49 protein-coding genes and 1 pseudogene (1 of these 50 running past the window's edge) are annotated in these 57671 nt (G+C 60.1%); 27 read left to right on the top strand and 23 right to left on the bottom strand.

What is annotated here, in order from left to right:
- Together HB633_RS11645 and HB633_RS11640 are read left to right on the top strand one after the other, a co-directional pair.
- On the top strand, window positions 1-393 hold the 3' end of the coding sequence (locus HB633_RS11645) for an MmgE/PrpD family protein (RefSeq protein WP_213778276.1). The gene continues 1002 nt to the left of window position 1, outside the view; only the last 393 of its 1395 coding nucleotides appear in the window; its start codon lies off the left edge, out of view; its stop codon occupies window positions 391-393.
- A gap of 45 nt (window positions 394-438) precedes the next feature.
- Complete coding sequence (locus HB633_RS11640; RefSeq protein ID WP_255580889.1) at window positions 439-1296, top strand: ABC transporter substrate-binding protein; 858 nt, start codon at window positions 439-441, stop codon at window positions 1294-1296.
- Between the two features lie 80 nt (window positions 1297-1376).
- Here the strand turns inward: HB633_RS11640 and HB633_RS11635 are convergent, their stop codons facing one another.
- Together HB633_RS11635 and HB633_RS11630 are read right to left on the bottom strand one after the other, a co-directional pair.
- On the bottom strand, window positions 1377-1664 hold the full coding sequence (locus HB633_RS11635; protein ID WP_255580888.1) for a type II toxin-antitoxin system PemK/MazF family toxin: 288 nt from the start codon (window positions 1662-1664) through the stop codon (window positions 1377-1379).
- A gap of 74 nt (window positions 1665-1738) precedes the next feature.
- Entirely contained in the window at window positions 1739-1993 is a 255-nt protein-coding gene (locus tag HB633_RS11630) for an AbrB/MazE/SpoVT family DNA-binding domain-containing protein (RefSeq protein ID WP_213778274.1), read from the bottom strand.
- A gap of 237 nt (window positions 1994-2230) precedes the next feature.
- On the opposite strand from HB633_RS11630, the gene HB633_RS11625 reads away from it, so the two are divergent.
- Window positions 2231-2869, top strand: coding sequence for a LysE family transporter (locus HB633_RS11625; protein ID WP_213778273.1), 639 nt, complete (start codon window positions 2231-2233; stop codon window positions 2867-2869).
- Window positions 2870-2888: 19 nt separating this feature from the next.
- Here HB633_RS11625 and HB633_RS11620 read toward each other — a convergent pair whose 3' ends face one another.
- The 7 genes from HB633_RS11620 to urtA all read right to left on the bottom strand — a co-directional run bounded on the left by HB633_RS11620 (window position 2889) and on the right by urtA (window position 9433).
- Window positions 2889-3167, bottom strand: a complete 279-nt coding sequence (locus HB633_RS11620) for a zinc ribbon domain-containing protein (RefSeq protein ID WP_255580913.1) — start codon at window positions 3165-3167, stop codon at window positions 2889-2891.
- Between the two features lie 105 nt (window positions 3168-3272).
- The gene (fmdA, locus tag HB633_RS11615; RefSeq protein ID WP_213778271.1) at window positions 3273-4505 is read right to left on the bottom strand and encodes a formamidase; all 1233 of its coding nucleotides are present in this window, start codon (window positions 4503-4505) and stop codon (window positions 3273-3275) included.
- A gap of 46 nt (window positions 4506-4551) precedes the next feature.
- Window positions 4552-5241: an urea ABC transporter ATP-binding subunit UrtE gene (urtE, locus tag HB633_RS11610; protein ID WP_213778270.1), complete on the bottom strand. Its 690-nt coding sequence runs from the start codon at window positions 5239-5241 to the stop codon at window positions 4552-4554.
- A gap of 13 nt (window positions 5242-5254) precedes the next feature.
- Window positions 5255-5998, bottom strand: a complete 744-nt coding sequence (urtD, locus tag HB633_RS11605; RefSeq protein ID WP_060858299.1) for an urea ABC transporter ATP-binding protein UrtD — start codon at window positions 5996-5998, stop codon at window positions 5255-5257.
- Window positions 5998-7167, bottom strand: a complete 1170-nt coding sequence (gene urtC, locus HB633_RS11600) for an urea ABC transporter permease subunit UrtC (RefSeq protein WP_213778269.1) — start codon at window positions 7165-7167, stop codon at window positions 5998-6000. Before urtC ends, urtD begins: the two co-directional genes overlap by 1 nt.
- A 37-nt stretch (window positions 7168-7204) precedes the next feature.
- Window positions 7205-8122: an urea ABC transporter permease subunit UrtB gene (urtB, locus tag HB633_RS11595; RefSeq protein ID WP_213778268.1), complete on the bottom strand. Its 918-nt coding sequence runs from the start codon at window positions 8120-8122 to the stop codon at window positions 7205-7207.
- Window positions 8123-8158: 36 nt separating this feature from the next.
- Window positions 8159-9433, bottom strand: coding sequence for an urea ABC transporter substrate-binding protein (gene urtA, locus HB633_RS11590; RefSeq protein WP_213778267.1), 1275 nt, complete (start codon window positions 9431-9433; stop codon window positions 8159-8161).
- 232 nt (window positions 9434-9665) lie between these two features.
- Here urtA and HB633_RS11585 point away from each other — a divergent pair, with 232 nt between their 5' ends.
- The 3 genes from HB633_RS11585 to hutH all read left to right on the top strand — a co-directional run bounded on the left by HB633_RS11585 (window position 9666) and on the right by hutH (window position 15844).
- Window positions 9666-13109, top strand: coding sequence for an ATP-binding protein (locus HB633_RS11585; protein ID WP_213778266.1), 3444 nt, complete (start codon window positions 9666-9668; stop codon window positions 13107-13109).
- Window positions 13099-14049: a response regulator gene (locus HB633_RS11580; protein WP_213778265.1), complete on the top strand. Its 951-nt coding sequence runs from the start codon at window positions 13099-13101 to the stop codon at window positions 14047-14049. The genes HB633_RS11585 and HB633_RS11580 overlap by 11 nt, the downstream gene beginning before the upstream one ends.
- 265 nt (window positions 14050-14314) lie before the next feature.
- Window positions 14315-15844 (top strand): histidine ammonia-lyase, encoded by a 1530-nt coding sequence (hutH, locus tag HB633_RS11575; protein ID WP_213778264.1) that lies wholly within the window; start codon window positions 14315-14317, stop codon window positions 15842-15844.
- A 29-nt stretch (window positions 15845-15873) separates the two neighbouring features.
- Here the strand turns inward: hutH and hutC are convergent, their stop codons facing one another.
- The 5 genes from hutC to HB633_RS11550 are packed head-to-tail and all read right to left on the bottom strand — an operon-like array spanning window position 15874 to window position 19784.
- The gene (hutC, locus tag HB633_RS11570; protein ID WP_213778263.1) at window positions 15874-16647 is read right to left on the bottom strand and encodes a histidine utilization repressor; all 774 of its coding nucleotides are present in this window, start codon (window positions 16645-16647) and stop codon (window positions 15874-15876) included.
- Between the two features lie 4 nt (window positions 16648-16651).
- Window positions 16652-17530 (bottom strand): amino acid ABC transporter ATP-binding protein, encoded by an 879-nt coding sequence (locus HB633_RS11565; protein WP_213778262.1) that lies wholly within the window; start codon window positions 17528-17530, stop codon window positions 16652-16654.
- Window positions 17531-17570: 40 nt separating this feature from the next.
- Complete coding sequence (locus tag HB633_RS11560; RefSeq protein WP_213778261.1) at window positions 17571-18239, bottom strand: amino acid ABC transporter permease; 669 nt, start codon at window positions 18237-18239, stop codon at window positions 17571-17573.
- Window positions 18240-18247: 8 nt separating this feature from the next.
- Window positions 18248-18898, bottom strand: a complete 651-nt coding sequence (locus tag HB633_RS11555; RefSeq protein ID WP_056353402.1) for an amino acid ABC transporter permease — start codon at window positions 18896-18898, stop codon at window positions 18248-18250.
- 52 nt (window positions 18899-18950) lie between these two features.
- Entirely contained in the window at window positions 18951-19784 is an 834-nt protein-coding gene (locus tag HB633_RS11550) for a transporter substrate-binding domain-containing protein (protein ID WP_213778260.1), read from the bottom strand.
- Between the two features lie 295 nt (window positions 19785-20079).
- Between HB633_RS11550 and HB633_RS11545 the strand changes: the two genes are divergently transcribed.
- The 3 genes from HB633_RS11545 to HB633_RS11535 are packed head-to-tail and all read left to right on the top strand — an operon-like array spanning window position 20080 to window position 23568.
- Window positions 20080-21051, top strand: a complete 972-nt coding sequence (locus HB633_RS11545; protein ID WP_213778259.1) for a 2-oxoglutarate and iron-dependent oxygenase domain-containing protein — start codon at window positions 20080-20082, stop codon at window positions 21049-21051.
- 7 nt (window positions 21052-21058) lie between these two features.
- The gene (locus HB633_RS11540) at window positions 21059-22453 is read left to right on the top strand and encodes an FAD-binding oxidoreductase (RefSeq protein WP_255580887.1); all 1395 of its coding nucleotides are present in this window, start codon (window positions 21059-21061) and stop codon (window positions 22451-22453) included.
- Complete coding sequence (locus tag HB633_RS11535) at window positions 22450-23568, top strand: aminotransferase class I/II-fold pyridoxal phosphate-dependent enzyme (RefSeq protein WP_213778257.1); 1119 nt, start codon at window positions 22450-22452, stop codon at window positions 23566-23568. Before HB633_RS11540 ends, HB633_RS11535 begins: the two co-directional genes overlap by 4 nt.
- On the opposite strand, the gene HB633_RS11530 is transcribed toward HB633_RS11535, so the two are convergent.
- The 5 genes from HB633_RS11530 to HB633_RS11510 all read right to left on the bottom strand — a co-directional run bounded on the left by HB633_RS11530 (window position 23565) and on the right by HB633_RS11510 (window position 28575).
- Window positions 23565-24233, bottom strand: a complete 669-nt coding sequence (locus HB633_RS11530; RefSeq protein ID WP_213778256.1) for an RraA family protein — start codon at window positions 24231-24233, stop codon at window positions 23565-23567. The genes HB633_RS11535 and HB633_RS11530 overlap by 4 nt on opposite strands.
- A 13-nt stretch (window positions 24234-24246) precedes the next feature.
- Complete coding sequence (locus HB633_RS11525) at window positions 24247-25269, bottom strand: amidohydrolase family protein (RefSeq protein WP_213778255.1); 1023 nt, start codon at window positions 25267-25269, stop codon at window positions 24247-24249.
- Window positions 25270-25290: 21 nt separating this feature from the next.
- Window positions 25291-26619 (bottom strand): MFS transporter, encoded by a 1329-nt coding sequence (locus tag HB633_RS11520; protein ID WP_213778254.1) that lies wholly within the window; start codon window positions 26617-26619, stop codon window positions 25291-25293.
- Window positions 26620-26871: 252 nt separating this feature from the next.
- Window positions 26872-27786, bottom strand: a complete 915-nt coding sequence (locus HB633_RS11515; RefSeq protein ID WP_213778253.1) for a LysR family transcriptional regulator — start codon at window positions 27784-27786, stop codon at window positions 26872-26874.
- A gap of 15 nt (window positions 27787-27801) precedes the next feature.
- Window positions 27802-28575 (bottom strand): IclR family transcriptional regulator C-terminal domain-containing protein, encoded by a 774-nt coding sequence (locus tag HB633_RS11510; protein WP_213778252.1) that lies wholly within the window; start codon window positions 28573-28575, stop codon window positions 27802-27804.
- A gap of 326 nt (window positions 28576-28901) precedes the next feature.
- Between HB633_RS11510 and shiA the strand changes: the two genes are divergently transcribed.
- From shiA to aroQ, 8 genes are all read left to right on the top strand, one after another.
- Window positions 28902-30209 (top strand): shikimate transporter, encoded by a 1308-nt coding sequence (gene shiA / locus HB633_RS11505; RefSeq protein WP_213778251.1) that lies wholly within the window; start codon window positions 28902-28904, stop codon window positions 30207-30209.
- Window positions 30210-30303: 94 nt separating this feature from the next.
- On the top strand, window positions 30304-31146 hold the full coding sequence (locus HB633_RS11500) for a 3-keto-5-aminohexanoate cleavage protein (RefSeq protein WP_213778250.1): 843 nt from the start codon (window positions 30304-30306) through the stop codon (window positions 31144-31146).
- 9 nt (window positions 31147-31155) lie between these two features.
- Window positions 31156-33048 carry a sugar phosphate isomerase/epimerase and 4-hydroxyphenylpyruvate domain-containing protein gene (locus HB633_RS11495; RefSeq protein WP_213778249.1) on the top strand — a complete coding sequence of 631 codons (1893 nt, stop codon included), beginning with the start codon at window positions 31156-31158 and terminating at the stop codon, window positions 33046-33048.
- A 116-nt stretch (window positions 33049-33164) separates the two neighbouring features.
- Window positions 33165-34286 carry a VOC family protein gene (locus tag HB633_RS11490; protein ID WP_213778248.1) on the top strand — a complete coding sequence of 374 codons (1122 nt, stop codon included), beginning with the start codon at window positions 33165-33167 and terminating at the stop codon, window positions 34284-34286.
- A 317-nt stretch (window positions 34287-34603) separates the two neighbouring features.
- Window positions 34604-35815 (top strand): porin, encoded by a 1212-nt coding sequence (locus HB633_RS11485; protein ID WP_213778247.1) that lies wholly within the window; start codon window positions 34604-34606, stop codon window positions 35813-35815.
- Between the two features lie 83 nt (window positions 35816-35898).
- Entirely contained in the window at window positions 35899-37227 is a 1329-nt protein-coding gene (locus HB633_RS11480) for an MFS transporter (RefSeq protein WP_213778246.1), read from the top strand.
- Window positions 37228-37248: 21 nt separating this feature from the next.
- Entirely contained in the window at window positions 37249-38082 is an 834-nt protein-coding gene (locus HB633_RS11475) for a shikimate dehydrogenase (RefSeq protein ID WP_213778245.1), read from the top strand.
- 10 nt (window positions 38083-38092) lie between these two features.
- Window positions 38093-38545, top strand: a complete 453-nt coding sequence (gene aroQ, locus HB633_RS11470; protein WP_213778244.1) for a type II 3-dehydroquinate dehydratase — start codon at window positions 38093-38095, stop codon at window positions 38543-38545.
- 3 nt (window positions 38546-38548) lie between these two features.
- Here the strand turns inward: aroQ and HB633_RS11465 are convergent, their stop codons facing one another.
- Entirely contained in the window at window positions 38549-39502 is a 954-nt protein-coding gene (locus tag HB633_RS11465; protein ID WP_213778243.1) for a LysR family transcriptional regulator, read from the bottom strand.
- Window positions 39503-39669: 167 nt separating this feature from the next.
- Between HB633_RS11465 and HB633_RS11460 the strand changes: the two genes are divergently transcribed.
- Window positions 39670-41007, top strand: a complete 1338-nt coding sequence (locus HB633_RS11460) for an MFS transporter (protein WP_213778242.1) — start codon at window positions 39670-39672, stop codon at window positions 41005-41007.
- Between the two features lie 36 nt (window positions 41008-41043).
- Complete coding sequence (locus HB633_RS11455; RefSeq protein ID WP_213778241.1) at window positions 41044-42597, top strand: altronate dehydratase family protein; 1554 nt, start codon at window positions 41044-41046, stop codon at window positions 42595-42597.
- 9 nt (window positions 42598-42606) lie between these two features.
- Here HB633_RS11455 and HB633_RS11450 read toward each other — a convergent pair whose 3' ends face one another.
- Window positions 42607-43878, bottom strand: a complete 1272-nt coding sequence (locus HB633_RS11450) for an MFS transporter (protein WP_213778240.1) — start codon at window positions 43876-43878, stop codon at window positions 42607-42609.
- A gap of 109 nt (window positions 43879-43987) precedes the next feature.
- Between HB633_RS11450 and HB633_RS11445 the strand changes: the two genes are divergently transcribed.
- The 6 genes from HB633_RS11445 (at window position 43988) to HB633_RS11420 (ending at window position 52661) form a co-directional block, all read left to right on the top strand.
- On the top strand, window positions 43988-44884 hold the full coding sequence (locus HB633_RS11445; protein WP_213778239.1) for a LysR substrate-binding domain-containing protein: 897 nt from the start codon (window positions 43988-43990) through the stop codon (window positions 44882-44884).
- An 85-nt stretch (window positions 44885-44969) separates the two neighbouring features.
- Window positions 44970-45845: an alpha/beta hydrolase gene (locus HB633_RS11440; protein WP_213778238.1), complete on the top strand. Its 876-nt coding sequence runs from the start codon at window positions 44970-44972 to the stop codon at window positions 45843-45845.
- Window positions 45846-46023: 178 nt separating this feature from the next.
- Window positions 46024-47262, top strand: coding sequence for a dienelactone hydrolase family protein (locus HB633_RS11435; RefSeq protein ID WP_213778237.1), 1239 nt, complete (start codon window positions 46024-46026; stop codon window positions 47260-47262).
- A 335-nt stretch (window positions 47263-47597) separates the two neighbouring features.
- Window positions 47598-49991, top strand: coding sequence for a filamentous hemagglutinin N-terminal domain-containing protein (locus HB633_RS11430; RefSeq protein ID WP_255580911.1), 2394 nt, complete (start codon window positions 47598-47600; stop codon window positions 49989-49991).
- A 22-nt stretch (window positions 49992-50013) separates the two neighbouring features.
- Window positions 50014-51741, top strand: coding sequence for a ShlB/FhaC/HecB family hemolysin secretion/activation protein (locus HB633_RS11425; protein WP_213778622.1), 1728 nt, complete (start codon window positions 50014-50016; stop codon window positions 51739-51741).
- A gap of 101 nt (window positions 51742-51842) precedes the next feature.
- On the top strand, window positions 51843-52661 hold the full coding sequence (locus HB633_RS11420) for an isocitrate lyase/phosphoenolpyruvate mutase family protein (protein WP_213778235.1): 819 nt from the start codon (window positions 51843-51845) through the stop codon (window positions 52659-52661).
- A 7-nt stretch (window positions 52662-52668) separates the two neighbouring features.
- Here the strand turns inward: HB633_RS11420 and HB633_RS11415 are convergent, their stop codons facing one another.
- Entirely contained in the window at window positions 52669-53898 is a 1230-nt protein-coding gene (locus HB633_RS11415; protein WP_255580886.1) for an MFS transporter, read from the bottom strand.
- A 118-nt stretch (window positions 53899-54016) separates the two neighbouring features.
- Between HB633_RS11415 and HB633_RS11410 the strand changes: the two genes are divergently transcribed.
- Window positions 54017-54925, top strand: coding sequence for a LysR substrate-binding domain-containing protein (locus HB633_RS11410; protein WP_213778233.1), 909 nt, complete (start codon window positions 54017-54019; stop codon window positions 54923-54925).
- Complete coding sequence (locus HB633_RS11405; RefSeq protein WP_255580885.1) at window positions 54922-56088, top strand: YbfB/YjiJ family MFS transporter; 1167 nt, start codon at window positions 54922-54924, stop codon at window positions 56086-56088. Before HB633_RS11410 ends, HB633_RS11405 begins: the two co-directional genes overlap by 4 nt.
- Window positions 56089-56252: 164 nt before the next feature.
- Here the strand turns inward: HB633_RS11405 and HB633_RS11400 are convergent.
- Window positions 56253-57221, bottom strand: a pseudogene (locus tag HB633_RS11400) (thioredoxin family protein); the annotation flags it as partial.
- Window positions 57222-57671: the final 450 nt, after the last annotated feature.

Here is a 57671-nt window from a genome sequence, read left to right as displayed (position 1 = left end):
GCAATCGCCACGGTGCTGGTGAACGGTCATGCCGGCATTGGCGCGTATCTCGAAGCACATCGTCATGGTCCGCGCATTGCAGCCGCGATGCGCCGCATCACGCTCGAAGTCGATCCCGCCATGTCCGATCTGGACGAGCCCGTCATCACGCTCGCGATGTCCGGCGCCGAGCCGCGTTCAAAGCAGGTCAACGTGCCACTGGGTGATCCACGCAACCCCGTTTCCGACGCAAACCTCGCTGCAAAATTCCGCACGCTGGCGGGCATGGCGCTTTCGGAAGCCTCGGTCAACGCGCTGGAAACGGCGGTACTCGATCTGGACAATCTCGCCGACGCCCGAACACTTACGCAATGGCTCGACGGTGACGCCGATGCACGGCCCGTAGTGCGCTGATCGATTTTCATAACTCAACAAGACCTTCATAAGGGTATGTCTTCCATGAACCAGCTGAACCCGATGCGTGCCGTTTCCAGTGTGATGGCGTTGTGCCTCTCCGCGTTCCTGTTCGCAAGCGGCGCGAACGCGCAGGCTTTACCCGATGCAATCGCGAAGTCGAAAGTGATCAAGGTCGCGGTCAATTCCATCTATCCGCCCATGGAATACAAGGACCCGGAAAGCGGTGACCTGATCGGTTTCGATATCGATCTGGGCAACGCAATCGCCAAGCAACTCGGCGTGAAACTCGACTGGCAGGAGTCGGCGTTCGAACAATTGTTGCCATCGCTGGCAACGGGTCGTGTCGATATGATTTTGAGCGGCCTGAGCGATGTCCCGGGTCGTCGCGATACCGCGGATTTTCTGGACTACCTGAACTCGGGTGCGCAGTTCTATATCCTCGCGTCACGGGCGAACGAGATCAAGCAGGCGTCGGACCTGTGCGGCAAGTCTGTTGGTACAAGCCGCAGCACCTCGTTTCCCGCCGATACCACCGCGTGGAGCACGCAAAATTGCGAAGGCGCGGGCAAGGCTGCGGTTACCGTTGCGGGGACAGAGGACACGTCGTCCGCCCGAATGCAGCTCAAGCAAGGGCGGATCGCCGCGGGGGTGCAGGGGAGCGAGACCTTGCCTTACGCCATGAAGCTCGAACCGAATACGTACAAGCCCATCGGCGAGCCGTTTGCGACATCGCCTGAAGGCATTGCGTTCGCCAAGTCGAATCCGAAACTGCGCGACGCCGTGCTCGGTGCGCTGAACACGTTGATTGCGAACGGCACCTATGCCGCGATCGTCGCGAAGTGGAATCTGCAATCGAGCGCGGTCAAGCAAGTCACGTTGAACGGCGCAGCGGTTCACTGATTTGCAACTTCACGCGCCTTCGACCAGGGTACGTTTAGCGCCTGTCAGAATCTGTCAGGTGCTTAAGTGTCCAGAACTTCTCAAGCGCAGATCGTGATGATCTGATTCAGTTGCTCGCAAGCCGCTGAGAAGACGTCCTCTGATACCTGCTTCCAAGGGTGAGCTTTCGCTCCTCGCGCGCGCCAGTCGAACGACTTCGGCTGATGTGCGAGGACGTAACTCGTTACGTTTTTTGGGCCAACAAACTTGATAGCGAAGGGGTTCGATTCGTTGAACGATGCCGTTGTCATCGGCAACCCGATTACTATGCCCGTTCGCTCGTTGAACGCTTGCGGCGAAAGAACCAGCATTGGATGAAAATCCTTCATTTCTCGCCCGACTTGTGGATTGCAATCGATCCATATGACGTCGCGTCGATCAGGTAACCATGAACCCCGCGCCATTAACAGACCTCCACGCCTACAGGGGATGTCTTCATGGACTCACCGCCATGCATTGCCGGGTCAAAACGCTCAAGCTTTTCGGCCAGAGTCAGCTTCCGCGGACCTATGGGTTTTACGGATACGCCGACTTCTTCTGTTGTAACTTCGACTTCCTGGCCAACCTCAAAGTGCGCGGAGCGCGCGACTGCGGCAGGAATTCGTACAGCCAGGCTATTGCCCCATTGCTGAATTGTCAGTCTTGCAGTTTTTCCCATGATCTGACTCTCCAAATGTTTAAACGAGTATAGACCATGCCGCGCTATGTTTCAACGTGTCTCTACGATTGTTATTGTCATGTTTCGAGTGTGCTCATTGGCCGCTGACATTGCGCGACAGCGTTCGACGCAGCAACGAGACCTGATCAAGCTAACGGCTGAAAAAAGCCAAGACGCCGTCATCGTGTTATTTTCGTTATCCCAAACCGCTTCGTTGCGCACAAAAGGAGCCTCCCGATGACCGCCTCAGCCGCCGTTCTCGCCATACTCGCCGCAATCCTGATGGGCGCAATGAGCCCAGGCCCAAGCTTCGTGCTGGTCGCGCGCAACGCGATCGGACTGTCTCGCGCCGATGGACTCGCGACCGCGCTCGGCATGGGCGTCGGCGGCGTCTTTTTTAGCGGCATTGCGCTGGCAGGCTTGTACACGCTGCTATCGGCCGTAGAATGGCTGTATGTCACGCTGAAAGTTGCCGGCGGCCTTTATCTGATCTACATTGCGTTCAACATCTGGCGCGGTGCATCCAACCCCCTTTCCGTCGATCAGGCGAGTTCCGCGCAAAGCCGCAATTTGCGGAAATCGTTCTGGATCGGCCTCACTACGCAACTCAGCAACCCTAAGACGGCGATCTGGTACGGCAGTATTTTTGCGGCCCTGCTGCCGCAACATCCGCCGCTCTGGTGTTATTTCGTCCTGCCGCCGCTGCTGTTCGCAATCGAAGCAGGCTGGTACACCATCGTTGCGTTGTGTTTTTCGAGCCGCCGCCCGCGCGAGGTGTATCTGCGCGCGAAGAAATGGGTGGATCGGGTTGCCGCGACGGCCGTCGCCGTGCTCGGGCTGCGGCTGATCTTTGCGGCGCATAAAGCGGGCATTTGAATCGATGCGCTGAGCAGGGCTAGTGACTGATCATCCAAGGCCGGCCGCCTGCCGAACGCGGGGCCGCCTGTGTCTCTGCTGTACGCGGCAGTTTGATCTTGCTCGAACAACATCCACAACCCGCGCCATGTGCCGATGATCGCACCGGCTCGTGCGCCGCGCGTTCATTGATTGCGTGCGCGGAACGGGTCGTGCCGGAGAGCGAGGACAACAACGGCGCACTGCGTATCACACGCATTGCATCGGCTTCGCATACGGGGCAACTTGCAGGCGCATCGCGCCGGGCGATGGAGCGCATTGCGTCGAACGGACCGCAATTGGCACATTCGAATTCATAAGTAGGCATACGACGTCCTCTTTCAACGCGGTCCAAGCCACAGGCCGGACCGCTTGTGAATATCCGCTAGACGAGATCAAGCGATAAAGGCAGATCGACTCCACCCTTGATGTGCTTCAGAGGGCCCGCGGCGTTCGGACTGATATCGAAGTTGAAGATCTGGGTCGGCAACCAAAGCGTCGCGCATGCATTCGGAATATCCACTACGCCACTTATGTGACCTTGAACCGGCGCTGTCCCGAGAATGGAGTAAGCCTGCGCTCGCGAGTAGCCAAACTTCGTCATGTATTCGATCGCGTTCAGGCATGCCTGCCGGTAAGCCACGTGCACATCGAGGTAATGCTGCTGACCGGCTTCGTCGACGGAAATGCCTTCAAAAATGAGGTAATCGTTGTAGTGCGGCGTGATGGGGCTCGGTTTGAATATCGGATTCTTGATTCCGTACTTCGCCATGCCGCCCTTGATCAGATCCACTTTCATATGGACCCAGCCGGCCATTTCGATCGCGCCGCAGAACGTGATCTCGCCGTCGCCCTGGCTGAAGTGCAAGTCGCCGACAGACAAGCCCGCGCCGTCCACGTACACCGGGAAGTAGATCTTGGAACCGCGCGACAGGTCCTTGATATCGCAGTTGCCGCCGTGTTCGCGCGGCGGCACGGTACGCGCTCCCGTGGCGGCGGCTGCGTCGCGCGCGGCGCCCTGGAGTTTGCCCATGTGCGCGGTAGGCGCGAACGGCGCATTGGCGAGCGGCGGCACACGATCGGGCTGCGTCGCGATGAATCCAATCTCGCGGTCGTTCCACGTTTCAAGCAGCTTCGGATCGGGGAGGCAGCCGATCAGACCAGGATGAATCAGTCCTGCAAAACTCACGCCGGGAATGTGACGCGAATCGGTGAAAAGGCCGTGAAAATTCCAGATACTTTTTTGCGCATGCGGAAAATGTTCCGTGAGGAATCCGCCGCCGTTCTGCTTCGAAAAGAATCCGTTGAATCCCCACTGGCTTTCGGCTTTCGTACCGATATCGAGCAAGTCCACAACCAGCAGGTCGCCCGGCTCGGCGCCATGAACGCCAACAGGCCCGGAAAGAAAATGTACGATCGACAAGTCGATGTCGCGCACGTCATCGGCGGAATCATCGTTCTTGATGAAACCACCGGTCCAGTCGTAGGTCTCCAGCACGAACTCGTCGCCGGGCTTGACCCAGCAGGCCATCGGAATGTCGGGATGCCAGCGGTTGTGGACCTGCTCGTTGTCGAAGGCGGATTGCTCGAGGTCGACTTTGATGAGCGTGTCGGGCATGTGAATCTCCTCTATGAATACCGGCTGCACCGGCGAATGAATGAGCTCAGACCGACAGGAACTGACGGATGCGGGCGGTATCGATGGCATCGCGCGGACTCTCATGAACCAGCCGTCCGCCTTCTATAACGAACAACCGGTCCGCGACATCCATTGCGAAACTCAGGACCTGTTCGGAAACAACAATGGTGATTTCGCGCAGCTTGCGGATCTCGTGCAACGCGCGCGCAATGTCCTTGATGACCGACGGCTGGATGCCTTCGGTGGGTTCGTCGAGCAGCAGCACCTTGGGTTCGCTTACGAGCGCCCGGGCAATCGCCAACTGCTGTTGCTGCCCGCCGGAGAGATTGCCGCCCTTGCGGTTGCGCATTTCGTGGAGAACAGGGAAGAGGGCATAGATTTCATCTGGAATCCTACGGGATTTGACCTGCTCCATGCCGGTGCGGATATTCTCCTCCACACTCAGCGATGAAAATATCTGCCGGCCCTGAGGGACATACGCAAGTCCCTTTGCCACCCGGCGGAAGCTTTCATCCTTCGATACATCCTTGCCGTCCAGCTCGATCGCGCCGCCTTTCACGGGCAGCACGCCCATCAGCGCCTTGAACAAGGTGGTTTTCCCCATGCCATTGCGCCCCATGATCGCCACGATCTCGTTGCGGGCCGCTTCGAACGAGACGCCATGCAGCGCCTCGCTTTGTCCGTAGCTCACGAACACATCCTTTACCTGCAGCATGGCCGTCGCCTCCTCAATGTCCGAGATACACGTCGATCACGCGCGGGTCGTTCTGCACCTGGTCCATCGGACCTTCGGCGAGGATTTTTCCCTGATGCATCACGGTGACCTTGTGCGCGATCCGCGCGACGAATTCCATGTCGTGTTCGATGACGATCATCGAACGGTTCTGGCAGATCTTGATAAGCAGCTCGGCGGTGATTTCCCGTTCGCGAACGCTCATTCCGGCGATGGGTTCGTCGAGCATCAATAACTCCGGGTCCTGCATCAACAACATGCCGATCTCGAGCCATTGTTTTTGTCCGTGCGAAAGCAGGCCGGCTTCGGTAGGCAACAGTGCAGCGAGACCAATCTCTTCGGCGACTTCCTGCACTCGTTCGCGAACCTCGGCGGTACAGCGGAACGCAAGCGCACCGAACACGCCGCGGCCACGCGGAAACGACACCTCCAGGTTCTGGAACACGCTCAGGTTTTCATAGATGGACGGCGTCTGGAACTTGCGCCCGATTCCCGAGCGGACGATGCGGAACTCGGCCATCGACGTCATCTCGACATTCTTGAACTTGATCGAACCGCTGCTCGCCGCCGTGCGCCCGCAGATCAGGTCTAGCAAGGTCGTCTTGCCGGCGCCGTTCGGTCCGATCACCACCCGAAGTTCGCCCCGGTCCACGTAGAGGTTCAACGCGTCGATGGCCTTGAAACCATCGAACGAAACGCTCAGGTCTTCCACCGCGAGCAGGAAGTCTGTATTGCTCATCACGGGCTCCCGAGCGTTGAACGGCTGCGACGATTGCGGCCGCCGCGGCGCAAGACCGAAGCTATGCGCGGCTTCACGTGCGTGTCGTAAAGTCCCGCGAGGCCATCGGGGAAGGCCATCACAACGCCTATATAAAGCGCTGCCATGAGGAACAGCCACAGGTTCGGAAAGCTCTCCGAGAAATACGTGCGCCCGAAATTCACCAGCAGCGTTCCGTACACCGCGCCGATCAGCGACATGCGCCCGCCAACGGCCGCGTAGATCACCATCTCCACCGACGGCACGATGCCAACGAACGACGGCGACATGAAGCCGACCTGCAGTGTGAACATCGCGCCACCGATTGCCGAGAGCAGCGCGGCGAGACAGAACGCGAAGACCTTGAACATGGCGACGTCGTAGCCCGAGAAGCGCACGCGATCTTCCTTGTCGCGCATGGCGAGCAGCAAGGTGCCGAGCTTGCTGGTCTGAACGAGCCGGCAGAACAGGATCGCAACCAGCAACAGCACTGCGTTGACGAAGTACAGAATGATCTTCGCGGAGTCGGGGCGGATGTCCCAGCCGAGCATGGTCTTCAGGTCGGTGATGCCGTTTACGCCGCCCGTATAACCTTGCTGCCCGATGATCAGCACCGAAAGAATCAAAGCGATGGCCTGCGTGATGATCGCGAAATAGACACCGCCCACACGCCGCTTGAACATCGCGAATCCGATCACGAAGGCAAGCGCCGTCGGAACGATCAGCACCGCGGCAATCGCGAACGGCAAATGTTCGAACGGCTTCCAGAACCACGGCAGCGCCTTGATCTGGTTCCAATCCATGAAGTCGGGAATGCCGGGCGTCGACTGAATTTTCGTGCTGACAGGGTCCGATGCTTCGAGCTTGAGAAACATCGCCATGCAGTAGCCGCCGAGGCCGAAGAACACACCTTGGCCGAGGCTCAACACGCCCGCATAGCCCCACGCCATGACAAGCCCGATCGCGACGAACGCATACGTCAGGTACTTGCCGACGAGGTTGAGGCGAAACACATCGAGCGCGAGCGGCATGACAACTAGCAGCACGAGCGCAAGCAGTACGAAGCTGCCGAATCCCCTGTAGGCCAGCCAGTCGCGCAAAGCGCCCAGACGCGAGGGCGGTGGTGGCGTTGAAGCAGGAATGCGGTTCATGGCGAACTCCGATGAAAGTGGAACAGGTTCAACGCGCTCAGACACGCCGCACCTTGGACGCGAAAAGACCTTGCGGACGCGCCATCAGGATCAGCACGACGGCGAGCAGCGTGATCACGCGCGCCGACGATCCAGTGAGAAAGAACTCGCTGATGGACTGGGTCTGCGCGATTCCGAAGGCCGAGGCCACGGTGCCAAGCAAGCTTGCCGCACCACCAAACGTGACGACCAGGAACGAGTCGACGATATACAGCGAACCGCTCGTCGGCCCCGTCGATCCAATGGTCGTGAACGCCGCGCCCGCCACACCCGCCATGCCGCAACCGATGGCGAACGTCAGGCGGTCGGTGCGTTTTGTATCGATGCCGGCAGCGTTGGCCATCGTCCGGTTGTTGACGGTGGCGCGCACTCGCAAGCCCCATCGCGATCGATACATCGCCGCGAGTACGCCGCCGGTGAGCAGGATTGCAAGGCACATGACGAACAGGCCGTTGATGGGAATGTCGAGCCCCGGAGCCGGCGACCACGATCCCATCAGCCAGTCCGGCAGCGTCGGGCTGACTTCCTTCGGGCCGAAAGTCGAGCGGAACGTCTGCTGCATGCCGAGGCTCAGGCCCCAGGTCGCGAGCAAGGTGTCGAGCTGGCGTTTGTACAGATGCCGGATAAGCACCCACTCGACTATCCAGCCGAACACGAAGGCAATGGCAAACGCAGCGACGATGGCAAGCGGCAGGAACATGTTGGTGGCGACGGTGCCCATCGACTCGGCCCACTTGGAGAACACGTAGACCGTGTACGCACCGATGGTCATGAACTCGCCGTGCGCCATGTTGATGACGCCCATCTGTCCGAAGATCACCGCGAGGCCGAGCCCCATCAGCAGCAGCACGCTGAAGAGGCTCAGGCCGGCGAAGCCTTGCATCAGCGTAATGTTCAACATATCGGTGGCGGACATGACGGGTTCCTTGTAGGGCAGAGTTGAAGCAGGGAATTACTGATAACCCTTCGGGAACGGATTCGGCTCGATCAGATCCGGCGACTCCGCGACCACCTTGAACTGCCCGTCGGCCTGCGCCAAGCCAATGCGTGTGCGGCTCCACAAGTGATGGTTCGGATGGATCTTCACGTAGCCTTCGGGCGCTGTTTTCAGTTCGATGCCGGGCGACGCCGCGACCACCTTGTCGACATCGAAACTGCCCGCCTTTTCGACGCCCGCTTTCCATAGCCACGGCCCGAGGTAGGCCGCCTGCGTGACGTCGCCGATCACCGATTTCGGTCCGTATTTCGCCTTGAACGCGGAAACGAAGGCTTTGTTGTTGGCGTTGTCGAGCGATTCGAAGTACTTCATCGCCGAATAGAAGCCGGCGAAGTTTTCGCCGCCGATGCCGAGCACTTCGTCTTCCGTCACCGAGATGGTCAGCAGGAATTGTTTGTCGGCGGTGATGCCGGCCGCTTTGAGTTGCTTGTAGAACGCAACGTTCGATCCGCCGACGATGATTGCGTAGATGCAATCGGGCTTGGCGATCTTGATCTTGTTGATCAGCGAGTTGAAGTTCGTCTGGCCGAGCGGGTAATACTCCTCACCGACCACCTTTAGGTGCAGATGGTCCTCGATATGCTTGCGCGCGATCTTGTTCGACGTACGCGGCCAGATGTAGTCCGAGCCAATCAGGAAAAACGACTTCGCTTTTTTCGTCTGGGAAGCCCAGTTGAGCCCCCACAGAATTTGCTGGGTGGCTTCCTGCCCGGTATAAAAAACGTTCTTCGATTGTTCCAGCCCTTCATAGAACGTCGGGTAGTAGAGCAGGCCGTTGTCGCGTTCGAAAATCGGCAGCACGGCTTTTCTCGACGCCGACGTCCAGCATCCGAACACGCACGCCACGTGATCGTTTTCCAGCAGCTTCTTCGATTTCTCCGCGAAAGTCGGCCAGTCGGACGCGCCGTCCTCCTGAATGATCTTGATCTTGCGGCCGAGCACGCCGCCCGCCGCGTTGATCTGGTCGATGGCAAGACGCTCGGCCTGAATCGAGCCCGTCTCGGAGATCGCCATGGTGCCCGTGGCGGAATGCAACTGGCCGACGGTGACTTCAGTATCGGTGACGGCGAGCTTCGTGGTGTTCACCTGGGCGGTGGACAGCGACTGGCCGAACGCGAAAGCGGGCGCGGCGAGCGCCGGTGCGGCGGCAAGGCCGAGCAGCAGCTTGCGGCGGCGCTGGGAAATCGCTTCTGTGTTGTCGGCGGCGTCTGGCTGGTCGTCGAAGGGCATGGACATTCTCCTTGGAGGTTTCATAAGCGCGCGGCTCGAACGCGTTGCGCTGGCATGGGGCAGAAGTTAAGTGGCCGATACGCGCGCCGGAATACGTCTTTTGACGTAGAGCGCGCGTATTTATGGATCGCTAGACTCACGACGCGACGCGCGTATGGACCGGCATTCCGGCCGCCGCGCGCACGTCGCTCCAGTGCATGTTCGTGCGATCTACCCGTTTCGACCGGCATTCATGAGCCTTATGCATCCATCCGATACCCCCGCCGCGGCGCCCGCGCTCGGCACCCAGCGCATCGTCAAGATCCGGCGCGACTACAACGCCTGGGTCGCCGACGAAACGCTCGAGGACTACGCGCTGCGCTTCACGCCCCGGTCGTTCCGGAAGTGGAGCGAGTTCCGGGTCGCGAACACGGCGCTGGGCGCAATTTCGTTTTTGGCGCTGGAAGCGATCGGCGGCTCGCTTGCGCTGAACTACGGCTTTGCGAACACCGTATGGGCGATCGTCGTGACGTCCGTGCTGATCTTCCTGACAGGACTGCCCATCAGTTATTACGCGGCCAATTGCGGCGTCGACATGGACCTGCTTACGCGCGGCGCCGGGTTCGGCTATCTCGGCTCGACGGTGACATCGCTGATTTACGCGGGCTTCACGTTTATTTTTTTCGCGCTGGAAGCCGCGATCATGTCGCTCGCGCTGGAAATGTATTTCCACATGCCGATAGCCGTTGCGTACCTGATCAGCGCGTTCGCGATCGTGCCGTTCGTCACGTTCGGCATTACGCTGATCAATCGATTGCAAAGCTGGACCCAGCCTGTCTGGATCGTGTTGCTGGTCGCGCCTTACGTGGCGATCCTGATCCGCGAGCCGCATCTTTTCTCCGACTGGGCCACGTTCGCGGGCTACGCGCAGGGCGGCCGCGAGTTCAGCCTGATGCCCTTCGGCGCGGCCTGTACGGTGATCTTCGCGCTCGTGGTGCAGATCGGCGAGCAGGTCGATTTCCTGCGGTTCCTCCCGCCGCGCACCGCGAAAAATCGTGTCCGATGGTGGTGTGCAATGCTCGCCGCAGGTCCGGGATGGATCGTGCCGGGGGCGCTCAAGATGCTCGGCGGTGCGTTCCTGATGTTTCTCGCGCTGCAGAACCAGATCGATCCGGCGCGCGCCACCGAGCCCACGCAGATGTATCTCGTCGCGTTTCGCTACGTATTCGATACACCCGGTTTCGCGCTTGCGGCAACCACGCTTTTCGTGATCGTCTCGCAGGTGAAGATCAACGTGACGAACGCGTATGCCGGTTCGCTCGCGTGGTCGAATTTTTTCGCGCGCCTTACGCACAGTCATCCGGGGCGCGTGGTGTGGCTCGTGTTCAACGTGCTGATCGCGCTGATGCTGGTCGAGCTTGGCGTGTTCGGCGCGATCGGCAAGGTGCTCGCGTTGTATTCGAACGTGGCGATTGCATGGATCGGCGCGCTCGTCGGCGATCTCGTGATCAACAAGCCGCTCGGTTACAGCCCGAAGGACGTCGAATTCAAGCGCGCCCATCTCTACGATGTCAACCCCGTCGGCGTCGGCGCAATGCTGATCGCGTCGGTGGCGGCGGCGCTATCGCAAGCGGGTTATCTCGGCGAGATCGCGCAGGCGCTGGCGCCGTTCATTGCGCTGGCGGTGGCCTTCGTGTGCTCGCCGCTGATCGCCATCGCCACGCGCGGACGCTTTTATCTTGCGCGGGGCAGCGCCGATCTGGAAGCCGGTTCGGTCTTGCGCTGCGTGATCTGCGAGAACCAGTTCGAGCGGGAAGACATGGCGTCGTGCCCGGCTTATGCAGGCGCTATTTGTTCGCTGTGCTGCTCGCTCGATTCGCGTTGTGGCGACACATGCAAACCGCATGCGCGGTTTTCATCGCAATTGACTGCTGCGTTGAAGCGCGCATTTCCCACCTTGGAACCTACATCGCAGACGTTGCGCGTCGGCCGTTACCTGATCTATCTGACAGTGACCTTGTCGCTGCTCGGCGCGATGCTTTATCTCTCGTACAGCCAGACCGCGCTGACGCTCGCCACCAGCAATGAGAGCGCGCTCGATACGTTGCTTCGCGGTTATCTCAAGGCTTTTTTTGCGCTCGCATTGGTGGGATGTATCGGCGTGTGGTGGCTCGTTCTCGCGAAGGAAAGCCGCGCGGTCACGCAGGAGGAATCGAAACGGCAGACGTTGCTGTTGATGCAGGAGATCGAAGCGCACCGTCTCACCGATGCTCGCCTGCAGCAAGCCAGCGCCGCCGCCGATGCGGCGAATCGCGCAAAAAGCCGCTACGTGACCGGCCTGAGCCACGAGTTGCGTACGCCGCTCAACAGCATCCTTGGCTACGCGCAGTTGTTGCTGCGCGGAGCGGGCGCGGTGGATGCGCCTCAACGCGACGCGCTTGCGACCATCTACCGGAGTGGCGAACATTTGCTCGCGCTCGTCGATGGCCTGCTCGACGTCGCGCGGATCGAAGCGGGAAAACTCCAGCTTGATGTCTCCGAGGTATCGCTGCCGGAACTCCTTACGCAACTCGGCGCGATGATGGAACCGCAAGCTGCGGAGAAAGGCCTGGCGTTTCATCTGGACACGAGCGGTCGTTTGCCGGCCGTCGTTCGCGCCGATGAAAAACGCGTCCGCCAGATCCTGATCAATCTGTTGGGCAATGCGGTCCGCTTTACCTCAGAAGGCTCCGTGCGCTTGCGCACGAGCCACGCGTGGGGTCTCGCGACGTTCGAAATAGAAGATACGGGTTCGGGCATTCCGGACGCACAACTCGAAGCGATTTTCCTGCCCTTTGAACGTGGCGAAGCAGCGCGTCCGAACGATCATGGCACGGGTCTCGGGCTGACGATCTGCCGCTTGCTGACAGAGATGATGGGAGGGCGGCTGGATGTGCAAAGCCGCGTCGGCACCGGCACGCGCTTCGTGCTCCAGTTGTTCCTGCCGGAAGTGCGCGAGCCTCGCGTGCTCGTGCCGCGTCCACGCGACGTACTCGGTTATCCCGGCCCGCGCCGTTCGGTTCTCGTGGCCGACGACCTGACCGATCAACGCCGTATCGTTACCGGCGTGCTCGAACCGCTGGGTTTCACCATGCTCGAAGCCAGCAGCGGACCACAGGCGCTGCAACTGCTCGCCACCAACAACGTCGACCTGATCGTGATGGATGTCGCCATGCCGTCGATGGACGGCTTCGAAGCAAGCCAGCTCATCCGCGAACACCGCTTAAGCGAAGCGCCCATTCTGATTCTGTCGGCGAACGCATTCGCGGGCGATGTGGAAAAAGGCGCCGCGGCCGGTTGCGACGATTACCTCGCGAAGCCGTTGCACGTGCCGCTGCTGCTGGACAAGGTCGCGGCCTTGCTCAAGTTCGAATGGCTCACCGACGCAACGGGCCAGGACAGCGCGGCATCCACGCCGCCGCCAAACGTCCCGTTGCCCGAACCCCTCGCCGAGGAGCTGCGACGCTACCTCGAACTCGGTTATATGGAGGGTTTTGTCGCGCAGTTGGAGGAGGCCGCGCAAACCCATCCCGAACTCGCCGATACCCTCGCGCCGCTGCATGAATCAGCACGCCGTTTCATGCTCGATGACCTCGACCTGCAACTACGCAAAAGCGATCAAGCCACCCCCGACGGAGCAACGCCTCATGCAGCCTGACATTCCACTGGGCCGCCCGGTGGTGCTTATCGTCGACGACACGCCCGACAATCTCGCCATGCTGTCGAGCGCGCTCGTGGCCGCGGGTTACGCGGTGCTCGTTGCGCTGGATGGCGCGTCCGCGCTCGAACGCATCGCGCGCCTCACGCCGGACGTGATCCTGCTCGACGCCATCATGCCCGGCATGGACGGCTTCGAAACCTGCGAACAGATCAAGAACAATCCGCTCTACAAGCATATTCCGGTGATCTTCATGACCGCGCTCGCCGATACACAGCACGTGGTGAAGGGCTTCAGGGTAGGGGGAATCGATTACGTGACCAAGCCGATCCGCCCCGATGAGGTCGTTGCGCGGATCGCGGCGCATGTCCGGCGTGCGGCGAGTCAGCGTCACGCGGATATCGTGCTCGAACTGAATTCGCGGGCGGCCGTGATTGCAAGCGCGCAGGGCGAAGTCCACTGGCATAGCGCGCTTGCGCCATCGCGGCTTGCGCATTTTTATGGCGGTGACGGCGATGTGGCCACCGCGGTCGCGCCGCTCACGCGCTTGCCCGGCGTGCTGGCCGACTGGTTGCTCGACTACACGGCGGCTCCGTGCGAAGACCGCGCGCAAACGGTCGAAATCCTGCCGGGCGGCGAACGCTTGATCGCCCGGATTGCGGGCGCGGCGAATCGCGGGACCTGGATCGTCGTCTTCGAAGAACATGCCGATGGCCGTGATACGGCCGATCTCGCCTCGCGTTTCACCCTGACGCAGCGGGAAGCGGAGGTTTTATTGTGGTTATCGCGTGGGAAAACGAATCGGGACATAGGCGAGATTCTCGGCATGAAACCGCGAACGGTGAACAAGCACCTGGAGCATATCTTCGAGAAGCTTGGTGTGGAAACCCGCACCGCTGCGGCCGCTGCAGCGCTAAACATCGCGCGGAATGCGGTATAGACAGGAATTTTAAAGCCCGAGGAAACGATTGAAGCAAATATTGAAATTTTAAAATTTGACGATTTGAATCGATTGCTTCAGTTTCCGCTCAAGATGCCGGTGTAGCAGGCTTTGACGCCCATTTCAGGGCGTTTTTCACGTTATCGAAGTCAGAAAATACTTGTATATACCGATTTTGTTGTCCTAGACTCGCGGTTATGCTCTTGTATAGACAAGATAGCCCTGCGTGAAAACGCGCAAGCCTGACAAGCCAAGGACAACACCGATGATCAAGCTCACCCCCGGCAAACTGACCCTCCCGCAACTGCGCCAGATCGCGCGCGAACGCGTCCGGCTCGAACTCGATCCCGCAAGCCACGCGGCAATCGACGCCAGCGCAAAAGCGGTCGAGGACATCGCTGCAAAAGGCCTCCCGGCCTACGGCATCAACACGGGTTTTGGCCGCCTTGCGAACACCCACATCCCCGCCGACCAGCTCGAACTCCTGCAGCGCAATCTGGTTCTGTCGCACGCGGTCGGGGTGGGCGAGCCAATGTCGCCGCCCGTCGTCCGTTTGTTGATGGCGCTGAAATTGTCTAGCCTCGGGCGCGGTCATTCCGGCATTCGCCGCAAGGTGATGGACGCCATGATCACGCTGTTCAACGCGGACGTGCTGCCTGTGATTCCGGTCAAGGGATCGGTTGGTGCATCGGGCGATCTCGCACCGCTCGCGCATATGTCGGGCGTGTTGATGGGTATCGGCGAGGTGTTCCTGGACGGAAAACTCGTTCCCGCGCTCGATGGCCTCAAATCAGTGGGCCTCGAACCGCTGACGCTGCAGGCCAAGGAAGGTCTCGCTTTGCTCAATGGCACACAGGCATCCACGGCGCTCGCGTTGTACAACATGTTCGCTATCGAAGATCTGTATCGCACGGGCCTGGTGTCGGGCGCGTTGTCGGTGGACGCCGCCGAAGGTTCCGTCGTTCCCTTCGATGCCCGCATCCACGCGTTGCGCGGCCATCAAGGCCAGATCGATGCAGCCGCTGCGTATCGCACATTGCTGGAAGGCTCGGACATCAATCTGTCGCATCAGGATTGCGACAAGGTCCAGGACCCGTACAGCCTTCGATGCCAGCCGCAAGTCATGGGCGCGTGTCTCGACCAGATTCGTCATGCGGGCAACGTGCTGCTGATCGAAGCGAATGCCGTATCGGACAATCCGCTGATTTTCCCGGACACGGGCGAAGTGCTTTCGGGCGGCAATTTCCACGCGGAGCCGGTTGCGTTTGCCGCCGATAACCTCGCCATTGCCGCCTCTGAAATCGGCGCATTGGCGGAGCGTCGCATTGCCTTGTTGATCGACGCAACGCTTTCGGGCTTGCCGCCTTTCCTCGTTCGCGATGGCGGTGTGAACTCGGGCTTCATGATCGCGCATGTGACGGCGGCAGCGCTTGCGTCGGAGAACAAGACTTACGCGCATCCGGCGTCGGTGGACTCGCTGCCGACATCGGCGAATCAGGAGGATCACGTTTCAATGGCGACGTTCGCCGCCCGCAAGCTCGGAGACATTGCCGAGAACGTGACGCATATCCTCGCGATCGAACTGCTCGCGGCGGCGCAAGGCGTGGATCTGAGAGCGCCGCATATGACAAGTCCGCGCTTGCAGCCGGTCATGCAATCCATTCGCGCCGATGTCGAGCATTACGAGCTCGATCATTACTTCGCGCCGGATATCGTGGCGGTTGCGAAGCAGGTCACGAGCGGCAAGATCGCCGGATTCTGCCCGCTGCAGTTTGCATCGCACGGCGCGGCTTGAGTTTCAAACGTACAGCGAGCAAAGCGTATTCAGCTTTGCCGCTGTATGTTGTCGCTGCTGAAGCGGCATCCCAAGCGGTATCGCGTGCCCGGATGCACGAAGCGCGCGAACGTCACCGCAACGTTGTTCGCCCACGTCCGGCGCACCAGCGTCAGGCATGGCTGATCGGGCCCGATCTCGAGCAAGCGTGCATCGGCACGAGAGGGCAGTTCCGCATCGACCACATGCTCGACTTCGTGCGCGGGCACCGTGTTGTACAAATACTCCGACGGCCGCACCGTCGAAAAATCCTGCTCGAGAAAATGCGGTGCGACTTCCGGATTCACATAGCGGTCTTCGAGCTGCACCGGCACCCCGTTCTCGCGATGTACGCACACCACATGAAACACCGACGCGCCAGGAGCCAGACCTAAAGCCGCCGATACATCGCTTGCGGCCGCCTCGCGCGCGGCAAGCATGATCGAATAGCCATACTCGTGACCACGGGCGCGAATTTCGTCGCCAATATGCGCGATCATCAGCAGCGTGGATTGCGGTTTCTCTTCCGCTATAAACGTCCCCACGCCCGAAAAGCGCGTCAATACCCCTTGTTCGGTCAGCTCGCGCAACGCACGGTTGATCGTCATGCGCGATACACCCAGCTCGCCGACCAGCGTCATCTCCGACGGAATCCGGTCGCCCGGCCGCCATTCCCCCGAGAGAATGCGCGTGCGGATATGCTCCTTCACGCGCTCGTAGCGTGCGAGCGGCGCCGGAGTTTCGGTTGTCGCCAATGCTGGGTTGGAAAGCCCGTTCGTATTCATGTCGTCATATCCTGCTGGATTCGGTCGCTACCGGCACGACGCCCGGAGCGGGTTCCTCACGGCGCGCCCAGAACGCATTCCGGTCGAGATAGTTTTGCAGAAACTGGCGAAGCCGTGGTTGTTGGGCGTTATGGAACACGTCTTCGGGCGAACCATGCGCCGCAATCTTGCCATGATCGATGAACACGACCGTATCCGCCACCTGCGCCGCAAAACCCATTTCGTGGGTGACGATGACCATCGTCATGCCGTCGTTGGCAAGGTCCTTCATGACTTGCAGCACTTCGCCGACCAGTTCCGGATCGAGCGCGGAGGTGGGTTCATCGAAGAGCATGATGTGCGGCTCCATCGCAAGCGCACGAGCGATGGCCACGCGTTGCTGCTGGCCGCCCGAAAGACGCGCGGGATGATTGTTCGCACGATCGGCGAGGCCGACTTTGTCGAGCATGGCAAGCGCGCGTTTGTGCGCTTCGGCCTTCGGAAGCTTGCGCACGCGTATCAGTGCTTCTGCTACATTTTCCATGGCCGTCATGTGCGGCCACAGGTTGAATTGCTGGAACACCATGCCTACGTTGCGGCGCACGCGGTTGATCTCGGCTTGTGGCGCGCGCACGCGCTTACCGCTGCGATCCATCACATAACCAAGCAATTCACCTTCGATGAAAATCTCGCCTTCGCCGTACTCCTCGAGGAAAGCAAGCGATCGCAGCAGGGTGCTTTTGCCTGAACCCGACGGCCCGATAATGCACGTCACCTCCGACTTGCGCACGGCGAGCGAGACGTCGTCGAGCACCTTGAGCGTGCCGAAATGCTTGCCGACATGCCGGGCATCGACAATGTATTCAGCCTGCGCCGGCGTGTTGCCGTTAATCGGTTTCTTCATGATTCAGCACTCAGTTTGTGGGGTCGCGTGTTCATTGCGATCAGCGCGTCAGGAAACGGCCGACGCGCAATTCGACCCATTGTCCGGCCCGTGACGCCACTTCCACGAGCACGAGATAACACACGCATAGCGCGAGCAGCGTTTCGACAAAGGCAAATTTCTCCGATCCGATGCCCGTCAGCACGAACGTCAATTCAGGCACAGTGACCACGGACAGTACCGCCGTCTCCTTGCTCAATACAATGATCAGATTGGTCAGCGCCGGCACGATGATCACCAGCATTTGCGGCAACTGTACGCGCATGATGACTTGAAGCCGCGTGAAGCCGAGACATTCCGCCGCTTCGATATGACCGCGCGGCACCGACGTAAAGCCCGAGCGGAACGCTTCCGCAAAATACGCGCTTCCGTACAAGCCCAATCCCACGATACCCGCCGTCAACGGTTCCAGCGACAACCCGAACGACGGACCGCCGTAATACAACACAAATAGCTGCACCAGAAACGGCGTGCCGCGAAAGATCTCGATATACGCGCGCAGGAATCCGCGTACCCATTTGCCGCAGAAAATCTGCAGCAACGCGATGGCAAAGCCAATTGCCATACCGATCAGCACACCGCCCATCCATACGGCGATGGTCGTCGCGAAACCTTCTGCGAGCGCGGGCAGGGAACCGGTAAGAACCGATGCATCGAAGTGAAGGGCCATGCTGATGCCTACCCCTGAGCCAGACGACGTTCGGCGCGATGCCCGGCGAGCGACAACGCACCGTTGATCACGAGATAGACGAGTCCGGCCGCGACATACGCTTCGAGCGGCCGATAGGTACTTGCTGCAATATTCTGCGCAGTGCGCGTGACATCGGCGACACCGACAACCGAGATCAGCGACGACGCCTTCACGAGCATCACCATTTCATTGACGAGCGAAGGCAGCGTCATGCGCAGCGCCTGAGGCACCTGGATGCGCAGCACGGCATGCACGCGCGACAACCCGAGCAATTGCGCCGCTTCAAGTTGCCCGTGCGGAATACCGATAAACCCGCCGCGCAAGATCTCGGCGAGATAAGCGGCCTCGCACAGTGAAACAGCAGCGGCCGCCGCGACCAGCGGTGGCACATTGATGCCGATAAAAGGCAGGAAGTAGTACGTCAGCAGAAGCTGCACGAGCAGCGGCACACCGCGAAAAAAACCGACATACGCGCCGCCTAGCTTCGAGACAAAAACGTTCTTGGAAAGCCGTGCGCTGCACACGCCGATCGCAACGACGAATCCCACCACCAGTCCGACAAGCGAAATCAGGACCGTGGCTTGCGCGGCCTTGATGAGAAGCGGCAGGGCGTCCAACAATGCGTGAAGGCTGAACATGGGCTCACCGTCAGGGGATTCGAGGGCGCCGGAGCGCCATCGGCTTCCTGGATCAATAGTTAGGCGCGGGCATGGTCGTCGGTGTTTCCATCGGCACGCCGAACCACTTCTTCTGCAAGGCCGCGAGCCGGCCGTCGCCATGCATCTTGATGATTGCCTGATTGATCGCATCGATCAGCGGTTTGCTGTCCGGATCCTTGCGGCCCAGGTAGCCGAAATAAACCTTCGTGCCGAACGGCGGCTGCACCACGGCGAAGGTATCGGGACGCTGACGCGCCACGTACGCGATGTTCGGCAGCGAGTTGCCCACGGCGACGATCCGGCCGGCTGCAAGGTCTGCATAGGCCTGATTGTTGTCGATGTATTCACGAACGCTCGTCTTGCCCGGCAGCGTCGCGACGTATTGCTTCAACTGGTCGAGTTGCGCCGAACCCTTGCCGCCGCCGACGGCTTTGCCCGCGACATCGGCGTTTGTCTTGATGCTTGTATCGTTCGCGCGCTTGAGCAGCGCAACCGTGCCGTCAGCAATCGGCAGCATGAATTCGTAGCGTTCCATGCGCGCTTTTGTGATGGTCACGGGACCACTGACGATATCGAACTTGCCGGCTTCGAGGCCCGGCAACACGCTCGGCCAAGGCAGATCGATGGAGCGAACCTTCACGCCCATTTCCTTCGAGAGTTCAGCAAAGAAATCCTTATTGAAACCTTGCTGCTGACCGTTTTCGAGGAAGTCGAACGGCGCGAACTGCATCTCCGTTCCGACAACCAGCTCACCCGCTTTTTTTACCTTCGCCAACTGGTCTTCCGCGTGGGCTGAAACAGAAACCGCTGTCGCGATCAGCGCAGCCACGAGCGCACGACCTTTCCACTTCGAGAACACATTCATTATTGAAATCCCCTGATTTAAGAACACCTGGCTTCTTGAGTCAGCGCAGGCGGGCAAGCGGTTTGGTGAGCGGTGCGACAGACAACGGCTAAGCGGCGACGTTGGAATTCCAGTAGTGCAATTCAGTATATACCGTCAATTTGCGGTGCCAAGCATGTCAAAAATACTTCGTGAGGATGAGTGTCGGCCCTGTATGAACGCGAGTTCAAGCTCGAACAAACGCCGGGTTGCGCTTGTGGATTTGGCGGTATATACAGACTGTGTTGTGATCGGAATTCAAACCCTGGAGTCATGAATGAGCTCGGCTTCTCACATTCCTGTCGTCGATATGGCGGCCGTTCGCGCGCATGATCCCGCCGGCTTGCGCGAAGCCGCTGCAGCGATCCGCGATGCCTGCACGAGCATCGGATTTTTCTACGTAAGCAATCACGGCGTGCCTGCGGACATACTCGATGGCGCAATAAAAGGCGCACGCGAATTCTTCGCACATGCGCCGGAAGTGAAGCGTCGCGTCGCGGTCAATCACCGGCATCGCGGCTTCAATGCGCTTGGCGACGCCGTCATGTATCAGGCAACCAAACCCGATTACAAGGAGTTTTTCAGCATCGGCCTGGAACTGGCTGAGGACGATCCCAGCGTGCTCGCGGGTGAAGCCTTGCGCGGCCCGAACAATTGGCCGGACTTCATGCCGTCGTTGCGACCGGCGTTGTATGGCTATTACGAAGCCATCGGCGCATGCGGTGCGGACTTGTTGCGCGCGGTCGCGGTGAGCCTCGACATCGATGAAGCGTTTTTTGCCGATAAATACACCAAGCGCATGCAGCGCACGCAGATGGTCTATTACCCGCCGCAAGCGCCGAAATCAGATGCCGATCAGTTCGGTGTCGCGCCGCATACGGACTACGGCTGCATCACGCTCCTGTGGCAGGACAACGTGGGCGGCCTGCAAGTGAAGGAGCTGGCAACGGATAGCTGGATCGACGCGCCGCCCATTCCCGGAACGCTCGTGGTGAACGTCGGCGATCTGCTCGCGCGCTGGTCCAATGATCGCTTTCGTTCGACGCTGCATCGCGTGATCAATAGTTCAGGGAAGGAGCGGTATTCGATCGCGACTTTCTACGATCCGACTTACGGCGCGCGCGTCGATCCTCGCGATCTCGGATTGAGCGATACACCCCCGCTGTACGATCCAGTCGCCGCAGGCGACTACATTCTCGGGCGTATCAACGACTCGATGGGTTACAGAAAGAAGCGCGCGAATGGTTGAGCCCGAAATGAACCAGATAGTACAAACGTTGATCGACGCATTGGGTGCGCAATCGGTGCGTGTTGGCGACGCCATCGAGCCGCGTTATCTCGGCGACTGGAGCGGACGTTCGCCGGTCGCGCCGTTGGCGGTCGTTCTGCCGCGTTCAGTTGATGAAGTCGCGACCGTCCTGCGGCTTTGCAATGAAGCGCATCAAAGCGTGGTGCCTCAAGGCGGCATGACAGGCCTTGCAGGCGGCTCGATTCCGTCAGGCGGCGACGTTTGCATTTCGATGGAACGGCTCGCGGGCATCGAAGAACTCGATGAAGCATCCGCCACCATGACGGTACTTGCCGGCACGACCTTGCAGACCGTTCAGGAAGCGGCACAGGCCGCGGGTTTCGAATTCGCGCTCGATCTCGGCGCGCGTGGCTCGTGTCAGATCGGCGGCAACCTCGCCACGAATGCGGGCGGTATTCGCGTGCTGCAATCGGGCACGGCAAGAGAACAGGTACTCGGACTCGAAGCCGTGCTCGCCGACGGCTCCGTGCTCAGTTCCATGAACAAGATGGTCAAGAACAACACGGGCTACGACCTGCGCAATCTGTTCATTGGATCAGAAGGGACGCTTGGCATCATCACGCGCGCAGTGTTGCGCCTCAAGCCGCGTCGTGCGGCACGCAGCACAGCGCTTTGTGCATTGAACGATTACGACGGCGCGGTTGCGTTGCTGCGTTCGCTGCAATCCGCTTTCGGCGATGAAATCGGTGCATTCGAAATCATGTGGCCGGATTTCTATGACTTTGGTGTGTCGCTGACGCGATCGGGACAATCGCCGCTTGGCCAAGCGTATCCGCTGTACGCGTTGATCGAACAAGCCGGTTTCTCCGATGACCACGGCGAACGCTTCGCCTCCGCGCTCAATGCGCAACTCGAGGCCGGCGTGGTGCTCAACGCGGTCATTGCGCAATCGCATGCCGAGACCCAGGCGCTTTGGGCGATCCGCGAAGCAACGGCAGAATTGCCGGTGAAGCTCGAGCCCATCAACTTCGACGTGAGCTTGCCGATAGGCGAGATCGGTCATTTCGTCGATGCCTGCCGCAAGGATTTTGGCGCACGGTGGCCATCGCATTACGGTCTGTACTTCGGCCATATCGGCGATTCGAATCTGCACGTCACGCTCGACGCGCGATCGATACCCGGCGTCACGGTGGAAGAAGTCGATCACGCGCTGTACGGCATGGTGCGTGACTATAAGGGATCGATATCGGCGGAACATGGCATCGGCTTGCTCAAGCGGCCGTTTCTCGGTTATTCGCGCAGTCCCGCCGAACTCGCGTGCATGCATGCGATCAAGCACGCGCTCGACCCGCGCGGCATTCTCAATCCGGGCAAGGTGTTGCCTGCGGAAGGTGCGCGATGAGTTTTATCGATGGCGTGCGTGCCGAAGTGCGCAGCTTGCCCGCTTATAACGCGGGCTTGTCCAGTGATCTTGTGCGCACGCGGTATGGCGTCTCGCATATTGCGAAGCTCGGCAGCAATGAAAATCCGCGGGGTGCAAGTGCATTGGTTCTGGCGCATCTTGCGAAGTGGACGTCCGCTGCTTCGCTCGCGCTCTATCCTGATCCATCATGTAGCGTTTTGCGCGCGAAGATCGCTGAGAAGCTGGATGCCGCGCCCGAACAGTTGCTATTCGGCAATGGCTCGGAAGACTTGCTTGCGATTGCGGCGCATACGTTCCTCGCTCCGGGCGATGAAGTGGTGACCGTGGTCCCGTCGTTTGGTTTGCACATCATTTATCCGCAGAGCGTCGGCGCGAAAGTCATCACGGTTCCCATGCGCGCCGATCTTGAATTCGATGTCGATGCGTTGATTGCCGCGATCTCCCCGAACACACGGATGCTGATCGTCAGTAACCCGAGCAATCCAGTCGGTTGCGCGATGAACGCGAGCGAAATGCGCCGGTTGTTGAGCGCTGTCTCGCCGAACACGCTTGTACTGTGGGACGAAGCCTATTTCGAATACGCCGCGGGGGAAGCCGGTTATCCGGACAGCCTCGCCGTATTGCGCGAATCCGGCTTGCCGTGGTTGCTATTGCGGACGTTTTCGAAAGCGTACGGGCTTGCCGGATTGCGCGTCGGATATGGCGTGGCATCGACGCCGGAGTTGGCCGGGTTGATGGAACGCATACGCACGCCGTTCAACATCAATCAAATTGCGCAGGAAGCAGCGGCCGTTGCGTTCGACGATCAATCGCATGTGATGGCGAGCGTGGAAGGCACACGCGTGGAGCGAGAACAAATGCGCGCGGCGCTCGAAGCACTCGGCATCACTCCGGCGCGCTCGCTCGCCAACTTTCTATTCTTCGACTGCGGTGAAGACGCCGCTGCGCTCGCCGCGCGCATGCTTGCTGATGGCGTAATCGTGAAGCCCTGGCGCGAAGCGGGCTACGAGACCTGCATGCGCGTATCCACAGGAAGCGCCGCCGACAACGCGATGTTCATCGAATCGTACAAGCGGCGCCGCGCAGCAGCTTAAACGCCCATCATCTTCTTCTCTTGCGCCTCGATCCAGTCGCGATCGAAATGCCCCTCGGCGATCGATCGCAGCGCGGCGGCTTCCTTGTCTGCCTGACGCTTCGCGCCTTCGATCACGGCGATCACGTCGTCTGGCGGAATCGCAAGTACGCCGTCCGCATCGCCAACAATGATGTCGCCCGGATGCACGACCATGCCGCCTACGGTCACCGGCACGTTCACTTCACCGGGCCCATTCTTGTACGGTCCGCGATGCGTCGCGCCGCGTGCATAGACGGGAAAGCTGTGCTCGCTCAGCGCGCCGACGTCACGGATAGCGCCATCGATTACAAGACCCTGTACGCCGAGGCTCTCGGCGTAGGTCGCCATGATTTCGCCCATGAGCGCTTGTGTGAGGTCGCCGCCGCCATCGATCACGAGTACGTCGCCGGGGCGGCAAAAGTCGAACGCGCGATGAATCGCGAGGTTATCGCCCGGGCGCGTGCGCACGGTCACGGCGGTCCCGGCCATCGGCTTCGGCTTGTGATAGGGCAGAAGTCCTATCGTGCCGCTTACGCGCGCCATGTTGTCGCTCAACAGCGACACAGCGAGGCCGCGCAACGTCTCCAGAGTTTCGGGACTCGCTTGCGGCGCGGATGCATTCCGGCGCCATCCAGGTTGATTCATGACTGTTTCTCCTTCAGGAAAACTGGCGGGTGATCTGGTTTGAAAGACGCGGATATACAGCGCGCGCGTTGTCTTCATAAATGCGTTGGCGATCGGCGGCCGAGAGCCATTCGATGTTATCGATATAACGGCGGGTATCGTCGTAGTAATGCCCCGTCTCGGGATCGATGCCCTGAACCGCGCCGATCGTCTCCGATGCAAACAGGATGTTCTCAACGGGTATCACTTTGGCCAGCAGGTCGGTGCCGGGCTGGTGATACACGCAGGTATCGAAGAACACGTTCTTGAGCAAATAGTCCTTCAACAAAGGCTTTTTCATGTCCTGCGCGAGCCCGCGATACCGCCCCCAGTGATAAGGAACAGCGCCGCCGCCATGCGGGATGATGAAGCGTAATGTGGGGAAGTCGGCGAACAGGTCGCCGCTCAGCAGCTGCATGAAGGCGGACGTGTCGCCGTTGATGTAGTGCGCGCCGGTCGCGTGGAAGTTCGCGTTGCACGACGATGAAACGTGAATCATTGCGGGCACGTCGAATTCGACCATCGCTTCATATAACGGGTACCAGGAGCGGTCGGTCAGCGGCAAGCCGGTCCAGTGACCGCCAGATGGATCGGGGTTCAGGTTGCACCCTACAAAGCCCAGTTCATCGACACATCGGCGCAACTCGGTAATGCAATTCGAAGGTGCCACGCCCGGTGCCTGCGGCAATTGGCATACGCCCACGAAGCTGCGAGGAAAAAGCGAGCACACACGATGAACCAGGTCGTTGCTCTCTTGCGACCAGTGGGCGTTGGCATCGGCGCCGGCGAGGTGATGGCCCATGCCGGCCGCGCGCGGGGAGAAGATCGTGAGATCGGTGCCGCGCTCGCGCTGAATGCGCAACTGTCCTGCTTCGATGCTCTCGCGTATCTGGTCGTCGGTGATAACGGGGCGCGGAGGAGGCGGCAAGCCGTCCTTCAACGCGGTAATCTGCGCCGCGCGCCATGCTTCGTGTTCGGGCGGGGATGTCGTGTAGTGACCGTGACAATCGATAATCATTGCTGGGTTCCAGATCAGGGCTTAATGAAGATGTCCCGCAGGGGAGTCGCCGGCGGGCATCGCATCGAGTTCGTCTTCCGTGGGTTTCACGCGCATCACCAGGGCAATGACGGTTGCCACGACCAGGAAGGCTGCAATGGTCAGGAGCGCGAGCTTGAAGTTGCCCGTCGCGCTGCGCACGAGACCAATGCTCCACGGCCCGACCAGTCCGCCGAACTGCGCGATGGTGTTGATCAGCGCAATCGTCGCGGCGCCCGCCGCACCCGTCCTGAACGATGAAGCGAGACTCCAGAACAGCGGATTGCCTGCATAGATGAAGAGTCCCGTCACGCAAAGCAGCGCATAGGCGATCACCGGGTTCGGCGCATAAGCGCTGCCTGCAATTGCGAGCGCGCTCATCCCATACACGAAGGCAAGATGCTTCTTCCGGTCGCCGGTTCTGTCCGAGCTGCGGCTGATCACGAGCGTGCCGACAACACCAAGAAGCGGCGGCACGGCGGACAGGAACCCGACCTCCAGATTGCTCAGATGACCCAGGCTCTTCACGATCTGCGGCAGCCACAGGAAGAGACCATAGATACCCACGAGTGCGCAGCCGAAGAGACATGCAAGACTCCAGACGCGGATATCGCTGGCTACGCGCAGCATTGGGAAGTGTTTATCGGCGCCGAGCGCTTCGCGTTCTTTCGCAAGCGTGGATTCGAGCCAGTGTTGTTGTTCGGGCGTGAGCCACGCTGCTTCCGACGGGCGCTCCGTCATCAGGCGCAAGGTCAGCAAGCCGAGCAACATTGCGGGAACGCCTTCGAGGATGAACATCCATTGCCATCCTTGCAGGCCGAGCGGTCCGTTCGCGTAGGTCATGAGCGCGGTCGAGATGGGTCCGCCGAGCACCGCTGAAAACGATCCCGCGATGATGTAGCCACCCACCGCTCGTGCGCGGTAGCGCAACGGAAACCACTTCGTCAGGTACACCGCAACGCCGGGCAGAAAACCCGCTTCCATCACGCCGAGCAGGAAACGCAGCACGTAGAAGCTCGACTCGCTGAAGACAAATGCGGTTGCGGCCGCGACCGCGCCCCACGTCAGAAGAATCCGCGCGATCCAGAGCCGGGCGCCAAGCCGATGCAGCAATAAATTGCTCGGCACTTCGAGCAGCATGTAGCCAAAGAAAAAGATGCTGCCTGCGAAGCCGAATACGGCGGGGCTGAAGCCGAGCTCCTTGTTCATATCGAGCGCGGCGAAACCGATGTTGATCCGGTCGAGATAATTGAAGAACATCATCGCGAAGAGCAGCGGCATCAGGCGGCCGTACACCTTGCGCATGGTCGAGCTTTCGATCGGATCGATCATCAACGTCTCCTGTCTTTTTTAGCGCCCGTGGACCGGGTGTCGTATGTGCGATTCGCTTTGGTACGGAAAAGCGTATTTACGCGGCGCAATGCCGGCGATTGTCTGATTCAAATCCGGAGCGTGTTGTCATGCGAGCGTTCAGGACTGCGGCGGACCTTGCCGCCGCGCGGGATGCCTGACTGATGGAGTGATCTTAAGAACCTGAACGCGGCACGTCCAAGACCGTGTTTTTATCTTTTTATAATGATTTACTTATAGTGCGGGCGCTGGGTCGGACCCACGCGCAGGCACTGGCGTGAGGCACTTGAGAAACGCCTGAAGATGAGACGATGTATCGTCGCTGCGAAAGCTTGCTGAAAGTGTCGTGGTCTGCGAAGCCAACGGTGCATCGAGACGAAGATAGACGACGTCGGACCGTCCGTGCCGCGCGACTGACTCGCCCACGAACGTCACGCCCAGCCCGGCCGCGACCAGCGCGATGGCCGTCTGGATCTCGTAAGCCTGATGCGCGATATGCGGCGTGACGCTGGCATTGCGATAGAGCGACTCCACGAAGCGCGAGTACAACCCGTTCGAATGCTTGGGGTAGAGCACGAGCGGGGTATCGGCGAGTTGCGTGATGCGCACCGACTTCTTGCGTGCAAGCGGATGATCCGGAGCGAGTACAACCGTGACCCGTTCGTGCAACAGTGGCAGCGTGGTGCAGCCTGCAATGGCCTGAACCTGCCGCCCGATGGCGACGTGAATCCGCGTCTCGTGTAGCGCGTCGGTCTGTTCTTCGGTCAGCATCTCGAAGAGTTTCAACTCGACGTTGGGATAAGCGCGATGAAATGCCTTCAGCGCGGGAGGCAGCACGCTGTACATCGACGAACGCGTGAACCCTATGCCGAGCCACCCGCGCAAGCCGAGTCCGATTTCACGCGTGCCGAGCGCGGCCTGATCGTACGATGCAAGTATCTGTCGCGCCTCGATGCACAAATAACTTCCCGCTTCGGTCAGGCGCAGCGGACGGCTGCCCCGGTCCACGAGTTGCGTGCCAAGCCGTTCTTCCAACGCGCGAATCTGCTGGCTGAGCGCGGGCTGCGCAATATGCAACCGGTCCGCCGCGCGGCTGAAGTTGAGTTCTTCCGCGAGGACCACAAACGCGTGCAGGTGCCGTAGATTCATGATGTCTGTGCTCGCTCAGACCACATTCAGCATGGCGAGCGCGGTCTCTTGCAGATGATGCACCACGCGATTCGTCGCGGCTTCGGTGGTTTCACGTCCTATCGGCATGTTGGTGCTGAGCGCCGCCACGACTTCACCATGTCTGTCTTTCACCGGCACCGCAATGCCGCGCACGCCGACCTGCAGTTGCTGTTCGATGACCGCAAAGCCATCGGCGCGCGCCTGACGGATTTTCTCCTGCAGCCGGACCTTGTTGGTCAGCGTATGCGGCGTGAACGGCGCGAGCGACGTGGTGTTGAGCCACTCGTGGACCGCTTCTTCGTCGGGCTTGTGGGCGAGCAGCACAACGCCGGGCGACGTCAATGGCGCCGGGACGCGCGCCCCGAGCACGAAGCCGGTCGTCATCACGCGCGAGGTCCCGTTGCGCGCGATGAACACGAGCTCCCATTCGTCGAGCACGCTCATGTAGACCGACTCGTTGAGCGTCGCGCTGAGTTGTTGCAGGTAGGGCTGAACCAGCTTGGGCAAGCGCGCGGAATCGAAATACGACCATCCAACCCGCAGCACGCGTGGGGTAAGCCCGAAGAGCTTGCCGTCGCTTTCGACGTAGCCCAGATGTTCCAGCGTCAGCAAATGCCGCCGCGCGGCCGTGCGCGTCATGCCTGTGCGGGTCGCGGCCTGGGTCGGCGTCATGCGCGCATGTTCGCTGTCGAAAGCCTCGAGTATCGCAAGACCTTTTTCGAGTCCCGCGATCCAGTCGCGTTTGTCGAGCGGCGGGCGTTTGGTCATGAGCATTAACCCTGGTTTTTGTGCGATCAGTGATGACGTACGGGCGATTATCGCTCACGCGAGCGCTCTTATGTTCGGCGCGCCCGTTTCGCAGAATCCCGTTAGCATGCGTCCCGGGAACGGCTCTGTGCCTTAGTGCTAACCCCCAAAACGATCGCTAATCGCACATTCTCGTTCGATAATCGCATCGCAATCAACGGAAACCATTGCTCCACGAAAGACGCCACCCTATGCTCCATTCACCGCTGAACCGATCGACCCGCCCACGCGGGCGGCACGTAAAAAAACATCGGACAGTCAAACCAATACAGATCAGAGACAACGCAATGACTATCGCAATCCAGCCTGTCGACGTCGCCAGTATCGACCTCGACAAGAGCCGCGCCCGCAAGGCGGCACTCGGCAGTTTCGTAGGCGCAGTGGTCGACTGGTATGACTTCCTGCTCTACGGGATCATCGCCGCGATTGTGTTCAACACCGAGTTCTTCCCGAAGGTCAGCCCGGCGATGGGCACGCTCGCGGCGTTCGGCACGTTCGGCGTGGGGTTCCTGTTCCGGCCGCTGGGCGGATTCGTGTTCGGCCACTACGGCGACAGGCTTGGCCGCAAACGCATGCTTGTGCTGACCGTGATGATGATGGGTTTGTCGACGGCGTTGATTGGTCTGTTGCCTACATTTGCGACTGTCGGCTGGTGGGCGCCGGTGTTGTTGATCGCGTTGCGTGCGATCCAGGGGTTTGCTGTAGGCGGCGAATGGGGCGGGGCGGCGCTGATGGCGGTGGAAAGCGCGCCGAGCAAAAAGAAAGCGTTCTATAGCAGCGGCGTGCAAGTCGGTTATGGCGTCGGGCTGATCCTGGCAACGGGCATTGTCTCCATTCTCAGCCAGACCATGGACGACGCCACCTTCAAGAGCTGGGGCTGGCGCATTCCGTTCGTGTTCAGCGTCGTGCTCGTGCTGATTGGATTGTGGGTTCGATCGAGCATGGAAGAGTCACAGGAGTTCGTGCACAAGGTCATCGAAAAGGGACAAAAAGCCAAACGCCTGCCCATCTTCGAAGCGCTGCGCCAGCATCCGAAAGCGTTCCTGCTGATCATCGCGCTGCGTCTCGCAGAGCTTTTTACGATGTACATCGTCACCGCTTTCGCGCTGAGCTATTCCACGAGCAATCTCGGCATGCCGCGCCAGTTTTTCCTGAACATAGGCTTGCTGGTTGGCGCCGTCAGCATTCTGACCATCCCGTGTTTCGCCATCCTCGCCGACCGCTTCGGCCGCCGCCGGATCTACATCATCGGCGCGGTGATCGGCATGTTGAGCGCCGTGCCGTTCTTTCTCGCACTCGATGCACGCTCGACTGTCTGGATCGTCATCTTCTCGGTGATGCTTGCGAACATTGCGCACGACATGGTGGTGAGCGTCCAGCAGCCGATGTTCACCGAACTCTTCGGCACCGAATACCGTTACAGCGGCGCGGGCGTGGGCTACCAGGTGGCGAGCGTGGTCGGCGGCGGATTCACGCCGTTCATTGCGGTGGCGCTGGTGAGCTTCGCCGGTGGTTCGTGGCATCCGGTTGCGGCGTATCTTGCCATCGGATGCGCGCTATCGGTGCTCGTGGCCGCGAAGATGAAAAAGACCTGAACCAGAGGTGTGGCCTGGAACCTGAGAGAGGGCGTGACTTGGATGTTGTTCGAGCGATGCCCTGCAAACATAGACTCAATCAATGGACGCAGTCATGACTGATCCCTGCATCATCTCCGTCGCGGTTACCGGGTCCGTGCCGCGCAAGAAAGACAATCCCGCTGTGCCCATATCGATTGCCGAGCAGATCGAAAGCACGCACGAGTCCTATGAAGCGGGCGCGTCGCTTGTGCATCTGCACGTTCGCGACGAACAGGAGAATTCGAGTTCGGACCGATCGCGTTTCGAAGAATTGCAGGCGGGCATCCGCAAGCATTGCCCGGACATCATCATCCAGTTTTCGACGGGCGGCCGCGGCCGCTCATTCGAACAACGAGGCGCGATGCTCGACTTGCGTCCCGACATGGCGTCGCTTGCAACCGGGTCGGTCAATTTCCCGACGACGGTCTATGAAAATCCGCCTGATTTTGTCAGATCGCTGGCAAAGTCGATGCTCGATCACAACGTCAAGCCCGAGATCGAGATCTTCGACCTCGCGATGCTTTACAGCACGGTGGACCTCGTTGCACAGGGTTTGCTTGCATCGCCGGTACATGTGCAATTCGTGATGGGCGTGAAGAATGCGTTGCCGGCGAAGCGCGAGATCCTTGCATTCGAAGTCGAGCGCTTGCGCGCCGAGTTGCCCGATGCCACCTGGACAGCGGCGGGGATCGGGCGGCATCAGCTTGAAGTGAACCGTTGGACGCTCGAGCTTGGCGGGCATTGCCGCACGGGTCTGGAAGACAACATTCGTTGGGACAAGGACACGCTCGCCAGTAGCAATGCGCAACTGGTCGGGAGGGTTGCGTCGCTTTGTGCCGAGTATGGACGCGAGGTTGCGACCGCTGTGCAAGCACGCGAGTTGCTGCATCTTCCCGCCATCACCACGCAACATTAAGAGCGCACGATGCAACGATCCATCGCCACCGTATCAATCAGCGGCACGCTCGTTGAAAAACTGAAAGCCATCAGCGCAGCCGGATTCGACGGTGTGGAGATCTTCGAAAACGATCTGCTGTACTTCGACGGCTCGCCTGCCGAAGTAAAGAAGATTTGTGCCGATCTCGGCCTCAAGATCATGCTGTATCAGCCGTTCCGCGACTTCGAAGGCGTCAGCCCCGACCAGCTCGCGCGCAACCTGGAACGCGCCCGCCGCAAGTTCGACCTCATGCACGCGCTGGGTACGGACCGCGTGCTGGTCTGCAGCAACGCATCGGCAAATACGATTCGCGACGACAAGTTGATCATCGACCAGCTTGGACAATTTGCTGAACTTGCGCGCACCGAAGGCGTGATCGCGGGCTATGAAGCGCTTGCATGGGGCCGCCATGTCAACTCGTACAAGCATGCGTGGCGGCTGGTCGATACGCTCGATCATCCGAACCTCGGCTTGATTCTCGACAGCTTCCATACGCTGTCCATCGGCGATTCGCTCGATGAGATCGCAAGCATCCCCGCCGATCGCATCACGTTCGTGCAGATCGCCGATGCCCCTAAGATGGCCATGGATGTGCTCGAATGGAGCCGGCACTACCGCTGTTTTCCAGGGCAGGGCGATCTGGATGTGACGGGCTTCACGCGTGAAGTGCTGGCATCGGGTTATGCGGGACCGCTGTCGCTGGAGATTTTCAACGATGGCTTTCGCGCGGCGCCGAATGCGGCAACGGCTGTCGATGGCTATCGTTCGTTGCTGTTTCTCGAGGAGCAATGCGCGGACGCGTCGAAAGAAACGCTGTCTCTTCCACCGGCCGCCCCTGCACATACGGGATTTCAATTCCTTGAATTCGCCGTCGATGCCAATAGCGGTCCGACCCTCGCGCAATGGCTCGAACGCATGGGCTTTCGCGCGGCAGGGCGGCACAGGTCCAAACATGTCACGCTCTACGTGCAGGGCGATGCGAGCATCCTGCTGAATGAAGAGGCCAACTCTTTTGCAAGCGACTTTCATCAGGCGCATGGCTTGTCCGTGTGTGCATCGGCATACCGGGTCGATAACGCCGCGCAAGCCTTCGAGCGAGCCGCCGCGTTCGGCTTTGCGCCGTTTTCCGGCAAGGTGGGCCCGAATGAACGCGTGGTGCCGAGCGTTCAGGCGCCAGATGGCAGCCTGCAATATTTCGTCGATGAAGCGCCCGGCGAGCCCACGCTCTACGAAACCGATTTTAATCTCGGCAATGTCGAGAGCGCGAATGACAGCGATCGGTTGCGCCGCATCGACCATGTGTGCCTGAACCTTCCCGCCGACACGCTCGACACGTGGGTGCTGTATTTCAAGGCGGCTTTTGGTTTCGATGCAGAAGCGTCGGTGCTTTTGCCAGACCCCTACGGGCTGGTTAGAAGCCGTTCGCTGCGCAGCCGCGACGGGTCCGTGCGGATCGTGCTGAATGCGTCGGCGGACCGGCATACGTCCGTGGTCGAATCGCTTTCGACTTACCGAGGATCGGGGCTGAATCATGTCGCGTTTGCAACGGACGACATCTTCGCGACCGTTGCCGCGTTGCGCCAGCAAGGCGTCGCGTTGCTGCGCATTCCGCGCAATTACTACGACGACCTGCAAGCGCGCTTCGACTTCGACGATACACAGATCGATCTCATGCGCGAAGGTGGCATTCTTTACGACCGCGATCCGGCGGGCGGGGAGTTTCTTCACGTTTACACCGAGCAATTCAACGAACGCTTTTTCCTCGAGATCGTGGAACGCCGTGGCGGCTACGAAGGATACGGGGCAGCCAACGCGCCCGTGCGGCTTGCTGCGCATGCGCAGCGGCGCTCGCAGTCAACGGACCCCGCGCAGAGAGTTTGACGCCTCGCCGCCTCAAGCGATAATCTGTCCACGCGCCTGATGCGGCCAATCATCGGAGATAACCGATTACCGCGCTTCAGGCGAATGTGAGCGGACTTTCTCTGAGGTGATTTTCGATGAACCACGATGCTTCCCTGCCTGACGCTGCCTCGGCGCAACCTCCGATGGATGGCGATAATCCGTTAGGCGTCGCGGGCCTCGAATTCGTCGAGTTTTCCAGCCCCGACCCTAAACGCCTGCGCGCGCTCTTCGAGCAACTCGGCTTTGCCCGAGTGGCACGCCATATCAGCAAGGACGTCACGCTGTATCGGCAGGGGAACATGAATTTCCTCGTCAACGCCGACGACGATTCATTCGCCACGCGCTTTGCAGAAACACATGGCGTGGGCATTTGCGCGATCGGACTGCGCGTGTTCGACGCGCCTACATCGCACGAACGCGCCGTCGATTCCGGGGCCTGGGATTTCGAAGGCGAACGGCTCGGTCCAAACGAGCTGATGATTCCCGCCATTCAGGGTATCGGCGATTCGCATATCTATTTCGTGGATCACTGGGAAGGCCGGAACGCGCCACCGAGCGAAAAAGCGAAGTCAATCTACGACATCGATTTCAATTGGCTCGACGCACAGACCGCACAAACCGCGCTGCATGACAACGACGCCGGCCTCGTCAAAGTCGATCACTTTACGCAGACGGTCGGTGCGGGGCGGCTTGCCGACTGGCTCGAATTTTATCTGCAGGTCCTGCATTTCAAAGAAATCCACGCAATCCATCCCGACTGGAAAGTTGCGCAGGATCTGCCCGTGATCGTGTCGCCGTGCCAGACGTTCAGCATTCCGGTGTATGAAGAAGGCACGTACCGCACGAGCCTGATGCAGGACTATCTGCCCGACCATAGCGGCGAGGGCGTGCAGCATATTGCGCTGGCTTCAAAGAACATCTTCGCTTCCGTCGATGTACTGCGCGCACGCGGCATGCGCTTCGTGCAGCCGCCGTCCAAATACTACGAACAACTCGATGAACGCTTGCCGGGTCACGGCCTGGATGTGGACGCGTTGCGCTCGCGAGGCATTCTTGTCGATGGCCTTATCGCCGCCGATGGCACGCCAAAGCTCTTCTTGCAGACATTCATTCAACATGAAGCGGGCGATATGTTCTTTGAAATCGTCGAGCGGCGCGGGGGGGAAGGGTTCGGCGAAGGCAATCTGATTGCGCTGGGAAAAGCACGAGAAGCTTGATTGGAGTGCACCGTACAGCAGGCAACGCAGGTCGCGAAACGCCTAGTGCAAACCCGAGTAGTGCGCGATTATCGAACGAAAGCGTCCGATAAACACACGCGCCCCCTAATATTCCGTTGCCCGGGTTTCAACGTCACTTTATTGTGAACACATACCGGCGCGTCCAGAAAGCGGCATTGCAATAAAGACTGCTCGACGCGCTCTAAATGTTCTGACGCTTTGACAAACCAACTCAATAGATTAGGAACGCTGAACAAACTGTTCTTCAAGCGTTCCATGTGTACACCCAAAAAACACGGATTCGGAAGGAGACAAATATGAAGCAAATCAAACAGGCGGGAACCGCTGTCGTAATCACCGTTGCCGCAGCAGCGTCGGCGCATGCGCAAACCAGTGTGACGCTGTACGGCATTGTCGATAACTCGCTGACTTATCAAAACAGTTCGACGACGCTCGGTTCCACGCAAGGCGGCCGTTCGAATATTCGCATGACATCGGGCGTCTGGGCCGGCAGCCGCTTCGGCCTGAAGGGCGCCGAAGACCTCGGCGGCGGCAACAAGGCGATCTTTCAGCTGGAATCCGGATTCAATAGCGCAACGGGTGGCCAGCAATACACCAACGCCATGTTCGGCCGGCAAGCATGGGTCGGCTTGACCAACCCCGCATACGGTACCTTCACGGCTGGCCGCCAATACACGTCGTACTACACGCTGCTTTCCCCATATAGCCCGACCACCTGGCTCACCGGTTTCTTCGGCGCGCATCCGGGCGATCTGGACGAACTCGACACCATCTATCGCGCGAATAACTCGCTCGTCTATACCTCGCCGAAACTGTACGGGATCACCGTCAGCGGCTCCTATTCATTCGCGGGGGTTCCGGGAAGCGTGAACCAGGGCTCGACCTGGAGCGGCGCGATCCAATACGCGAATGGTCCGGTCGGGATTGCGGCGGGCATCACGCGCATCAACAACTCGACGCCGGGCGGCGGGGCATTCGGTGCCGATTCCACCACGAACTCGGCCGGACAGTCGGGGGTATCGGCGGTGACCAACGGCTATCAGACGGCACAGGCGCAGCAGCGCATTGCGGTCGGCGGTGGCTACACGTTCAACAGTTCGTGGGATGTGTCGGCGACTTACTCGAACGTGCAATACATCCCGGGCATCAATTCGCGTTTCCACGATACCGCCATCTTCAACACCGCCGGCGCCGTGCTGCACTGGCGTCCGGCCACGACGCTCGACCTGGCGACCGGCTACAGCTACACGCGCGCCACCAAGGCGAACGGCATCGACAGCGTGGCGCAATACCATCAGTTCAACTTGTCCGAGTATTACTCGCTCTCCAAGCGTACGGGCTTGTACGCACTGCAGGCCTATCAGCGCGCCCATGGTCAGACGCTGGGCACGCCGGGCGCGGCGAGCGTGATCAATGCAACGGCCGTTCTTGGAGACGGCTTCCAGTCTGCGCCGTCATCGTCACAAGGACAGTTTGCGGCAGGCGTGGGTATCATCCACCGCTTCTAACAGACAAGTTATCAAGCCAACTACATCGCTCGCAGATCGAACCGCAGAGCGGGGTTCCAATACCCTGGTCCAGGAGACGCGCCATGCAAGACGTTCATCAATCCCATGCGGTTCATACTGCCGCGCCGGCGGCGGTTCGCACGCGCTCGCGCACGCGGTTCGTGATCCTCGCGCTGCTGGCAGTCGGCACGATGATCAACTATCTCGACCGCACGGTGCTCGGCATTGCAGCACCGACCATGACGAAGGAACTGGGTATCGATGCCGCCGTGATGGGGATCGTCTTTTCCGCGTTCTCCTGGACATATGCATTGGCGCAGATCCCGGGCGGTGTTTTTCTGGATCGCTTCGGCAGCAAGGTCACTTACTTTCTCGCGCTGACATTCTGGTCGTTCTTCACGTTGATGCAGGGCTTCGCCGTCGGACTCAAGTCATTGCTGCTGTTTCGCTTCGGGCTTGGCGTGAGTGAAGCGCCGTGTTTTCCGGTCAACAGCCGTGTGGTCGCCACATGGTTCCCGCAGCATGAACGAGCGCGGGCAACAGGCATCTATACCGTCGGCGAGTATCTCGGCCTTGCGTGTTTTGCACCCGCACTGTTCTGGATCATGGGCAACTTCGGCTGGCGCGCGTTGTTCATCGTGGTGGGAGTGATCGGCATTGTGTTCGGGATCGTCTGGTGGTTGTTTTATCGCGAACCCCATGATTCGAAAACGGTGAATCAGGCCGAGCTGGACTACATTTCAGCGGGCGGCGGTCTTGAGCCTGCAGGCGGCCAGCAGACCATGGCGTTCTCGTGGGGCAACGTCGGCAAGCTGCTCAAGCGCCGTCAAATTGCCGGTGCATGCCTTGGCCAGTTCGCGGGCAATACCACATTGGTCTTTTTCCTCACATGGTTTCCCACGTACCTTGCTACCGAGCGGCACATGGGCTGGCTCAAGGTCGGTTTCTTCGCGGTGATGCCGTTCCTTGCTGCCGCGGTTGGCGTAATGTTCGGCGGCTGGGTCTCCGACTTCCTGCTCAAGCGCACTGGCTCAGCCAACATTGCACGCAAGTTGCCGATCATTTTCGGCTTGCTCGGGGCATCGACGATCATCGCCGCGAACTATGTCAGCAGCGACGCACTTGTCATCACCATTCTCTCCATCGCGTTCTTCGGGCAAGGCATGGTCGGGCTTGGCTGGACGTTGATCTCGGACATCGCGCCGAAGAATTTGATGGGACTGACGGGCGGCATCTTCAACTTTTGCGCGAACCTCGCGGGCATTGTGACGCCGCTCGTGATCGGCCTGATCGTCGCGAAGACGGGCTCGTTCTTCTACGCGCTTTCATACGTGGGCGCGGCGGCGATCGTTGGCGCGCTGTCGTACATATTCATTGTCGGCGATGTACGCCGCGTTGAAATTGCAGATTGAATTCCTTAAAGGCTTGCAGCGATGATCAGCGGAAAAACTACCCTTATTGCGCACCTTGGCTACCCGACGGAAACGTTCAAGGCGCCGATGATCTACAACCCGTGGTTCGAGCAAAAGGGCATTGACGCAGTGGTGGTTCCGATGGGCGTCAGGCCCGACGACTACGCCGTGTTCCTGAAGTCGTTGTTCCGGCTAAGCAACATTCGCGGCGCGCTCGTCACCATGCCGCACAAGGTGACCACTACAAGTCTGGTCGATGAACTCACGCCTACCGCGCGCATCGCGGGCGCCTGCAACGCGATCCTGCTGCGCCCGGACGGAACCTTGCTCGGCGATCAGTTCGACGGCGCCGGGTTCACGCGTGGTGTGGAACGCAAAGGCCGTTCGTTGAAAGGCGCACGAGCGCTTGTGCTGGGCAGCGGCGGTGTGGGTTCGGCCATTGCGGCGTCGCTGGCGGCTGGAGGGGTATCGGGACTCGCGCTTTTCGATACCAACACCGCATCCGCCGATGCACTGGCCGAGCGTCTGCGCAAACACTATCCCGAACTTGAAGTGACAACTGGTTCGAAAGACCCGGCCGGTTACGACGTGGTGGTCAACGCGACGCCCATCGGCATGAAGGAGAACGATCCGCTGCCGTTCGATATCGACCGGATCTCGCCGTCCACGTTCGTGGGCGAGGTCGTGATGAAGTCGGAGTACACGCCGCTTTTGCGGGCGGCGAAAGAGAAGGGCTGCGCGGTCCAGGTCGGGACAGACATGCTCTTCGAGATGATTCCCGCGTATCTGGAATTCTTCGGCTTCGGCACAGCCACGGCGGATGAGTTGCGCGCCGTTTCCACGATCAAATACTGAGGCCGAAATCATGAAGAAGGTACTGGTGATCAACGGTCCCAACCTGAACCTGCTTGGTTTGCGCGAGCCAGATCAATACGGACACGACACACTCGCGTCCGTGGAGACGCTATGCAAGGAAGCCGGCGACAAGTTGGGTGTGACGGTGGAATGCCGACAGTCGAATCACGAGGGCGTGCTGATAGACTGGATTCATGAGGCAGGTCGCGAAGTCGCTGCGGGCACCATGCTTGGCGTCGTGATGAATCCGGGCGCCTACACGCACACATCTGTCGCGTTGCATGATGCGATCAAGGGCGCGAGCGTCCCATTGATCGAATTGCATATCTCGAACGTGCATGCACGCGAATCGTTCCGGCATCACTCGTTTATCTCGCCGGCGGCACGCGGCATTATTGTTGGCCTGGGCGTGAAGGGATACGCAATTGCGATCGATGCGCTGGTCCAGGTATCATCGAAATAACGCTCAGGGCTTTTCTTTTTCGGCCGCAAGCGATCGCAATATGCTGATGAATTCCTGCACCGGTTGTGCAGGCAATTCGTGCTTGCGTGTCACGATTCCATAGCTCGTCATGACGCGGCGGATGGGAACCGGGAGCTGTCCCAGCAAGCCGTTGTTCACGTACTTCTCCACTGCCGCCTGCGGCTGCAGCGAGATCATGTCGGTAGCCTGCAAGAGTTCCAGCGCCGAAAATATCGATGTCAGTTCCACCATCCCGACCGGTACAGGAATGGCCGCTGCTGCAAAGGTCTCCTCGAATAACTGCCTGATCGCCGTAGCCTGCGGATAAAGAATCCACGGCCACGCGGCGAGATCGGCCAGGTCCAGCTTGCGCTTTTTTAATAGCGGATGATGGCTTCCCGCCACCACACAAACCGGTTCGGCGGCGAGAACCTCGAAGTCGAACAGCGCATGATGACGCGGCTCGGTCAGGCGGCCGACCATGACATCGATCTTCTTTTCGTCGAGCCAGATTGCAAGTTGATCGCTGCTGAGTTCGAACAGCTTCACGACGAGTTGAGGCCGCTGCCGCCGGATCTCGCCGATACCCGCCGTCACGAGTTGCGCCGCCGAAGCCGATATCGCGCCGACCGTGATGTGCCCATAACCGCCGTTCTTCAGCGTCGTGAACTCGCTCATGAAGCGCCCGAGATCGCCCAGTGCAGTGTTCGCATAGCGCAACGCCAGTTGACCGAGCTCGGTGGGGCGCATCTCGCGCGGCAAACGTTCAAAGAGTTGTGCATCCAGCAGGCTTTCTATATCGCCGAGAATTTTCGTGGCTGCGGGCTGCGTGATGTGCATCTGCTCGGCGGTGACGCGCATGTTGCGGGTTCGTCCGAGGATGTCCAGCATCTGCAGGTGCCGGTATCGCAGGCGGCCAAGAATGGTCGATGGAAGCAGGGCAGAAGGTCTGGACATGGAGGGCGAACAAAGGGCGAATGAAGGGTAAACGCGCATCGACTCATAACCGGATGGAATCGATTGTAGCCAATAAGCGATTGGATGTTTATTGGCGAGTGGCTTAAGGTGTGCCAGATGAAATAGACCGGGGTGGATCCGGCGTCCTCACGATGGAGACAGCACACATGCAGACTCAGGCCCTCTCGTCACAGCCGTTGGCGAGCGCCGTGCGCAAGGCGCGGCTGCGCCTCACGCCATTTCTCGCGCTGATGTTCGCGCTTTCCATGCTCGACCGTTCCAACGTCGGCTTTGTCAAGCAGGCGCTCCAGGTCGATTCGAACATTGGCAACGCGGCGTTCGCGCTGGGCGCGGGGATCTTTTTCATCGGCTATGCGGTGTTCGAGATTCCAAGCAACATGATGCTGCACCGCGTGGGCGCGAAGGTCTGGTTGAGCCGGATCATGGTGACCTGGGGCCTCGCGTCGGCGGCCATGATGTTCGCGCACAACGAGACCGCTTTCTATGTATTGCGCTTTATCCTCGGCGTGGCCGAAGCGGGTTTTTCTCCCGGCGTGATCCTTTACTCGACCTACTGGTTTCCGGCGCGCGAACGCGGTAAGGCGCTCGGCATCTACTATTTCGGCGTACCTGTTGCGCTCGTGCTCGGCAGCCCCTTGTCCGGCTATCTGATGGAAGTCATGGGCGGTTTGCTCGGACTGCGCAACTGGCAGTGGATGTTCCTGATCGAAGGGATCGCTGCTTCGATTGTAGGCGTGATCGCGTTCTTCTATCTCGTGAGCAAACCTCGTCAGGCGAAGTGGCTGACCAATGCCGAGAAAGACGCGCTTGAATCGGCCATCGCGGCGGAGGATCGGCAAAAGGTTGCGCATGGTCCATCGACCGCGCTTGCTGCTCTCGCGAACTGGAACGTGCTGCGTTTCGTCGCCATTTACTTCGCGATCCAGGTCAGCGTGTACGGCGTGATCTTCTATCTGCCGACGCGTATATCCGAATTGACGGGAACGGCGATCGGCGCGAAGGTGGGCTTTCTGACCGCCATTCCTTGGTTCTGTGCGCTGGTTGCGTTGCGCTTCGTAACCGGTTACGCGGATGCCCGCGGCAAGCATCGCGAAGTTGCGGTGGTGATGCTGGTCATGGCCGCAGCGGGCATCGGATTCTCGACGATGGGCACGCATCTCGTGCCCGTGCTGTTCGCATTTTGCATTGCGACGGTGGGATTCGTTGTCGTGCAGCCGCTTTTCTGGACGTTGCCTACGGCTTATCTGAGCGGGACGGCTGCGGCAAGCGGAATTGCCATGATCGGCGCATTGGGCAACCTTGGCGGATTTATTGCGCCAACGTTGAAGACCGCTGTAGAGACCTTCTTTCAAAGTCAGCGTGCGGGCATGGGCGCGCTGGCGGTGGCGGGTGTGATCGGCGTGCTGTTGCTGCTGAGCATCGGGATGAAAGGGCGCCGGCAGGAAGCGGGTCAGATGGCTGCATCGAAAACGGTTTCTCGCTGAATGGCGCAGGCCCGCTAAATTGACGGAGCAACGAATATGAAATCAGCAGTTGAAACGACACCTTCAAACTCGGCGACGGTTCGTCTGAATGCCATCGACGATGTCCTCATCGCGCGTCATCAACTCGTCGCGGGCATGCAGCTCGCCGATGGCGACATCACTGTTCGCGGCCTGATTCCGGCGGGGCACAAGGTGGCCGTCAAAGCGGTTTCGCAAGGGCAAGCGGTTCGACGCTACGGGCAGATCATCGGCTTTGCGAAGCGCGACATCGAAGTCGGTGAACACGTGCATGTGCATAACCTCGCGATGGGCGATTTCGATCGCGATTACGCATTCGGCGAGGATGCAAAACCCACGCAACGCGCGCTGCAACCCGCAACGTTCCTCGGCATTCGCCGTCCCGACGGACGCATCGCGACGCGTAACTACATTGGGGTGCTGACGTCGGTGAATTGCTCGGCCACGGCCGCGCGCGCTATCGCCGATTACTTTCGTCGCGATGTACATCCTGAAGCGCTCGCGGCATTTCCGAATGTGGATGGCGTGGTCGCGCTCACGCATGGCCAGGGGTGCGCCGTCGATTCCGAAGGCGAGGCGCTGCAGATGCTTCGCCGTACGCTCGGCGGTTATGCGCGGCACGCGAATTTCGCCGGCGTGTTACTGGTCGGACTTGGTTGCGAGACCAATCAGATCGACGGGCTTTTGCAGGAACAGCACCTTGAAACAGGCGCCCGGCTGAAGACCATGACGATCCAGGCAACGGGCGGCACGGCACGCACGGTGGCGGCCGGTATTGAAGCGATCAAGGTGATGCTCGTGGAAGCGAACGAGATCGTGCGTGAACGTGTCGATGCAAGCCATCTCGTGATCGGCTTGCAATGCGGCGGCTCGGACGGCTACTCGGGGATCACGGCGAACCCGGCTTTGGGCGCGGCCGTTGATCGTCTTGTCGCGCATGGCGGCACCGCGATTTTGTCGGAGACGCCGGAGATCTACGGCGCGGAACATTTGCTGACGCGAAGGGCGGTGTCGAAGGAAGTAGGCGACAAGCTCGTCGAGCGTATTCATTGGTGGGAAGAATATTGCGCGCGCATGAACGCCGACCTGAACAACAATCCGTCGGCGGGCAACAAGGCAGGCGGCCTCACGACGATCCTTGAAAAATCACTCGGCGCGGTGGCGAAAGGCGGCACCACGAATCTCGTCGATGTCTACAAATATGCCGAGCATGTCAACGCACGTGGACTTGTTTTCATGGACACGCCGGGCTACGACCCGGTGTCGGCAACGGGCCAGGTCGCGGGTGGCGCAAACCTGATTTGCTTTACTACAGGACGTGGTTCTGCATACGGATGCGCACCGTCGCCATCGCTCAAGTTCAGCACGAACACCGCTTTGTGGAAGCGTCAGGAAGAGGATATCGACCTGAACTGCGGTTCGATTCTCGACGGCGAGAAGAGCATTGATGAACTTGGTCAGGAGATTTTCGAACTGATGCTGGAAACGGCTTCCGGCACGTTATCGAAGAGCGAAGTGCACGGGTACGGGCAAAACGAGTTCGTGCCGTGGCAGATCGGCGCGATTACCTGAAGCGCCGGATCATCGGGGAAAGTCGGCGAGTGCGCATCGGTTTGCCGATGGCGCTCGCCGCACGCCCGGCACAAGGCAGCTCAATCCAACCGCCATCACTGACGCCACGGCCGTGACCACATACACCGGCTGAAACGATCCGGCCACGCTTTTGCACAAGCCACCCAGCACGTTGCCCAGCGCGCCGCCAACGCCAAACGACGCTTCGCAAATACCGCACACAATAGCCGCGAGCGCCGGCTCGCTCGTCTTGCCGACATAGGCATGCAGCAAGCCGAAAAGCGGGAAGAACGAAAAGCCGAACGCCACCGCTGCAATCATCAACGCATGAACGCCGGGACGCGATGCCGCTATGACCGATGCACACAACAGCAAAACTCCTGCGCTGACGAGGGCCGTGCGCATGCCGTCACGTTGCGGTTGTCCTGCAGGAGATTGCGCGTCGCCGATCATGCCAAGCGTCAGGCCGCTTACCGCGCCAACGAATCCAACGATCGCCCAGGCGTGCGCGGTGACATCGAGTCCTAAATGAAGGTCGTCGTGTGCATAGGCCGAAAAGTAGGTGATGAAGGGCACGCCGGCAAAGCCCGACAGCAACGCAATCGCATACACCAGCATCCAGCGCCGCGAAAACATTGTCCGCACTTCGAAACGCGGACGTTCGGCCCGTGGCTGCACTTTCACGCGCGTTTCCGGCCGTCCAAGCCGCGCAAACAGCAGCACGATCACAACGCTCAGCAAGGCCGTAACCACCGCGCTTGCGAGCCACACGGAACGCCATCCCCACGCCCCCATCAACGCCGGCACCATGAGCCCGTTGAGCAACACGCCGTAGTTCGTGCCGCTGCCAATCACGCCAATTGCTTTCGCTTGATGATGTTCATCGATCAATGGCGCAACGAGCGCCATCATGGGAACCCATGTTGCCGCCGCGCTCGCGTTGAGCGCAACGAGCACCACGCCCAAGAGCCAGGGTCCATGGACGAAAGCAAGGCACGCAAGTCCTGTCGCCGATAACACGGTCGCCACCAGCATGACCCTTGCGGCGCCGAAACGCGATGCGGCGAAGCCGGACAGCAAGGCCATTGCCACGTTGGCGAGTTGTCGTGCCGCCGTGATATAGCCGGCCTGCGCGTAGCCGAAACCAAGATCGTGCTTCATCGCGGGCAGAACAACCGGAAACAGATACACGCCAAAGCCGTAGGTCGCGGCGATTACTGCGGCAAGCAACAACGTAAGGGCGAGCTGTTTCGATGCGGTGACGCGAGGCAAAGCATCCATGACAAGTTACCGGAAAGGGGTGTATTACCCATTCTCGGCAATCTGCTGCCATGACGGAAATGATTTAATTTACTATGATCCAGTAAATCACTTCATCATTCGGACGACCATGAATCTTGATCCAGGCTTGCTGCGCGCGTTTATAGCTGTCACCGAGGCAGGTGGCTTCACCAAGGCCGCCCGCCGGCTGAACCTGACGCAATCGGCCATCAGTCATCAAATCAGGCGGCTTGAAGAAGAAGTGGGCAGGCCGCTCCTTTATCGCACGACGCGCGCCCTGACGCTCACCGAGGACGGCGAAGATTTTTTGCGCTACGCCACGCAGATCCTCGACGCAATGCAGGCGGTCACACGCCGTTTTCATTCATCGCCGGCATCGGGCGTGGTGCGATTTGGCGCACCCGATATCTTCATGGGTGAACGCTTGCCCGTGTTGCTGACGCAGTTTTCGCGGGCGTTCCCGAACGTGCGGCTCGATGTGAGCGTTGGCATGAGTATCGACTCTGAAGCGATGGTCGCAGCGCAGGAACTCGATCTCGCAGTCGTGTTGTGCAAGCGGAACCACAAGCACGGAAGCGGCGACGAAGGGATCGTGTTACGACGTACGCGCTTCGTATGGGCGGCGGCGGAATCATTCGAGTTGCGTGACGGCGCGTCGTTGCCCCTGGCGTTTTTTCCGGCGCCTTGCGTGAACCGTCGCGTGGCGGTCGAAACACTCGATACCCTGCCGGTCGACTGGCATGTCGCGTTTACATCGTCGAGTCAGTCGGGTATTCGTGCGGCCGTGATGGCCGGACTTGGGATCACGGTGTTGACTCGTGACGACCTGGAGCCGGGCATTGCCGTGGTCGACGGGAAATACGGTTTGCCCGCATTGCCCGACGCGGAGTTCAGGCTGCTGTGGGGCAAAGGCGAAAAGACGCTGGCGGCGAAGGAGTTCGGGCGTCTGGTTCTCGATACGCCCGAAGAACGTCCATTGCGTTCACGCGAAGCGAAGCTTGCATAACAGAGCCGGCATGACGCTCGACCAATAGTCAGACTTCAATTGGTATGATCATACTGCCGATGCTCATCGCTTCTTTGGTGAGCACGTGGTTCATGGCATCGCGCGTCGAGCACTTCGTTGCACGATACCATCTCAATTTAATCAGGACTACAGCATGAAACAATTCAGAACGATCCACACCGAGGGCGCCGACATTGCTTATGACGTCGAGGGGCAAGGACCCTTGCTCTTGCTGATCGTCGGGGGTAACGGCGACAGCAGTCGTTTCATCGGGCTTTCAAGTCACTTGGCTGACCGTTACACGGTGGTTCGCTACGACCGTCGCGCGAACGCGCGTAGCACCGGAGACAAGCAATCCAAATTAGACATGGCCCAACAAGGTCGGGATGCCGCAGCTGTCATTCGCGCAATGGGGAGCGAACCGGCCTACGTGTTCGGCAATAGCGCCGGTGCCAACATTGCGTTGAAACTGACCCAGGACCATCCGCATCTGGTTCGCGGGCTGGTCGATCATGAGCCGCCTGTCAGCGACATCTTGCCGGATGGCCCGGAGTGGAGAAAATTTTTCGACAGTGTGTACGACACATATCTTGCGCAAGGCGGCGCCCCGGCAATGAAATTGTTTGCGACATCGTTCGTGGGTTTGCCTTCCGCCGCGATTGAGCCGCCTGATCAGGAGGGGGGTGACTTCGATCGTTTCCTGGCGCATGAATTCAACGTTATCAACCGTTTCATTCCCGATCTCGATGCGTTGCGCCGAGGTGGCGTGCCAATGGTCACCGCCGTGGGTCGTGCAAGCGCAGACGCTTTCTATGCGCAGACCGCTCGCCTGTTGGCACGTGAATTGCCGTGTCCTTGCGTCGAGATGATTGGTCATCACGTGAGCTATGCAAGCGACCCGGTGATCTTTGCCAACGAGCTTCACGAGATACTGAGCACACTGCCTGCAGCACCCGTTTGAGAAAAACCCGGCCCGGATTTTGAGGAAAGTAAAATATGAAGCTACGCGGCAACGCCGAACTGCTTTAGCGCTAAAGCGCCAATGACCGATTTCATTGGAGGATAGTCGTTAGACACTATGCCCTTCAGGGCGAGGCAGGCATCATCGATCCATCGATCAAATGAACAACGAGGACGACATGAGCAGTCAGACGATTGAAATCACGGCGCAGGACGGCGGCCGTTTTACGGCTTATCTCGCGAAGCCTGCGCAGGGTTCGGGTCCAGGTCTAGTACTGCTGCAGGAAATTTTCGGCATCAACGACTACATGAAGTCGATGGCCGATCGCTACGCTGAAGAAGGTTACGTCGTGCTCGTGCCGGATCTTTTCTGGCGCATGAAACCAGGCGTCGTGCTCGGATATGGCGATGCAGATTTCGCTACCGCGCTCGACTACAACACGCGATTCGACGAGTCGAAAGCGCTCGACGATATCTCCGCAACTCTCGCGGCATTACGCGCGTTACCCGAGCAAGCGGGCAAGCTTGGTGTGATTGGTTATTGCCTCGGCGGTCGTCTCGCCATGCGCACGGCGGCAAGCATGGACGTGGATTGTGCGGTGAGTTACTACGGCGTGAATCTCGATGCTTATCTCGGCGAAATTGCCACCATTCGATGCCCGATGGTCTTCCACTTCGCCGAAAACGACACGCTCACGCCTCCCGACGCCCGCGCGAAACTCGAGGCCGAGTTCGCCGGCAAGCCGCTGATCGAACACTATGTCTACCCAGGTTGCGACCACGCATTCGCGACACCCGAGCGCGATCACTACGACAAACCCGCGGCCTTGATGGCGTATTCGCGAACCCTGTCCTTGCTGCGCAAGGTGCTGGGGCCCGTGTACGACCTGAACCGTTTGTGGGAGATGCATTGCTACTACGAATTCGGTACGCGCGACGTGAATGCCGTCATGCCGACCATGGTGGCGGAGCCCTACGTCAACCACGTTCCCACCATGACGGGCGGTGTCGGGCACGATCAATTGAAGCGGTTCTACAAGTATCATTTCGTCGATTCCAATCCTGCCGATACGCGACTGATTCCGGTATCGCGAACCATCGGCTCGGACCGGGTTGTCGATGAATTCGTGTTTTGCGCCACGCATGATCGCGAGATCGACTGGTTGTTACCGGGACTTGAACCCACCGGCAAGTACTTCGAGGTCCCCATGCTGGCCGTGATCCGGTTTCGCGGCGACAAGCTTTATAACGAGCACATCTACTGGGATCAGGCTTCGGTGCTGGTGCAGATCGGCGTGCTCGATCCAACGGGTCTGCCGGTCGCAGGCATACAGACGGCCAAAAAAATGGTCGATGAAACCCTGCCGACCAACACGCTCATGCCGAATTGGGCATCGAGCGAAGGCAAGCCGGTCTGACCGTCTAACGGTAAGAACATCCGCCGCGCGACTGACATGAGTCATTTTTCCTCGGTGGCGCCGAGCGTTCGCGTCCCATTTCGAACAGTAATTGTCCGATAAACGCGCTTTGATTTTTCATCTCATCTGCTATTCTCCTTTGGCCGCCCGCGCGACATTTCCGGTGACCGGCTGATCGAATGTGATGGTGCGCCGCGCCACGGCTCACCCGCATTCGTGCAACGGAGATCAACATGCTGTCTCCATTAGTATGCCGAATGATCGCGACGTCACAATTCCCGCGCCATACGCGCGCGAGGCTCACGGTGCTGTTTGCCGTGCCGTTCGCATCGGTCATGTTCGCGCCTGTCGCCTTCGCCGGCGGACCGTTGCCGCAAGGCGGCCAGTTCGTGAGCGGGCAGGGGTCTATCGCCGGGAGCACGAACGGGATTGTCATCACGCAACCCGGTTCAACGCGTGGCGTGATCGACTGGCGCAGCTTTTCTATCGGCCAGGGCAATAGCGTCACCATCAATAACGGCTCGGGCGCGACGCTCAACCGCGTGACCGGCGGCTCGCCCTCGGCCATTCTCGGCAGCCTCAGTGCAACTGGCAGCCTCTACTTGATCAACCCGCAAGGCATTCTCGTGGGCGCGAATGGCGTGGTCACCACAGGTGGCCGCTTTGTCGCCTCCACGCTCGACTTGCCCAATACCGCTTTCATGAATGGCGGCACGCTCACGCTGTCCGGCAATACCGGCGCGAAAGTCGTGAACCTCGGCAAGATCAGTTCGAGCGGTGGCGATGTCTTCCTGATTGCGCGTGATGCGGTGGTGAATGCCGGGACGGTAAGCGCGCCGAACGGTACGGCCGAGTATGCCGCGGGCCAGCAGGTGGTGTTGTTTGAGTCTTCGAGCAGCAGGCAGGTCTTCGTGCTCGCAGGCAGCAAAGGGACCGTAGTCGATAGCGGCGTCACGCAGGCCGCGCAGATCAACCTCGAGGCGGCGGACGGCAACATCTACGCGCTCGCAGGCGGCGGCACGCGGGTCCGTGCAACCGGCACCGCCACGCGCGATGGCCACATCTGGCTCGTTGCTGATAACGGCCACGTGACGCAGCAGGGCACCATCACGGCAACGAACGCCGACGGCAGCGGCGGCACCGTCGACACGCTCGCGAACACCCTCACGCTCGCGGCCGATGCCACGGTCCAGGCTGGTCTCTGGAACGTCTCGACCCCAAGCGTTACCGTCGATACCGCCACGGCCGGCGCATTCGTGCGCAGCCTCAACGCGGGAACATCCGTGGACGCAACGGCGACCGGCACGAACGGTGCAAGCGGCGATTTGAACGCGGTATCGAACATGATCTGGCAGGGGCCTGCGGCGCTGTCGCTCGTGGCGTTTCATAACGTGACCGTCGCACCCGGCACGACGCTCAAGAACACCGGCGGGGGAAACCTGAGCCTGCGAGCGGATGCAGCAGGCATCGATAACAACGGCAGCGTTGCGAACCAGGGCGTCATCGACTGGTCGGGCAGCACGGGCTTTGTCCGCTCGTTCTATGACATGAACGGCAGCTATGCGCCGGGCGTGATCACCGTTAACGCCGCATGGACGGCCGCCGCCGAAAGCGGGCTCGTCACGCAGGTTACGGGTTACAGGCTGATCAATTCGCTCGACGGACTGGTCGGGATATCGTCGGATCTCGCGGGCAATTACGCACTCGGCAAAGACATCGACGCCACCACGCCGCTTTTCGGTCCGGGTACCTACGTTCCGATAGGCTCGGCCGCCACGCCCTTTACGGGGCAATTCGAAGGCATGGGACATACGGTCTCCAAACTTCAACTCACTACAAGCACGCTGGTCGCGCCGCGCAACGGCCCTGTGCCCGAAGAAGACGCGAGCGGCCTGTTTGGGGTTATCGGCAAGACGGGTGTTGTGCGCAACATCAGCGTGGACGGCAACGGGTCACTCGCAATGGGCGAGTACGGCGGCTTCGGTATTCTGGCCGGCTATAACTACGGCACGATCGCGAACGCGCACACGAGCGGCAGCATCAGTTCGCTGGGCGACATCAACCGGACGACGGGCGGTCTTGTCGGCGAGAACTTCGGTACGGTCACGCGATCCGCAAGCGATGTCATCATTTCAACGGAAGGGCAGGTCGGCGGACTGGTCGGGCTGAATGGCGCGACCGGTGTCATACGGCAATCGTATTCATCGGATAACGGCGTGGTCAGGCCGCCATTTCAGGCGGGATCGGTGAACGCCTTCGGTCACGGCTCGGGCGGCGGCGGACTGGTCGGGAACAACGAAGGCCTGATCACGCAGTCGTACACAACCGCTCCCGTCACCTTCATGCCAAATACGTGTGGCTTCAATGGCAGACCGTGCGATGCCGGCAGCGCCGCGCTCGTCCAGCGCAACTCGGGCACGATCGAACAGTCCTTTGCGACGGGCGCGGTCACGACTTCCGTCTTGCCGGGGTTCGGGCCGCCTGCGCTCGGCATTGCAAGCAATAACGACGGGACCATCGCAAAAGACGTGTTCTGGAACGTCGATACCACCCACGCGGCGCTAGGTGTGTACAGCGGAACGGGCACGTCGGCGGCGACCGGACTCACCACGGCGCAGATGAGCACGCCGGCGAGCTTCGGCCCGACCTACGATTTCAGTTCCACCGGCGTATGGGCATTGCCCGCCGGGGCCACGCATCCTGTCCTGCGCTGGCAGATTGCTAACTGAACGTGGCGTTGAACCACGTAACGTGCGGCGCTTGTTGAAAGCGTCGTGCGCGGCTGCGGCAGCGCTGTCCGTATCTGCTTACGCGCAGTCGTATCGTGATGTCGCGCCGCAAACGCCACCTTCCAGCATCAAGCGCGAGGCGCCGCCGCCCAGGGTCGTTGATTCGCCGCAGGCAACGCAGGTCGCGGTGCCGTCGCTCGCGGCCTTGATCTTCGTGCCCGCCGGATCGGTCGGCACATCAGCGCCGCAAGCAAAGATCAGCGCCGACGATCTGCCCGTTCTCGATACCGCCTTCCTGCAGACCTTCCAGCCTGACCTCGGCAAGCCGCTGACTTTCGAGCGCCTCGCGCAAATACGTCGTGCGGTCGTCGAGCGTTATCGGGCTGCGGGCAAACCGCTCGTCGATGTCTTCGTACCGGAACAGGACGTCACCGATGGAGTGGTGCGCATTGCCATCGCCGAGTTTCGGCTTGGGCAAGTGCGCGCAAGCGGCAACCGCTATTTCTCCGATGCCTTGTTGACGAGCGAAATGCCTTTGCGACCCGGCCAACCGATCCTCCAATCAGACGTTTCTTCGGGACTGGCGTTGCTCAACGCGAACCCATACAGGCGCGTGGATGTGGTCTATGCACCGGGCACGGCCGCGAATTCCACGGACGTGCTTCTTCAAACCGATGACCGTCTGCCGCTGCGCATCAACGCCGGCTACGACAACGCCGGCGTTCCGCAACTTGGCCGCGACCGCTTTTTCACTGGCATCGACTATGGGAATCTGTTTGGGCTCGATCAGCAGATCGCTTATCAATTCACCGCGAGCAACGACATTTTCGGCGGTAATCCACAGATAGAAGGGCGCCCTGATCGTGCGCGCTTCATGGCGCATTCACTGAACTATTCGGCGCCACTGCCGTGGCACGACCGCATCGAATTGTTCGGCGTCTATGCGCAAAGCACGCCGAGGCTTCCCGACAGTTACGGCCAGACCGGCATCTCGGCTCAAGCAAGTATTCGATACGACTGGCTGTTGCCACCGACCGGCGACTGGAACCAGCAGATGCAGTTCGGCTACGACTTCAAGCGCACCAACAACGATCTCGAGTTCGGCGGTTTTCAGGTCTTCAATTCGAACGTGCACGTGCATCAGTTCCTCGCGTCGTATTCCATCAGCAAGCCCGACGATCTCGGCCTGGCGCGCGCGAACATCACGCTCGTGGCGAGTCCGGGCGGCCTAGATGCAGACAACAGCAACGCTGCTTTCACTACCGCGCGCCAAGGCGCCACCGCGCGATACGCGTACTTGCAACTTGGGGGGCAACACGACTTCGCGTTAGGCGCAGGTTTTGCGTTGAGCGCGCGCGGTACATTTCAGTGGACACCGAATACCTTGCTGCCGAGCGAAGAACTCGGCCTCGGCGGCGAGACCAGTGTGCGCGGCTACGATCCGTACGTCGTGCTGGGCGACCGCGGCTGGAACCTGCAAACTGAAGCCCGCACGCCGGGCATACCCATTGGAATATCAAGTATCGCGATGCAACCCTTCGTTTTTTTCGATGCCGGTCACGCATGGAACCGCATCGATCAACCGGCAGAAGCGAGCAATGGATCGCTGGTAAGCGTTGGCGCGGGCTTGCGCGTCCAGTGGTCGCGTTACGTCGATTTGCGCGGCACGTATGGCGTGCCGCTGCGCGCGCCTGTGCCGGGTGGATCGAAGGCGCCGATGGTGCAGTTGTTTGTATCGATCGGAACTTAGGCGGGTTTGAGTTCGCATGTGCGCGCGAGGCGTAGTATTTCGCTCAGGGCGCCTGCCCGACTTCTTTACGACTTCTCTAAGCGCTAACAGTGAGACTTCAAATGAGCCGCTCTATCGCCGAAAAACGTGCTGCCTTCCGCGCCCTTCATGAGCGAGGCTGTTTCCTCATTCCCAACCCGTGGGATACGGGCAGCGCCCGCTATCTGGAAAGCCTGGGATTCAAGGCGCTGGCCACCACCAGTTCCGGCTTCGCATGGTCTCAAGGCCACGCTGACAACACCGTCGCGCGCGACCAGATCCTGGCGCATCTGCGGGACATGGTTGCATCGACGGATTTGCCGGTCAATGCGGACTTCGAAAGCGGCTACGCAACCGATGCCAACGGCGTCGCCGAAAGCGTGCGGCTCGCGGTCGCGACCGGCGTGGCGGGGTTATCGATTGAAGATTCGACCGGCAACGCGGACGAGCCGCTTTTCAGCATCGATGTCGCGGTCGAGCGGATGCGGGCGGCACGAAGGGCTATCGATGCAACCGGAGGCGATACCTTGCTCGTCGGCCGTGCGGAAAATTTCTTTGCGGGGAGGCCGGATCTGGATGACGCCATCACGAGGTTGAAGGCCTATTCCGATGCGGGCGCGGATTGCCTGTATGCGCCCGGCATCACCACGCGCGAACAGATCGCGGCGGTGGTCAAAGCGGTTGCGCCCAAGCCGGTGAATCTGCTGGTCGGTTCGGTCAGCGACCTGACCATGCAGGACATCGCCGCGCTCGGCGTGCGGCGCGTGAGCGTGGGCGGCGCACTGGCGCGCGCGGCGTGGGGCGGTTTCATGCGCGCGGCCGAGTCGCTTGCCGAAGGACGTTTCGATGGCTTCGAGGGCGCGGCGCCGGGCAAGGTGCTGAACGCGCAATTCGGCGGCTAAATCTGCTTCACGCCGCGCCTCGCGCCCATCGATTCAAACCCGCGCAAACAAGCAGCAAGGACGCTGTCACGAAGAACACCGCGCGCAGGCCGACGTGCGCGCCGATCTGTCCGCCAATCAACGGGCCGATCACTTGCCCGCTGAACTGCGCGGACTGCAGGTAGCCGAGCGTCTTGCCGGAGCTGTGATCGGCGACGGCATGCCGGACTTCCTTTGCAATCGATGGCAGCAGTCCCGCGAGCGTCATGCCCATCACGCCGCGAAGAATGGCGAGCTGCCACCATTGAGTGACGAACGCTTGCGGCACCAGGACCGCGGCCGTGGCAATCAGGCACCCGATGATCACCTTCGCACTGCCAATGCGATCGGCAAGCGCGCCAAGACGCGCGGCGGTCAACATGCTGCCGAGCGCTGAAGCGGCCATCACGACGCCCGCCACACGCGCAACATGATCGCGCGAAACATCGAGCTGCCCGATATACACGGTGATGATCGGCTCGATCGACATGTTCGCGAGCAGGACCATCATTGCTGTGATGAGCAAAACGAAGATCACCCCGCGATTCACCGATGGGATCGAAACAGCAGAGGCGTCGACACGTTTTTTTGTATCGATACTGCGATCGAAGTCTTCGCGCACCACGACGATGGTCAGCAACGCCGCGATCGCAATGATCGCACCGCCCACGAAGAAGGTGCCGCGGATGCCGACCCACGTCGGCAGAAAACCACCCACGAGCGGCCCCACGAGACTGCCTGCAAGCGCGCCGGTGGACAGCACGCCGAGCGCCCATCCTGAACGCTCGCGCGGAACCTGCGTGCCGACCATGACTATCGAGGCCGATGCGTACCCGCCTATCAATCCCGCGATCAGCCGCAGCACGACGAGTTCGGTCAGGTTGTGCGCGAGCCCGATCAGCGACATGACCACAGCCATGCCGACTGCCGCGCGAATCAGCATCGGCTTGCGTCCGTACCGATCCGCGAGACGCCCCCAAAGCGGTGCGGTGATTGCGGTGCCAAAAAACGTCGCGCCGAATGCAACGCCCGACCATTGCACGATCGCAGCGGGCGTGCGCACGCCCAATTGCTCGACGTACAGCGGAAGGAACGGCAACAACATGCTGAGGCTCAGCAGGGTCGTGAACGACCCGAACACACAGACAAACAGATTGCGCTGCCAATAGGGTGCGTTGCGTTCGGCATAGCTGAGTGAAGCAAGCGCGTGCTGATCCATGAAGACCTCGATCGATCGGGAAGGCATAAGCCGGTGGCCGGCAAAAAGAAATACATGACTTGCATATTATCTCTTTTTGGGAATAACATATTTATATCGTTCTCAATTAGAGATTTACGTGGACCACACCGTTCTTGAAATATTTCAGGTAGTTGCCGCAGAACTGAGCGTGACGCGGGCCGCCAAACGGCTCGGGCGCGTGCAGTCGAACGTCACGACTCGAATCCAGCAGCTCGAAGAAGAGCTGGGCGTCGCCCTGTTTCGGCGTGACGGCAATCGTCTGACGCTAAGTGCCGAAGGGGAGCGCTTCCTTGGCTACGCGAACCGCATGCTTGCACTTGCCGACGAAGCGCGCCAGGTGCTTGCGCCACAGGCGCCGTCGGGCACGCTCAGGATCGGCACTATGGAAAGCACTGCCGCAGCGCGTTTGCCGGGGCCGCTTGCGGCGTTGCATGTCCAATATCCGGACGTGCAACTCAGGATTTCGACGGCTCCATCCAGGCAACTGATCGAGCAGGTTGGGAGTGGTCTGATCGATTGCGCGTTTGCCGCGTTGCCGCCTTGTGGCGAGATGGCATCAGCAGCGGATCTCGAGGCGGCGGGACTACATGGCGAACCGGTTTTTCGTGAGGAGATCCTGCTCGTGCTGCCGCCCGGGCATGGCGCCGTCAGAAAGGGCGAGGACATCGCCGTGCGTTCGCTCGCCGCGTTCGCGCAGGGCTGCAGCTACCGCGTGCTAGCCGAGGAATGGCTCGGGCAGGGTGCATCGCCGCTCGACGTTCAGGAGGTCGGCTCGTATCACAGCATGCTTGCGTGCGTTGCGGCAGGCGGCTGCGTGTCGCTCGTGCCGCGCAGCGTGCTGGAGTTGCTGCGCGACCCACCGAAGTTACGCACCCATGTGGTGGCGAAGGTGGATACGTGGCTGATTCATCGCAATGGTTATCGGACGGCAGCGTTCAACGCACTGCGCGAAACGCTCACGCCATTCATGTCGAAGCAGCAGGCAGGGAAAGGAAAATCATCATGAGCACGATCCGGCAGGTTTCATCGACTGCAAGTCAAGGCATGGCCGCGATGGTCGCCGCACTTGTCATGGCTGTCGGCATGGGGTTCGGGCGTTTCGCGTTCACCGGTATCTATCCCGTCATGGTCAGCGATGCCGTGCTGACCGTGCATCAGGGAACGCTCGCCGCATCGGCAAACTATGCCGGGTACTTGATCGGGGCGCTGTTGACCGCGGCGGTGCATCCGCGGCATTCGCGCAGGCTGTGCATGGCGGCGCTCGGCGGTATCACGATCTGTCTCGCGGTGACGGCACTGCTGGATGTGCCGTGGCTCATCATCGCATTGCGCGGAATCACCGGCGCCGTCAGCGCGGTCACCATGGTTGCAGCGTCGCTCTGGCTCTTGCAGCATCGCGGCCACACGCGCGGCGCGCCGATGCTTTATGCGGGCGTTGGCATCGGGATCGTGTTGTCATCTGAATTGCTGGTCGCCGGACGCGGTTCCGGTCTGCATAGCGCGGGACTATGGTGGGTGCTGGCGGCCGGCGCGTTGATCCTTGGCGCCATCGCTCTGCCGGCTCTCGATGCACGTCCCGTTCACGATTCCGGCACACGTGCAGCGCTGCATGGACACGAATCCTTTCCCGCGCTCGGCGCCGGACCACTGATTGCGCTTTATGGACTCGCCGGCTTCGGCTACATCATTACCGCGACCTACCTGCCGCTGTTTGTCAGGGACGCAATCGGTTCAATCGATCCAATCCAGGTCTGGGCGTTGTTTGGTCTGGGCGCAATCCCGTCGTGCTTTATCTGGCACGCCATCCACATGCGGCTTGGAACACGGCGCGCTCTGTTTCTGAACCTCGCGTTGCAAGCGTTCGGTGTTGTGTTGCCGGTGGTGTTCGCGAACCCGGTTGGTTATCTCGGCAGCGCACTGATCGTAGGCGGCACGTTCATGGGCACGGCAACAATCGCGATGCTCGCTGCGCGCCGCGTCGCGCACACCATGAGGATCAGCATTCTCGCGATGATGACCGCGTGCTTCGGAATTGGGCAGATCGCCGGACCGCTGGTCGCGAATACGATGTACGCATCGCATCATTCGTTTTCGACGTCGCTTGAAACCGCGGCCGCAGCGCTTGCGGTGGCAGCATTGTTATGCGTGCGTCTGAGCAAGAATCGCTAATTCGAATCCGCGAGTTCATCGACAAGAAAATCAACGAAATGCCGCACGCGCAAGGAAAGAAGACCCGGGGCAACATTGTTGTGATCGGAGAAATCGATACCGACAACTGGGGCCTCGCCGGCGAATCGACTACCGTGCTGCGGGCCAGACAAGCGGCGCTTTTATTAGCCGAACGTGAACGCATAGGCTTTCGCGCCGGCGTCCAGAAACTCGATGGTGAAAGTGTGGTCGTCGACCTTGCCGGCCTGCCGGACCAGTTGATACAGGCGCACGCTGTCAATGGTGCCGCTGCCGTCCGCGGCGACATCGGTTCCGTGCGATGCGCCGGGGGCCGCGCCGTCGATGGTCACGCGAAACCTGACCGGTTTGCCATCGGCTGCGGGCGCGAGGACCAGGTGCAGATCGCGAGCGTGAAACCGGTAAGAGATTTTTCCGGATGCAGCGCCGGCCTGCGCCTGATCGCCACTTACAGTCCACGGTCCCTGCAGGCTCCACGTATTCAGTGGTAATTCAGCGGGAGCGGTATAAGTCCTCAGGGCATCCGGCGCGACCTTTTCCGGTGATGCGAAGCCGTCCGCCTGCTTGTAGCCGATATACGTTTCGGTCGACAGCAAATCCCTTTCGTCCGATGCAACCTGCGTCCCCGCAGCCTGCGGAACGCCGACGGGCGTGGGCAAGCTTACGTGCCCGGCTTCTGCCAGCAGTTGACGCACGACTCGCTCAGACTTGTCGTAGTTACCTTCGCCGAACTGGTGATACCGGATATGGCCGGTTGCATCGACGATATAAAACGCCGGCCAATACTGATTCCCAAACGCTTGCCAGACCGCATATTTGTTGTCGATGGCAACAGGGTAGTCAACGCCCAGATCGTGCGCTGCGCGCTTCACGTTCCCCAGCCCACGTTCGAACGCAAACTCGGGCGTATGCACACCGATGACCACGAGCCCCTGATCGCGGTATTTCTTCGACCACGTCTTCAGATAGGGCAGGGTACGCAGGCAATTGATGCACGAGTACGTCCAGAAATTGACGATAACAACCTTGCCGCGTAATTGGTCCACGCTCAACGGCGGAGAATTGAGCCAGTCGACCGCCCCATTCAACGGCGGGACTATTCCTTCGATTGGCAAGGTTTCAGCTTTGTTTGGCGTCGTGGCCATCGCCGGCGTTTGCGTGAGTCCGGCAATGGCGGCGAAAACCAAGGCTGCAACGATGAATACCTTTTTCATGGCGTTTTCCTGATTCGATAACAACGGATTCATTGGATTCAGCGCATCGACCTGAACCCGGCGCGAACTTCATTAGAGTGCGCGGATGTATCTCGCTTGTTTCCACGCGGCACGGTTTTGCAAGCGCATGTATCGAAGCGCCGTGCATATACATTGCGATACAAAGCGCTAACCGCGGCGGAAACAATCCGCCATACCGAGAACTGATCGCAGCGGATGCCTATGAGGTTCGGACTGTGCGGGCGTAGATGGGCTTTGTCAGCGTGCGCCGGAAGCCGAAAACCGGACATCTCTAATTAGCCAAAACCGGACATTTCTAAAAAGCTCTAACAATGTCCCTGCTAAGTTCAA

Origin of the sequence: Caballeronia sp. dw_276 (assembly GCF_018449635.1) — a bacterium.
Classification (GTDB): Bacteria; Pseudomonadota; Gammaproteobacteria; order Burkholderiales; family Burkholderiaceae; genus Caballeronia.
Note: the sequence above shows the minus strand (reverse complement) of the source record. Positions and strands in the feature narration are given on the sequence as shown.

Excerpts from the sequence above, each read along its gene's own strand:
- HB633_RS11640 (WP_255580889.1), top strand. The coding sequence starts at position 439 with ATGAACCAGCTGAACCCGATGCGTGCCGTTTCCAGTGTGATGGCGTTG.
- HB633_RS11635 (WP_255580888.1), bottom strand. The coding sequence starts at position 1,664 with ATGAAGGATTTTCATCCAATGCTGGTTCTTTCGCCGCAAGCGTTCAAC.
- HB633_RS11630 (WP_213778274.1), bottom strand. The coding sequence starts at position 1,993 with ATGGGAAAAACTGCAAGACTGACAATTCAGCAATGGGGCAATAGCCTG.
- HB633_RS11625 (WP_213778273.1), top strand. The coding sequence starts at position 2,231 with ATGACCGCCTCAGCCGCCGTTCTCGCCATACTCGCCGCAATCCTGATG.
- HB633_RS11620 (WP_255580913.1), bottom strand. The coding sequence starts at position 3,167 with ATGCGCTCCATCGCCCGGCGCGATGCGCCTGCAAGTTGCCCCGTATGC.
- fmdA (WP_213778271.1), bottom strand. The coding sequence starts at position 4,505 with ATGCCCGACACGCTCATCAAAGTCGACCTCGAGCAATCCGCCTTCGAC.
- urtE (WP_213778270.1), bottom strand. The coding sequence starts at position 5,241 with ATGCTGCAGGTAAAGGATGTGTTCGTGAGCTACGGACAAAGCGAGGCG.
- urtD (WP_060858299.1), bottom strand. The coding sequence starts at position 5,998 with ATGAGCAATACAGACTTCCTGCTCGCGGTGGAAGACCTGAGCGTTTCG.
- urtC (WP_213778269.1), bottom strand. The coding sequence starts at position 7,167 with ATGAACCGCATTCCTGCTTCAACGCCACCACCGCCCTCGCGTCTGGGC.
- urtB (WP_213778268.1), bottom strand. The coding sequence starts at position 8,122 with ATGTCCGCCACCGATATGTTGAACATTACGCTGATGCAAGGCTTCGCC.
- urtA (WP_213778267.1), bottom strand. The coding sequence starts at position 9,433 with ATGCCCTTCGACGACCAGCCAGACGCCGCCGACAACACAGAAGCGATT.
- HB633_RS11585 (WP_213778266.1), top strand. The coding sequence starts at position 9,666 with ATGAGCCTTATGCATCCATCCGATACCCCCGCCGCGGCGCCCGCGCTC.
- HB633_RS11580 (WP_213778265.1), top strand. The coding sequence starts at position 13,099 with ATGCAGCCTGACATTCCACTGGGCCGCCCGGTGGTGCTTATCGTCGAC.
- hutH (WP_213778264.1), top strand. The coding sequence starts at position 14,315 with ATGATCAAGCTCACCCCCGGCAAACTGACCCTCCCGCAACTGCGCCAG.
- hutC (WP_213778263.1), bottom strand. The coding sequence starts at position 16,647 with ATGAATACGAACGGGCTTTCCAACCCAGCATTGGCGACAACCGAAACT.
- HB633_RS11565 (WP_213778262.1), bottom strand. The coding sequence starts at position 17,530 with ATGAAGAAACCGATTAACGGCAACACGCCGGCGCAGGCTGAATACATT.
- HB633_RS11560 (WP_213778261.1), bottom strand. The coding sequence starts at position 18,239 with ATGGCCCTTCACTTCGATGCATCGGTTCTTACCGGTTCCCTGCCCGCG.
- HB633_RS11555 (WP_056353402.1), bottom strand. The coding sequence starts at position 18,898 with ATGTTCAGCCTTCACGCATTGTTGGACGCCCTGCCGCTTCTCATCAAG.
- HB633_RS11550 (WP_213778260.1), bottom strand. The coding sequence starts at position 19,784 with ATGAATGTGTTCTCGAAGTGGAAAGGTCGTGCGCTCGTGGCTGCGCTG.
- HB633_RS11545 (WP_213778259.1), top strand. The coding sequence starts at position 20,080 with ATGAGCTCGGCTTCTCACATTCCTGTCGTCGATATGGCGGCCGTTCGC.
- HB633_RS11540 (WP_255580887.1), top strand. The coding sequence starts at position 21,059 with ATGAACCAGATAGTACAAACGTTGATCGACGCATTGGGTGCGCAATCG.
- HB633_RS11535 (WP_213778257.1), top strand. The coding sequence starts at position 22,450 with ATGAGTTTTATCGATGGCGTGCGTGCCGAAGTGCGCAGCTTGCCCGCT.
- HB633_RS11530 (WP_213778256.1), bottom strand. The coding sequence starts at position 24,233 with ATGAATCAACCTGGATGGCGCCGGAATGCATCCGCGCCGCAAGCGAGT.
- HB633_RS11525 (WP_213778255.1), bottom strand. The coding sequence starts at position 25,269 with ATGATTATCGATTGTCACGGTCACTACACGACATCCCCGCCCGAACAC.
- HB633_RS11520 (WP_213778254.1), bottom strand. The coding sequence starts at position 26,619 with ATGATCGATCCGATCGAAAGCTCGACCATGCGCAAGGTGTACGGCCGC.
- HB633_RS11515 (WP_213778253.1), bottom strand. The coding sequence starts at position 27,786 with ATGAATCTACGGCACCTGCACGCGTTTGTGGTCCTCGCGGAAGAACTC.
- HB633_RS11510 (WP_213778252.1), bottom strand. The coding sequence starts at position 28,575 with ATGACCAAACGCCCGCCGCTCGACAAACGCGACTGGATCGCGGGACTC.
- shiA (WP_213778251.1), top strand. The coding sequence starts at position 28,902 with ATGACTATCGCAATCCAGCCTGTCGACGTCGCCAGTATCGACCTCGAC.
- HB633_RS11500 (WP_213778250.1), top strand. The coding sequence starts at position 30,304 with ATGACTGATCCCTGCATCATCTCCGTCGCGGTTACCGGGTCCGTGCCG.
- HB633_RS11495 (WP_213778249.1), top strand. The coding sequence starts at position 31,156 with ATGCAACGATCCATCGCCACCGTATCAATCAGCGGCACGCTCGTTGAA.
- HB633_RS11490 (WP_213778248.1), top strand. The coding sequence starts at position 33,165 with ATGAACCACGATGCTTCCCTGCCTGACGCTGCCTCGGCGCAACCTCCG.
- HB633_RS11485 (WP_213778247.1), top strand. The coding sequence starts at position 34,604 with ATGAAGCAAATCAAACAGGCGGGAACCGCTGTCGTAATCACCGTTGCC.
- HB633_RS11480 (WP_213778246.1), top strand. The coding sequence starts at position 35,899 with ATGCAAGACGTTCATCAATCCCATGCGGTTCATACTGCCGCGCCGGCG.
- HB633_RS11475 (WP_213778245.1), top strand. The coding sequence starts at position 37,249 with ATGATCAGCGGAAAAACTACCCTTATTGCGCACCTTGGCTACCCGACG.
- aroQ (WP_213778244.1), top strand. The coding sequence starts at position 38,093 with ATGAAGAAGGTACTGGTGATCAACGGTCCCAACCTGAACCTGCTTGGT.
- HB633_RS11465 (WP_213778243.1), bottom strand. The coding sequence starts at position 39,502 with ATGTCCAGACCTTCTGCCCTGCTTCCATCGACCATTCTTGGCCGCCTG.
- HB633_RS11460 (WP_213778242.1), top strand. The coding sequence starts at position 39,670 with ATGCAGACTCAGGCCCTCTCGTCACAGCCGTTGGCGAGCGCCGTGCGC.
- HB633_RS11455 (WP_213778241.1), top strand. The coding sequence starts at position 41,044 with ATGAAATCAGCAGTTGAAACGACACCTTCAAACTCGGCGACGGTTCGT.
- HB633_RS11450 (WP_213778240.1), bottom strand. The coding sequence starts at position 43,878 with ATGGATGCTTTGCCTCGCGTCACCGCATCGAAACAGCTCGCCCTTACG.
- HB633_RS11445 (WP_213778239.1), top strand. The coding sequence starts at position 43,988 with ATGAATCTTGATCCAGGCTTGCTGCGCGCGTTTATAGCTGTCACCGAG.
- HB633_RS11435 (WP_213778237.1), top strand. The coding sequence starts at position 46,024 with ATGAGCAGTCAGACGATTGAAATCACGGCGCAGGACGGCGGCCGTTTT.
- HB633_RS11430 (WP_255580911.1), top strand. The coding sequence starts at position 47,598 with ATGTTCGCGCCTGTCGCCTTCGCCGGCGGACCGTTGCCGCAAGGCGGC.
- HB633_RS11420 (WP_213778235.1), top strand. The coding sequence starts at position 51,843 with ATGAGCCGCTCTATCGCCGAAAAACGTGCTGCCTTCCGCGCCCTTCAT.
- HB633_RS11415 (WP_255580886.1), bottom strand. The coding sequence starts at position 53,898 with ATGGATCAGCACGCGCTTGCTTCACTCAGCTATGCCGAACGCAACGCA.
- HB633_RS11405 (WP_255580885.1), top strand. The coding sequence starts at position 54,922 with ATGAGCACGATCCGGCAGGTTTCATCGACTGCAAGTCAAGGCATGGCC.